The sequence below is a fragment of the Streptomyces sp. S.PB5 genome (assembly GCF_030403745.1).
Lineage (GTDB): Bacteria > Actinomycetota > Actinomycetes > Streptomycetales > Streptomycetaceae > Streptomyces.
The window spans coordinates 1-57,039 of the sequence record NZ_JAQMWP010000005.1; the positions used below are offsets into that span (position 1 = coordinate 1).

Consider the following 57,039-nt stretch of genomic DNA (forward strand, 5'->3'; position numbering starts at 1 on the left):
ACGGACGCTTCCTTTGTACTCACCCTTCCGGGCTTTCCTCCGGGCAGTTTCCCTTCGGTCTTGCGTTTCCGACTCTATCAGACCGTTTCCGGTTCCGATTTCCTCGGTGCTTTCCAGGTTCCCGCTTTCGCGTTTCCCTTTCCGGCGGCTCCGACTTTATCAGAAGTTTCGGGCCGGACTGACCGACCGCTCTTTTCCGAATCATCGGGAGGGGCTTCTTCGAAATCGACGTTTCCATCGGGGCTTCAAGAAGCAGACAGACGCTCACTGTTGCCGACCGGGTTGGACCCAGTTCCAGGCAACTGTTCGAATCTACCTCCCCGCTCACTCCGTGTCAACGGTCTTTGCGGGGCGAAGAGGACAGTAGCAGCTCAGCGGCCCTCTCCGCACATCAGGCGGCCATCGGGACGACGGCGCTGCGTTCGGCAGCCTCGACATCGCCGGTGTCGCCCGCTCGGGCCGCACGGCCCCCGAGGACATAGACGTACGCGAGGAAGGCGAGTTCGGCGGCGACGCCGATGCTGATGCGTGCCCAGGTGGGCAGGCCGGACGGGGTGACGAAGCCTTCGATGGCTCCGGAGATGAAGAGCACCAGGGCGAGGCCGATCGCCATGCCGATCGCCGCTCGGCCCTCTTCCGCGAGGGCGGTGCGTCGCGTGCGTGGTCCGGGATCGATGACGGTCCAGCCGAGGCGCAGGCCGGTACCCGCGGCGACGAAGACCGCGGTCAGTTCGAGCAGGCCGTGCGGCAGGACTAGGCCGAGGAAGGTGTCGAGGCGGCCGGCCGAGGACATCAGGCCGAAGCCGACGCCGAGGTTGAGCATGTTCTGGAAGAGGATCCACAGGACCGGGAGACCCAGGAAGACGCCCAGGATCAGGCACTGTGCCGCGGCCCAGGCATTGTTCGTCCAGACCTGGGCGGCGAAGGATGCTGCCGGATGGCTGGAGTAGTACGACTCGTACTGGCCACCGGGACGAGTGAGCTCGCGCAGCTCGGCGGGCGCGGCAATGGTGGCCTGCACTTCTGGATGAGTGCCGATCCACCAGCCCAGGAGGGCCCCCACGGCGGTGGAGATGAGCGCGGTGGGAACCCACCAGTGACGCGCTCTGTAGACCGCTGCCGGGAAGCCGTACGCCAGGAAGCGTGTGACGTCGCGCCAAGAGGCGCGGCGGGTTCCTGTCACGGCACTACGCGCGCGTGCCACGAGCTGGCTGAGCCGACCCGTCAGCTGTGGGTCGGGGGCGCTGGACTGGATCAGCGAGAGGTGGGTGGCCGTGCGTTGATAGAGAGTGACGAGTTCGTCGGCTTCGGCGCCGGTGAGCCTGCGCTGACGTCGGAGCAGCGCGTCGAGGCGGTCCCACTCCGCTCGGTGGGCGGAGACGAAGACGTCGAGGTCCATCGGTTCGCCTGCTCCTCGGAAGTTCGTCGGCGGCTCGTCGTGGGTGTCAGCTTGTCGTACTGGCGCGCGATGCGCCCTCAGCTTGGCAGACTGGCCGTTCTCAGGGCGGGTCAGGGGAAGGACGGCGGGCGTGAGTGAGCTGGTGACGGGCGAGGCGGTGGCGCTGGAACTGCGTCCGGCGCGGCTGCCGAGCAGGGCGTTGGCCGTGCTGCTCGATCTACTGGTGGGTGTGATCGTCTATGTGATCGTGACCATCGCTCTGGTGGCTTCCACGGCATCGCTGGACGAGGCGGCGCAGTTCGCGGTGTCTCTGGCGGCGTTCGTGCTGGTCATGGTGGGTGGCCCGATCGCTGTCGAGACGCTCAGCCACGGCCGCTCGCTGGGGAAGATGGCGTGCGGGCTGCGTGTGGTGCGGGACGACGGTGGGCCGATCCGGTTCCGGCATGCGCTGGTGCGGGGCGGAATCGGTGTGATCGAGATCCTGCTGACGTTCGGGGTCGTCGCCTGCATCGCGTCCCTCGTGTCCGAGCGGGGGCGGCGGCTCGGGGACGTGTTCGCGGGGACTCTCGTCGTTCGGGAACGGGTGCCGGTCTCACACAGCGGCTTTCTGCCTCCGCCACCGCCCTGGCTGGCCGGACGGTTCTCTGAGCTCGATCTGTCGGCGGTGCCCGACGGGCTGTGGCTTGCCATCCGTCAGTACCTGGCGCGGATGCAGCAGTTGGATCCGCAGGTCGGCTGGACGATGGCCGAGCGGCTCGCCGCCGACCTCGTCGCACGTACGGGTACTCCGGCACCGCATGGTGTTCCGCCGGCGGCGTATCTGGCGGCAGTGGTGCAGGAGCGGCAGGCCCGGGAGGTCCGGCGTGCCTTCGCGAACGGCACGGCGGGCGGGGCGCCTGTCGGTGTCGGGTCCGGTGTGCCGGGGGGATACGGACCGCCGTCGGTCCACCCTCCTTTGCCTTCACCGGCCGCGGTGACGGCCGTTCAGCCTGCCCCTGCCGTCCATGGCTCCTCGACCGGCGCGCCTCAGGCCCCCTCGGCCGAGGCGGGGCTGGCCGCTGCGCCGGAGAAGCCCTCGTCCGAGCGTCCTGGGACCGGATTCGCTCCTCCTGCGTAGGTGGGCCTGACTGATTCGGTCCGCCCGCTCATGTGGAGACGGAGGGCGGGGACTCCAGGTCCTCCAACTCGATGCCGGGAGCCGAGAGGACCACGTCCCCGGCGATGTGCACGGTGTGCCGCTCCCCTGTGTCCAGGGCTGTGACCTGGTATTCGTCCACGGTCAGGGGGCCGTTGTCAGTGGCGTGTGCTTCGCTTTTCAGCAGCGCCCAGGACTGGTCCACGGTGCGCGGGGCGAGGACCGGGTCCGTGAAGGCGACGAGTCGTACGCGGGTGGCTGAGGAGGAAGGGGTGAGGCGAAGGAGTCGGGTGGTGGCGATGAGGAACGCCGGGGATGTGCCGGTGAAGGCGTGGGCGGGGACGTTGCCTTCGGTGGCCTGAGACCCGGTGGGATCCGTGCGGACCCAGGTGACGCCGTCGAGGGCGGCGCCGCGGACCTGCCAGCCGCCGGCGTGGAGTTCGAGGCGGATGGGGCGGCCGAGTTCGTCGAGGGCTAGGTCGACGGAGCCGGAGTGGTCGCCCGCCGGGGTGGTCAGCTGGGAGACGTAGCGCCAGCCGGAGGGGCCGGGGGCGCAGTGGAAGTGCTCTTCTGCGAGGGGGGTGTGATCGTGCGGATCGTGGAGCGAATAGCGGCCGCGGGGCATGGGGGTCCTGGGTTCTGACGGGCTGGTCCGGGCGTGGCGGCACGGGCTGGGCCGGCCACAGCGGCCAAAGGGGCAGGCCCCCGGCACGGGGGTGCGGGGGCCTGCCTCGGAGGTCCTGCTGCTGAGGAGAGTGCTCAGTAGCGGTAGTGGTCCGGCTTGTACGGGCCCTCGACCTCGACACCGATGTAGGAGGCCTGCTCCGGACGGAGCGTCGTCAGCTTCACGCCGAGCGCGTCCAGGTGGAGACGGGCGACCTTCTCGTCCAGGTGCTTGGGCAGCGTGTACACGCCGATCGGGTACTCGGACTGCTTGGTGAACAGCTCGATCTGGGCCAGCGTCTGGTCCGCGAAGGAGTTGGACATCACGAAGGACGGGTGGCCGGTGGCGTTGCCCAGGTTCAGCAGGCGGCCCTCGGACAGGACGATGATGACCTTGCCGTCGGGGAACTTCCAGGTGTGGACCTGCGGCTTGACCTCGTCCTTGACGATGCCGGGGATCTTCGCGAGGCCGGCCATGTCGATCTCGTTGTCGAAGTGACCGATGTTGCCGACGATGGCCTGGTGCTTCATCTTGGCCATGTCCGAGGCCATGATGATGTCCTTGTTGCCGGTCGTGGTGATGAAGATGTCGGCCTTGTCGATGACCTCGTCGAGGGTCGTGACCTGGTAGCCGTCCATCGTCGCCTGCAGGGCGCAGATCGGGTCGATCTCGGTGACGATGACACGGGCACCCTGGCCGCGCAGGGACTCCGCGCAGCCCTTGCCGACGTCGCCGTAGCCGCAGACGACCGCGGTCTTGCCGCCGATGAGGACGTCGGTGGCGCGGTTGATGCCGTCGATCAGCGAGTGGCGGCAGCCGTACTTGTTGTCGAACTTCGACTTGGTGACGGCGTCGTTCACGTTGATCGCGGGGAACAGCAGGACGCCGTCGCGCTGCATCTCGTACAGGCGGTGGACGCCGGTCGTGGTCTCCTCGGTCACGCCGCGGATCTCCGAGGCGAGCTGGGTCCACTTCTGGGAGCCGTCGGTGATGGTGCGGTTCAGGAGTTCGAGGATGACGCGGTGCTCGTCGTTCTCGGCGGTGTCGACCGAGGGGACCTTGCCGGCCTTCTCGTACTCGACGCCCTTGTGGACGAGGAGGGTGGCGTCACCGCCGTCGTCGAGGATCATGTTCGGGCCGCCGGTGGGGCTGTTCGGCCAGGTCAGCGCCTGCTCCGTGCACCACCAGTACTCCTCCAGGGTCTCGCCCTTCCAGGCGAAGACCGGGACGCCCTGCGGGTTGTCCACCGTGCCGTTGGGGCCGACGGCGACGGCAGCGGCCGCGTGGTCCTGGGTGGAGAAGATGTTGCAGGAGACCCAGCGGACCTGGGCGCCCAGGGCGACGAGGGTCTCGATCAGGACGGCGGTCTGCACGGTCATGTGCAGCGAGCCCATGATGCGGGCGCCGGCCAGCGGCTGGCTGGCGGCGAACTCCTTGCGGATCGCCATCAGACCGGGCATCTCGTGCTCGGCGAGGGTGATCTCCTTGCGGCCGAACTCGGCCAGGGAGAGGTCGGCGACCTTGAAGTCCTGTCGGTTGTCGACAGTCGTCATTGCGAGCTGCTCCTCGGGATTGGGACGAGGTGGGTAGGGCTGGTCTGCGCGGCGGCGGACACAGGGGTGCCCGAAAAGAGGACACAGGCATGCCCGCGTACGCGCAGCGCAGTTCGTCGGAGGCCCTCTCTCCCTCGGTCGGTCCGCACCGGGACCGCCCGACCGCCATCAGCAGCGACGTCTGGCTCCGTCCCAAGCTACACCGGTACGCCCGGGCGCCCCCAGTCCGCCTCCGAACCCATCGAGTTGGACGCGAGGCGGCTACGAGCAAGAACAGGCGGGCAGGAGAGGCCCGAAGGGTGTGGCCATGACATCGATAACAGGACACCCACGATCGCCGGACCAGGAGCCAACAGGCCATGACAATCTGGGACTTTCGAACCTTTGAGGGAGGCGACCCGTACTCCAGGATGCAAGAGATCGGGAACTCATCTGATCGATCTTGCGGGGCGTCCGGGACGGCGTTCCGTGCGAACAAAGGCGTTAGGAGATCGACGTGACCAGTCCGGCCGGCCCTCCTCCCGCGGGCGGCGGCAGTGACGAGCAGCAGCGGTTGAAGCTGCTCGCGGTGACCGCCTGCCCGACCGGCATCGCGCACACGTACATGGCGGCGGAGAAGCTGCAGCAGGCCGCCGAGAGCCGCGGCATCGACATGAAGGTGGAGACCCAAGGGTCCATCGGGGCTGAAAACGTACTCGATGACAACGATGTCAGCACCGCGGACGGCATCATCATCGCCGCGGACAAGGATGTGGACCTGAGCCGCTTCGCCGGCAAGCGGGTCCTGAAGGTCGGGGTGGCGGAGGGCATTCACCACCCCGGGCAGTTGATCGAGCGGGTGCGGTCGGCGCCCGTGCACCAGCCCGGCGGTGCCCCCACGGCGGTGACCGGCGCGGGTGGCGGCAAGGAGCGGAGCGTCGCGTACAAGGCGCTGATGAACGGGGTCAGTTACATGATCCCGTTCGTGGTGGTCGGCGGGTTGCTGATCGCGATCTCGCTCTCGCTCGGCGGGCACACGGATCCGTCGGGCGGTCTGGTCATCCCGAAGGACTCCTTCTGGATGGACGTGAACAACATCGGCGTCATCGGCTTCACGCTGATGGTGCCGATCCTGTCCGGATACATCGCGTACGCCATCGGCGACCGCCCCGCCCTGGTGCCCGGCATGATCGGCGGCTGGATCGCCAACACGGGATCGCTGTACGACTCCGAGGCGGGCGCGGGGTTCATCGGGGCGATCGTGACCGGGTTCCTCGCCGGATATCTCGTGGTGTGGATCAAGAAGGTCAAGGTCCCGAAGTTCGTGCAGCCGATCATGCCGATCATCGTGATCCCGATCGTGGCGACCACGGCGCTGGGGCTGTTCTTCATCTACGTCCTCGGGAAGCCGATCTCCTGGGTGTTCGAGCACCTGACCGACTGGCTGAGCGGGATGACGGGCACGAGCGCGATCCTGCTCGGCGCGATCCTCGGCCTGATGATCGCGTTCGACATGGGCGGGCCGGTCAACAAGACGGCGTTCCTGTTCGGCGCGGGGCTCATCGCGACCGGCAACCAGACCGTCATGGGCATGTGTGCGGCCGCGATCCCGGTCATGCCGTTGGGTCAGGGCCTGGCCACGCTGATACGGAAGCGGCTGTACAGCGAGCAGGAGCACGAGACCGGGCTCGCCTCCCTCTTCATGGGCTGTTTCGGCATCTCCGAGGGCGCGATCCCGTTCGCTGCGGCGCGGCCCGCGCAGGTCATCCCGGCCAACATGCTGGGCGGGGCGGTGGCCGGGGCGATCGCCGGGGTCGCCGGCGTCGAGGACGCGGTACCGCACGGCGGGCCGATCGTGGCGGTGCTGGGCGCGGTGAGCGGCGTACCGATGTTCTTCGTGGCCGTGGTGATCGGCACGGCCGTCACCGCGCTGACGACGGTGGCTCTCGTCGACCTCAGCGAGCGGAAGCGGCGCGGGGAAGCGGTCGTCGGGGTTCCGGCGGCGGGGCCCGAGCCGGTGCTGGCCGGGGTGGGTGCGGGCGCGGCGCCGGGCGCCGACTCCGACTCCGACAGCAGCACCGGCACCGGCACCGGCACCGGCACGGTCGTAGCGCAGAAGTCCGTGCGTGAGCCCGCGGTGGCGCCCGTCGGGGATGCCGGGCCCGAGGTTCTCTCCGGGTATCTCACCGAGCGGGCCGTGAAGGTCGGGCTCGACGCGGTCGGCAAGGAGGCCGCCATCCGGGAGATGGCCGGGCTGCTGGCGCGTACCGGCAAGGTCGCGGACGTGGACGAGCTGGTGGCGACCGCGCTGCGGCGCGAGGAGCAGGGCACGACCGGGCTCGGTGAGGAGATCGCGATCCCGCACGCCAAGACGGATGCGGTGACCGCGCCCGTCGTCGGGTTCGCGCGGTCCGCCGAGGGCATCGAGTGGGGCTCGCTGGACGGTACGAAGGCCAGGCTGGTCTTCATGATCGCCGTACCGGAGGCGGCCGCGGGCGATGAGCATCTGCGCATCCTGGCGCTGCTGTCGCGGAAGCTGATGGACGCCGGGTTCCGTGGGCGGCTGACGGCGGCGCCGGACGAGCGGGCGGTGCTGGAGGTGCTGGCCGAGATCCGGTAGGGCGAGACGGGGTGGGTGCGGGCCGCGTCCACCAGGACGTGGCCCGCACGACGCTCCCCCGTCATGAGCCACCTGCGCGGCCGGCACAGCCTGTTCACAGCCGGGCGCTACCCTCCCCGCCGCGGACGTTCCGCGTGGGGAGGGAGTGGTGATGGGCAAGGCTCGGGGACTGGGGATCGCGGCCGTCGTGGTGGGGCTGGTGGGGCTGCTGCTGGGGCTCGGTGGTGTCGGCTGGGCGCGGCACGCCTTCGGAGGGTCCGTGGTGTCGGGCGAGAGCATGGCGCCGACGTACGGGATGGGTGACCGGGTCGTCTACGAGCGGGTCGACGGGAGTGAGGTGCGGCGCGGGGACGTCGTGGTCTTCTCGGCGCCGGACCGGTACGGCTTCGACGGGCTGGTCATGGGGCGGGTCATCGGGGTCGGCGGCGACCGTGTGGCGTGCTGTGCCGGAGAGGCGGGGGACGCGCCGGTCACCTTGAACGGGGAGCCGCTTCGGGAGCCGTATCTGAAGGGCGGGGACGCCGGTGGCGGGTATCCCGACTACGACGTGCGGGTCCCGGAGGGGCGGCTGTTCCTGTTGGGCGACCACCGCGCCGACGCGCGTGACTCGCGGGCCTTCCCGGACGACCACGGCGGCACTCTTCCGGCGTCGGCGATCCGGGGGCGGGTGATCGACGACCACACCGTGCCGACACTTCTCGGGGTGGCGATGATGGCCGGCGCGGTGCTCGTGCTGGTGGCCGTCGGGCTGGGGGTCGCCGCCCTCGTCGTACGGCGGAAGGCGCGGGCCGCCGCGGCGGTGCCGCCGCCTTCGTGGGCGGTGCAGGGGTGAACGGTGAAGGGGGCTCGGCGGGTTCCGGTGAGCCCCCTTCGGGGTGGGTCAGTGGCCGGCGGTGTCGTGCTGTGCCGGTCCCCCGGGGGTCGCCTCGCGGTCGGCGCCCTTGGCTGCCTCGGTCTCGCTGAAGATGTCGGGTTCGAGGTAGATGACGCGGGCGATCGGGACGGCCTCGCGGATGCGGGACTCGGCGGCGTTGATCGCGTTCGCGACCTCGGTGGCCGTGTCGTCGTGCTGGACGGCGACCTTGGCGGCGACCAGGAGCTCCTCGGGGCCGAGGTGGAGCGTGCGCATGTGGATGACGTGGGTGACGGTGTCGCCGTCGACGATCGCGGCCTCGATCTTCTGGACCGCGTCCAGGCCCGCGGCCTCGCCGAGCAGCAGGGACTTGGTCTCGACGGCCAGGACGATGGCGATGACGATGAGCAGGACGCCGATGCAGAGGGTGCCGATGCCGTCCCAGACGCCGTCGCCGGTGGCCAGGGCCAGGCCGACGCCCCCGAGGGCGAGGATCAGACCGACCAGGGCGCCGAGGTCCTCCAGAAGGACGACGGGCAGCTCGGGCGCCTTGGCGTGGCGGACGAACTCCTTCCAGGACTGCCGGCCGCGCAGGACGTTGGACTCCTTGATGGCCGTCCGGAAGGAGAAGCTCTCGGCGATGATCGCGAAGACGAGGACGCCGACCGGCCAGTACCAGTGCTCGATCTCGTGCGGATGCTTGATCTTCTCGTAGCCCTCGTAGATGGCGAACATGCCGCCGACCGAGAAGAGCACGATGGAGACGAGGAAGGCGTAGATGTAGCGCTCGCGGCCGTAGCCGAAGGGGTGCTGCGGGGTGGCCTCGCGCTGGGCCTTCTTGCCGCCGAGGAGCAGCAGGCCCTGGTTGCCGGAGTCGGCAAGGGAGTGGACGGACTCTGCGAGCATCGACGACGAGCCACTGAAGAGGAACGCCACGAACTTCGATGCCGCGATCGCGAGGTTGGCGGCGAGTGCCGCCACGATCGCCTTGGTACCGCCTGACGCGCTCATGAGTCCGCGTTGTCCCTTCGTACGCTGTCCCGGGCGCCCCGTGTGGGCTTTGCCCGGCCTTTGCCGGTGGGCCATTGTTGCAGCAGTGCCCGGGAGCGGCGCGTCAGGTGTCCACAGGACCGGTCATACGATCACACTTGCCCGGAAAATCGTGCCGGCCCCGCTCACCTCGGCCGTCTCACCTGCGGGAACGAAAACCGACTGACCGGGGTTCAGGTCGAGCTCGCCCGCCCGGACGGAGCCCGCCGTGCAGAGCAGGATCTGCGGGGCGGGGCGGGTGAGGTCGTGCGCCGCGCCGCCCTCGGGGAGGACGTACCTCGAAAGCCTGAACTCGTCGATCGGGGTCTCGTAGACCTCCTCGCCGTCCGGTGACGCCTCGGGGCGGAGCACGCCCGCGTCGGCGGCCTCGAAGCGGACGATGCGCAGGAGTTCGGGGACGTCCACGTGCTTGGGGGTCAGTCCGCAGCGCAGGACGTTGTCGGAGTTGGCCATGATCTCGACGCCGAGGCCGTTCAGGTACGCGTGCGGGATGCCGGCGCCGAGGAACAGGGCCTCGCCGGGCTGGAGTCGGACATGGTTCAGCAGCATGGCGGCGATCACGCCGGGGTCGCCCGGGTAGTGGTGGGCGATGTCCGCGTACGGGGCGTACGCGCCGCCGAGGCGGGCGCAGGCGGCCGCCGCCTCGCCGACCGTACGGGCCATCTCCTCGCGGTCCGCGCCGAGTACGGCCGTCAGGACCTCGCGCAGCGCCGCGTCCTCGGGGTGGGCGTGCAGCAGATCGACGTACGGCTTGAGGGAGTCGACGCCGAGGCCTGCGAGCAGCTCGGCGGCCTCGTTCGGGTCACGGAAGCCGCACAGGCCGTCGAACTCGGTGAGCGCGCAGATGAGTTCGGGCTTGTGGTTGGCGTCCTTGTAGTTGCGGTGGCCGGCGTCGATGGGGATCGCGCGGCGCTCCTCGTCCTCGTACCCCTCCTTCGCCTGCGCCAGGTTCGGGTGCACCTGGAGGGAGAGCGGGGCGCCCGCGGCGAGGATCTTGAGGAGGAACGGCAGGCGGGGGCCGAACTTGGCGACGGCCTGCGCGCCCAACTCCCCTTCCGGATCGGCCTCGATGACCTCGACCAGCGTGCCGCGCGCGGTGCGCGAGGGCGCGCCGGGGTGGGCGCCCATCCACATCTCCGCCTGCGGTTCGCCGCTCGGGGCGACACCCAGCAGCTCCGGGATGGCGGTGGTGGATCCCCAGGCGTAGGGGCGGATGCTGTTGTCGAGGCGGTCCATCGGGTTCTTTCTGTACGACGGTCAGGGCGTCCAGAGCATGATCAGGCGCCGGAAGCGAGCGCCAGGTAAACCGCGGCGAAATCCGTGATGGCGATCAGTTCCGCGAGGGTCTCCAGTTCGGCGCCCTCCTCCGGTTCCAGCTCGCTGATGGGGGTGTCGTGGCTCAGGGCCAGGTCGCGGGCGGCGGGAGCGGCGGTGAGGCCGCCCAGAGGGCGGTCGCGAAGCAGCACCACGCGCGCGTGGAGCGCGGGAGCCTCCTCCACGCGGTCGCGGAAGAAGTCGTCGGGGTCGGCGCTGGCGGCGAGCGGGCCCGCGAGCAGGGCGCTGTGCGCGGCGAGCGCCTCGGGCAGTTCGGCGACGACCGCGGGGCGGCCGGCGAGTTCGGCGAGGTCCGCGGCGAAACGGCGGCCCGCCGGGCCGGCCGAGACGCCCTCCGTCCAGATCACCGGGAGCGCGTCCGCGAGCTCGGCGGCCAGGGTCTTCGCCGGATTGCTGTACGTCGCGATGGCGGGCCCGCAGCGTTCGGCGATGTGGTCGAGGCGGTCGGCGACCTTCTCCAGGGCGTCCGGCGGGGCGCTGAGCAGGCCGGTGCGGTCGAGGATCGCGAGCAGCGGGGTGAGCAGGGCCCACAGGACGCCGGGGGCGGAGGCCGCGAGGGCCTCGTCCTGCTCGTACGGGGCGGTCGCCAGCGGTACGAAGAGGCCGTGCGCGCCTTGTACGGCGTCGACGAGCGGGGTGCCTGCGGGGGCCACGGCGACGACCGTGCAGCCGCGGCGGTAGGCCTGGTCGGCGAGGAGGGACAGGCCCGGTTCGGTGCCGTCCGGGGTCGCGATCAGGAGCAGGTCGACCGAGCCGGTCCAGCCGGGAAGCTCCCAGCGCAGAGCGCCTGCCGCGGGGGCGACGCCGGTGGGGGCCAGGCGGGTGACGGGGCTGCCGGCGCCGGCGAGGGTGCCGAGGAGGTCGGCGACGCTGATGGCGGCGGCGCCGGGGCCCGCGATCAGGACCGCGCGGGGGCGGCCGTCGGGCTTGAGGTCGTTGACGCCGGCCTCTGCGGCGTGCCGGGCCGCCGTGCGGACTCGGGCGCCTGCCTCGGCGGCACCGCGGAGCAGGCCTCGGCGGTCGGCCTCCGAGAGGGCGTCCGGGGTGTCGAGCAGCGATTCGTCGAGCATGGGGGGCGGTTTCCTCCGATCGACGGGTTCGACGGGTTCGACGGGGTCGACGCGGTTCGACGGGGTCGTCGGTCACGCGGGGCGTCGGGGCGTCGGTTTTCGTGCGGGTCCGGGTTGCCGGGTGTCGCTTGCGGGTGCTCTTGCGCGAGTCACCGTGTCGCCGGGTCGCCGGGGCGTCGCCGCGCCTGGGACGCCGGGGGGTCGGATTACGCGGGGCGGCGGGCCTCGTCGACGAGGAGGACGGGGATGCCGTCGCGTACGGGGTACGCCAGACCGCAGTCCGCGCCGGTGCAGATCAGCTCGGTGTCCTGCTCCTTGAGGGGGGCGTGACAGGCCGGGCAGGCGAGGATCTCCAGAAGGCCGGCTTCGAGCGGCATGGGGTGTCCCTTCGGGGCGGTGTGGGTGCCTGTGCGGGCGTGTGCGGATGTGCCTGGTCAGGGTACCGCCGGTGGGGGGTGGGTGCCGGGGTTGGGCCGGACAGGGGTGCGGGTGACCGGGGGTTGACGGTGGCTGGGGTGGGGTTGCCGGTGACCGGGGTGGGGGTTGGGTGGGGTGCGGGTCGGGTGGGGGTGCGGGTCAGGTGGGTACGCAGCCCGGCGTGACGGGGTGCCGCCTGCGCCCACCCGTGCCGCCCTAGGCGGCACGAATGCCCGCAGGCTGAGTGGGTCCCGAACCGCGGGACTACTGCCCGGCTAGGTGGGTCCCGGACGGGGACCGACTGCCAGGCTGGGCGGGTCTCGGCGGGAGCCACTGCCAGGCTGGGCGGGGCCCGGGCGGGGGGCCAACTGCCCAGCTGGGCGGGGCCCGGCGCCCGGTGGTGCCGAGGTGGGCCCCGGGCGGCACGCATGTCCACAGGCTGGGCGAGCCACGGCCGAGGGCGACCGCCCTGCTGGGTGGGTCTCGGCGGGAGCCACTGCCAGGGTGGGCGGGGCCTTGCGGGAACGACTGCCGGGGTGGGCGCCACCCTGCGCGGCACGCATGCCCGCAAGCTGGGCGAGCCCCAGCCGGGGCAGCTGCCCACCTGGGCCGATCCCCGCAGGAGCGACTACCGAAGTGGGCACCGCCCCGGGCGTGCGCCGCAGTTGCCTTCGTCCTGGTCAGGCTCGGATGATCGCCAGGATCTCGTCGCGTACCTTCTCCATCGTCGGCTCGTCGCGGGCCTCCGCGTTGAGGCGGAGGAGTGGTTCCGTGTTCGACGGGCGGACGTTGAACCACCAGTCGGGGGCGGTGACGGTGAGGCCGTCGAGTTCGTCCAAAGTGATGCCCTCGCGGCCCTCGTAGGTGGCGCGGATGGCCGTCAGGCGGTCCTTCTGGTCGGCGACAGTGGAGTTGATCTCGCCGGAGCCCACGTAGCGGTCGTACTCGGCCACGAGGGTGGACAAGGGGCCCTCCTGGCCGCCCAGGGCCGCCAGGACGTGGAGGGCGGCGAGCATGCCGGTGTCGGCGTTCCAGAAGTCCTTGAAGTAGTAGTGGGCGGAGTGCTCGCCGCCGAAGATGGCGCCGGACCTGGCCATCTCGGCCTTGATGAAGGAGTGGCCCACGCGTGTGCGTACCGGGGTTCCGCCCTTCTCCTTGACGACCTCGGGCACCGACCAGGACGTGATCAGGTTGTGGATGATCACGCCCTTGCCGCCGTTCTTGGCGAGTTCGCGAGCGGCCACCAGGGCGGTGATCGCGGACGGGGAGACCGGGTCGCCGTTCTCGTCGACGACGAAGCAGCGGTCGGCGTCGCCGTCGAAGGCGATGCCGAGGTCGGCGGACTCCTCGCGGACGCGCTTCTGGAGGTCCACGAGGTTGGCCGGGTCGAGGGGGTTGGCCTCGTGGTTCGGGAAGGTGCCGTCCAGTTCGAAGTACATCGGGACGAGGTCCAGGGGGAGGCCCTCGAACACCGTCGGGACCGTGTGGCCGCCCATGCCGTTGCCCGCGTCGACGACGACCTTCAACGGGCGGATCGCGGTCAGGTCGACCAGGCCCCGCAGGTGCGCCGCGTAGTCGTCCAGCGTGTCGCGCTGCGTGATCGTGCCCTGTGTCGCCGCCGGGGCCGGGGCGCCCGACTCGCTCCACTGCTCGGCCAGTTCGCGGATCTGGGCGAGGCCGGTGTCCTGGCCCACCGGTGCGGCGCCCGCGCGGCACAGCTTGATGCCGTTGTACTGCGCCGGGTTGTGCGAGGCCGTGAACATCGCGCCGGGCAGGTCCAGCGCGCCGGAGGCGTAGTAGAGCTGGTCGGTGGAGCACAGGCCGATCTCGGTCACGTCGACGCCCTGGGCGGCGGCTCCGCGCGCGAAGGCCCGCGACAGGCCGGGGGACGAGGGCCGCATGTCATGGCCGATCACGATCGCGCTCGCGTCGACCACCCGCACGAAGGCGGCCCCGAACAGCTCGGCGAGCGTCTCGTCCCACTGGTCGGGCACGACCCCACGCACGTCGTACGCCTTCACGAGCTGTGACAGATCAGCAGCCACGACCCAACCCTTCCGAAAGTCCTGTCGGTCACCCCAAACTACCCGCCGCCACTGACAGCCCGCTGTGCGTCCGCCGAGGAGATCCAAGAACGTAACCTCAGGTCAGGGCAGCATCCACTCCAGGACCGGCGAACTCTGCCCGACCACGATCAGGCACATCACCAGCAGCAGCCCGAGGCTCCACGGCAGCACCTTGCGCAGCAGGTCCCCCTCGCGCCCGGCGAGTCCGACGGCGGCGCAGGCGATGGTGAGGTTCTGCGGGGAGATCATCTTGCCGAGGACACCGCCGGAGCTGTTGGCGGCGGCGAGGAGCTCCGGGGACAGTCCCGACTCGCGGGCGGCGGTCACCTGCAGCGCCCCGAAGAGCGCGTTGGCCGAGGTGTCGGAGCCGGAGACGGCCACGCCGAACCAGCCGAGGACCGGGGAGAGGAAGGCGAGTCCGGCGCCCGCCGCGGCGACGAAGTGGCCGATGGTGGCGGCCTGTCCGGAGAGGTTCATGACGTAGGCGAGGGCCAGCACCGAGGTGACGGTCAGGATCGCGAACCTCAACTCGTGGACGGTGGCGAGCCATTCCCTGACCGCCACGCGCGCGTGCACGCCGAGGACGGCGGCCGTGCACAGCCCGGCGAGCAGCACGAGCGTGCCGCCGGTGGACACGATCGGCCAGGTGTATACGTTGCCGCCGACCGGATCGCCGTCGGGGCCGACGACGTTCAGGAAGGGCCAGTCGTAGGTCTGGGTCGCTCCGGCCAGCCAGTCCTTGACCGAGGGGAGCTGCGCGACGGAGAAGATCACGACGATCAGGCCGTACGGGGCGTAGGCGCGCAGGACTTCGCCGCGCGGGTCGGCCTCGTCCAGTTCCTCGCTGCGGGCGCCGGTCAGCACGGACGCGCGTACGGACTCCTCGGCGGGCACACGCGCGCGTGGTACGGCGACCAGGGCGGCCGCGCCGAGCAAGGCGGCGCCGATGTCGGCGAGTTGGGCGGAGACGTAGTTGGAGGCGGCGAACTGGCCGACGGCGAAGGCGGTTCCGCAGGCCAGGGCGGGCACCCAGGTCTCGCGCAGACCGCGCCGGCCGTCCACGAGGAAGACCAGCACGAGCGGCACCACGAGGGCCAGCAGCGGAGTCTGACGGCCCACCACGGACGCGACGGTGTCCAGGGGCAGTTCGGTCACCTGGGCGAGCGTCACGACCGGTGTGCCCATCGCGCCGAAGGCGACCGGCGCGGTGTTGGCGACCAGCGCGACGACCGCCGCGCGCACCGGGTCGAAGCCGAGCGCGACGAGCATGACCGAGCAGATCGCGACGGGCGCGCCGAAGCCGGCGAGCGCCTCCAGGAGGGCGCCGAAGCAGAAGGCGACGACGAGTGCCTGGATGCGCGGGTCGTCGGAGAGCCGCCCGAAGGAGCGGCGCAGGATGTCGAAGTGCCGGGTGCGGACGGTCATCCGGTACACCCAGAGGGCGTTGACGACGATCCACAGGATGGGGAAGAGCCCGAATACGGCTCCCTGGGCGCCGCTGGAGAGCGTCTGGCCCAGCGGCATGCGGTAGGCGAGCCAGGCGACCAGAACGGCCGCCAGAAGGCCTGTGAGGCCTGCGAGATGGGCTTTGAGGCGGACGCCGCCGAGCAGGACCAGGACGATCACCAGCGGCATGGCGGCGACGAGGGCGGACAGGCCCAGTGAGTCGGCGACGGGTTCCAGTTCCTGCACGTACACGGGCGCCTCCCCGATCCGGTTCCGCTCAATTCCGTCATGCGGAAAGTGATTTCTCGTTTCGGCTGAGGGAATGGTCGTGTCCGCGACAGGAGAGGTCAATGGGTGCGCGTCAATGAGTGCGCATCACCGAACGGAATGTGCACCGAACGCGCACAAGAACAGCGGCAGTTGGACGAACCGGGTGAACCGGCTCAGTTGTCCGGCGAGCGCAGCACCCGCAGATGGCCGCGGCGCGCGACCTCCATCGGATCCGCCCCGCGTCCCCCGCCGGCCTGCGCGGCGCGCTCCTGCGGACGGGCCGCCTCACGGACCGCGTTGGCGAGCGCTTCCAGGTCGTCACCGCTGGGCCGGGCGGGAGCCGAGCCGTCGAGGAGCCGGACGACCTCCCAGCCGCGCGGGGCGGTGAGGCGCTCGGAGTGCTCGGCGCACAGGTCGTAGCAGTGGGGTTCGGCGTAGGTGGCGAGCGGGCCGAGGACCGCGGTCGAGTCGGCATAGACGTACGTCAGCGTCGCGACGGCGGGACGGCCGCAAGCGGTGCGCGAACAGCGACGTACAGGGCTCACGACGTTGGACGGTACCGCACTCTTGAGCGGGCCGCGACGACTCTCCACCAGGTCACTCCACCGTGTCGTGGTGTGAAACGCCCCACACGCCCCTTTGGACACGCCGGGCTGACCTGCGCGGACATCCCCTGCCGAAATCTCGGACAGACCCGGATCCGGTCATCACTGCGCACAAACAAGGTCAATTGCCATGAGATCGGCGGTCTGGGAGAGATACGGAATCGAGCCCAACCTTGGCTGGAATGGTCATCCTGCGACATGCCGTACGAGGGGGCCGCAGACCCGCCGGACACCGCGTGGGCCCCGGGCACCCGGTCCCGCCGGGGACTACGCTTCACCAGTGATGGACACCCCCGTACCGCCCCGTGCCGCCGGCCCCGGGCCCCGCCGACGTGATCGCCACGGCCGCGGCATGCGCGGCCCGATCGCGCCGCCCCAGGTTCCGCTCGCTGCCAGCCGTGCCGAGGCCTTCGCGGACCTGGTGCAGGATTCCGTGGAGCGCCTGGAACGCCGCTGGCCGCAGCTCGCCGACATCGATTTCCTCGTGCTGGAGGTCCCCCGTCTCGACGCCCGGGACTGGAACGAGGAGTCGGTGCCCCTGGGCGGCACGATTCCCGCGCGCGAGGGACGTCCCGCGCGCGTGGTGGTCTACCGCCGCCCCGTGGAGATCCGCACCAAGGGCCGCGACGAACGCGCGGCCCTGGTGCACGAGGTCGTCGTCGAGCAGGTCGCCGAGCTCCTGGGACTGACCCCGGAGACGGTGGACCCCCGCTACGGCGAGGACTGAGCCCCGAGGCGCCTACTTCTGCAGCACCGACAGGTCCTGGTCCGCCTCCGGCACCCGGACCATGCCCCGGTCGTCCGGCAGCGTCTGCACCGTGAACCCTGAGATGCCGTCCTCCGTCGCCTTCAGGGTCCGGGCCGCGTAGACCGGGCCGCCCGACACCGGCTCGACCGTGAGCGCGTACGTGCCCTTCAGCCCGCCCGGCACCGGCAGCTCCACGTCCTGGGTGGTGCCGGCCTTGATCGTGTACGTCTTCGAGACGGCCGTGCCTCCGCCGCTGCCCGCCGACGCGGTCACCTTGACCTGGGCGGCGCGGCCGGGGGCGACGAGGGAGAGCGTGGTGCCCTTGGCGGTGTTGCCGACGACCGTCGCGCGCGTGCCGACCGCGCGCGTGGCCGGGATGAACGCCGTCTCCTGCTTGCCGCCCTTGCCACGGGTGACACGCAGGGCCGCGACGACCGGCACGGACCGGTCGGTCGGCGTCAGGACCAGCGAACCGGCCTCCCCGCGCGTGACGTCGCCCAGGTCGACCGCGGTCGTCATACCCGCCTTGACGTGCAGCGTCTCGTTCCCGGCCGGAGTGATCAGCCCGGACGGCGAGGCGAGCTTCACCGTGAGGTCGGCGTCGGCGTCACCGGGCGTGAAGGCGACCAGGTGCACGGCGGTGGCGTCCTTGGGGATGCCCGGCAGCACCAGGCTGCCCGCCGGATCGGTGGACGCGGCCAGCCAGTCGCCGCCGATCTCGTCGTCCAGGGCCTGTACGGCGGCCCCGACCCGTCCGCTGCGGACGTTGACGTGCACGGTCAGGTCGGTCTGCTTGTCGCTGGTGAGCGTGGACAGCAGGATCGGCTCGCTGGAGTGCGGCGGGACGGTGATGTCCTCGCCGGCCGGGGCCTCGATCGCGCCGTCCTTGCCGTACAGCTCGATGTCGACGACGGCCGCCGAGTCGTCGGGGTTGGTCAGGTGCACGTAGTCGGTGCGGGCGGCGTCGGTGGCTGCGCCGGGGAACCAGAACTCCGTGTCGGCGGCGGTGCAGTTGACGCCCTGGAGGCCGCGTCCGGTGCCGGCGGCGACCTCGGTGGTCTCCTGCACGGTCCAGCCGGGCGCGAACTTGCCCTCGGCGGTGCCGATGAGCGCGGGCGAGTCGCCGCCGGAGGTGTCGCCCGTGACCGGCGTGCCGGGCTCCTTGGGCGTGAGGACCGGCTTGTCGGCCTTCTTGCCGTCCTTCTTGTCGCCCTTCTTGTCGTCGTCGCCCTTGCCGTCCGTCTTCGCGTCGTCGCCCTCGGACTCCTGCGCCGCGGCGACGAGTTCGGCCTCGCCGTCGCTTCCCGTGCCCTTCGTGACGGGCGTGAAGGACGTGTACGACGTCTCGGCGAGGTCGGAGGTGCTCGGGCTCGGGCAGAGCAGGCTCGTGCGCTCCACGGGCAGCTCGGCGGCCGTCGTCGCGGTGTCCGCGGCGGAGGTGCCGGGCTCGGTGAGCGTGGCGAACCCGGTGACGGCGGCGAGGGCCGTCACACAGGCGATCAGGGACACGGTGGTGCGATTCACTGCTGGCTCCCGTCGGGACGCTCGCCGCCGTGCGGATGCGGCTGAGCCGGGTCGTACGTCGCGTCGTAACCCTGGTCGTACGGCTGCCCGTACTGGTCGTACGACGGCTGCTGCTGTCCCTGTCCGCCGTACGCGTACGGGTCGTACTGGCCGCCCTGGTAGGGGTCCGCGTAGCCCTGCTGGTCGTAGCCGCCCGCCGGGTACTGCTGGGCGGACTGGTACTGGTCGGCGGAGTAGGCGTTGTACTCCGAGGCACCCGCGTAACTCGTCTGGTCCCACTCGCCATAAGCCTGCTGCGGAACCGGTACCGGGGTCTCCTCCGAAGGAGGAGACACGGACTCGTCGCCCTGGGCGGCCTCTTCGGCCTCCGCCTGGGCGCGCAGGCGGCGGGCGCGGCGGCCCTCGCCCTCCATCGCCTGGGCGGGGACGGCCCGTTCCTCCTCGGGGAGGTCGTCGTCGATGTCGCGGCGGCGGCCCGGCAGGGCGAGCACCACCAGGACGACGGCGAGGAAGCCCTGCGCCCACAGCCAGGCGGTGTGGGTGATCGGGTCGTCGTAGACGACGTCCAGCCTGCCGCCGGAGGCCGGGAGTTCGAAGCCCTGGGCCCAGCCGTCGACCGTCTTGGCGGTGAGCGGCTCGCCGTCCAGCGTGGCCGTCCAGCCCTCGGCGGCGGTGTCGGCGAGACGCAGGGTGCGGCCCTCGGCGCCGGCCGGGATCGTGGTGTGGATCTCGACGGGACCGGCGGCGACCAGCACCGGCTCGCCGGAGCCGCTGACGATGGTGGCGCGGGCGACGTCCTGGTCGACCCGCCACAGCGCGCTGCCGTTCTGCTCGCTGAGCCGGGTCAGGCCCGGGGTGGCGTCCAGGACGCGGGTGACCTCGCGCGGGGCGCCCTTGTGGACCAGGACGTAGCGCACCGCGAACTTGCCGAGTTGGTCGGACTGATCGGCGCCGGAGCCCGCGACCAGGTTGGCGACGACCTTGTCGAGGCTGCTGTTCTCCCCGTCGGAGGCGGCGAGTTCACCGTCGCCGAGGCGGGCGCCGGAGCCGCGGACCAGCATGTAGCCGACGTGGGCCGCGGAGTCGCTGTCGAGGACGAGGGTGCGGGCCCGGTCGCGGTTGTTGCCGTCCTCGGCGACGAACGCGGGCACCTGCACCGGGTCGCGCCGCTCCACGGGGCCGTCGGCGCCGCGGAGCATCCAGCCGGCGGCGACGAGCAGCGGGCCCGCGGCCGCGGCGAAGGCGATCAGCGCGGCGACCGGCTGGCGCCAGCCGAAGCTCTGCTCGGCCACGCGCGCGCGTGCCCCGTCGGCACCGAGCACGGCGGCCGCCAGGAGGGCGATGCCGTAGACGAGCGTCGCCGGGCCCGCCCAGGTCGAGCCGTTGGACAGGACCGCGAAGACGAGGCCCACCAGGGCGACCGCCCAGGCCGTCCAGATTCCGAACTGACGCTCCGAGCGCAGCAGGGCGGCCAGCGCGGCCAGGACGACGCCGATCAGCATCAGCCCGCTGACCGTGCCGGGGCCACCGGGGCCGGCGCCGAGCAGGTCGGTGACGGAGGCTGCCGAGGAGCCGTATTCCAGGCCGGCCTCGTCGAAGAAGCCGAACGGCAGCAGCGTCAGCGACCAGGGTGCGAGGACCAGCAGCGGTGTGCCGAGCTGGGCCAGGAAGCGCAGGCCGTAGGCGGTGATGTCGGTGCGGCGCACGGCCAGGACGCCGAGGCCGAGGAACAGCGCGATGGGCCAGACGATCGGCGTGAACGCGGTGGTGATCGTCAGCAGCAGGGCGTACGCCCAGGTGGCGCGCCAGCTGCCGCGCGCGTCGGAGGTGTTCGCGAGGCCGGATGCCGCGATGCCCGCGCGGGCGATGAGCGGCAGCAGGATCGCGAGGACGGCGGTGCCGAGGCGGCCGCCGGCCAGTGCGCCGGTGGCGGCGGGCAGGAAGGCGTAGACGACGGCCGCCCACGCGCGCAGGAGCCGTGACTCGACGAGCGGGCGGGAGGCGAAGTAGGCGGTGAAGCCCGCCAGCGGCACCGAGCAGACCAGGAGGACGGTGAGCGCGAGGCCCGTCGACCCGAACAGCAGGGAGGCGAGCATCGCGACGATCGCCAGGTACGGCGGCGCCGATGCGGTGCCTCCGGCTCCGACCGCGTGCCAGGAGTCCAGGTAGCGCGACCACAGCTCACTGGCGTCGGCCGGGGCGGGCAGCAGGGCACCGCCCGCGAGCGCGCCGCCGCCGAGCAGTTCACGGCAGGCGACCAGCGAGACGAGCAGCAGCACCAGGAAGAGCACCGGTCCCGGCTTGCGGGCGATGCGCTTGACGCGGGCGAACTGCTCGATCTCCAGGAAGTCGGCGTCGTCGCCGCCGGGCCCGGACTCGACCGCGCCGCCGTGCCGTCCGGCACCTGAGGTGGCTTCGGGGTCGGAGCTGCCGAAGAGGTCGCCGGCGACCTGCTCGACGGTGGCCCGTACGGTCGCGCCGGGCGGCGGGAACAGGGCCCGCATCTCGCCCTTGTCGACCACCGGCGTGCCGCGCCTGCGGCGCCCGGCGATGATCCGCTCCGGCCGCAGCAGGGTGCCGAAGAGGCCGCGGATCTCGTCGAGGGCCTGTCCGGGGACCTTGCCGACGAGGTTGACGACCGTCCTGAGCACGGTGCCGACGACGAGCCTGAGAACGACCCAGGGCAGCACGGCCGTACGGCTGTTGACGAGCAGGGTGTAAGCGGCGCCCGCCTTGTCGACCTTGTGCGGGGAGGCCGCGGTGCGGCCCACGCAGTCGACGGCGCGGCGCTCGCGGGAGGCCGCCTCGGCGTGCCGGACGACCGCCTCGGGGGCGACGAGGACGCGGTGCCCTGCGGCCGTGGCGCGCCAGCACAGGTCGACGTCGTCGCGCATCAGGGGCAGTCTGCGGTCGAAGCCGCCGAGCTGCTCGAAGACGTCGCGGCGGATGAGCATGCCGGCGGTGGAGACGGACAGCACGGGCCGTACGTGGTCGTGCTGGCCCTGGTCCTGTTCGCGGCGGTCGAGGCCGGTCCAGCGGCGACCGGAGTGGGCGATGGTGACGCCGACCTCGAGGAGCTGCCGCTTGTCGTACCAGCCGCGGAGCTTGGGGCCGACGACGGCGACGTCGTCCCGGCCGAGCTCCAGTTCGTTCTCCACGACCCTCAGCAGCTGGGCCAGGGCGTCGGGTTCGGGGGCGCAGTCGTCGTGCAGCAGCCACAGCCACTGGACCGGTTCGCCGTGCGGGAGCTCCGGCATGTCGTAGGCGTCGTCACGCCATGTGCGCGTGACGGGGTCCCAGCCGCTGGGCCGCTTCAGGTACGGCAGCTCCTCGGGGGTGAGGAGGGGTGCGCTGCGGTTGGCCTCTTCCACGGCCTGGCCGAAGCCGGTGCGGCGGGCGAGATGCAGGACCTGGCCCGGTCCGAGGGCCTCGGTGACCAGCAGCGCGGAGTCGTCCGCGCTGCCGGTGTCGGCGGCCATGGCGAACTGGACGGGGCGCTCCTGGCCGAGCAGCCCGGCGAGCGCGTCGGGGAGCCAGCGGGCGCCGTCGTGGGAGACGAGGACCGCGGTCACCACATGACGCGGGAACTCAGGAGTGGCAGCGTCGTGAGCTGCCGTGTGGCTGTGCACGGACATCGAGGTACGGGCCCCGGTTCGGTGGACTGCGGTGGACGCCTGTGCCCCGAGGGGGCAGCGGGGCGTCTCGGACGAGCGACCACACTATCGGCTGGGCATGACGACGGCCCGCCGCCTGTGGACAACCCAGCTGCGACGGGCCGTAAGTCCCGTATGTGCGTGCGATGTGGTGCGATGTGTGGCCGGTCGGTCAGACCGCCGCCTTCTTCAGCCGGCGGCGCTCCCGCTCCGACAGACCGCCCCAGATGCCGAACCGCTCGTCGTTGGCGAGGGCGTACTCGAGGCACTCGGAGCGGACTTCACAAGCCAGGCAGACCTTCTTGGCCTCGCGGGTGGAGCCGCCCTTCTCGGGGAAGAAGGACTCGGGGTCGGTCTGGGCGCACAGCGCGCGCTCCTGCCAGCCGAGTTCCTCGTCCGCGTCGTCGACCAGCAGTTGCTGCACCAGCTCGGTCATGTGCGCCCCTCGTCTGTCTTTCGCGTCCCCGTGATGTAGCCGTTACCGATGTCGGCTGAACGACACGAGTGAAATTACAAGTGTGCTGCTCCGGGCGAGTCAAGCCGAGATCTGCTATTGGGCCCCTTATTCACTCTGCGGAACCAAGGCCTAGCGGAAAGTGTTCAAATCGCCATAAACCTTGACAAGCAGACGGGGCCTGCGGGGTTCCGACCCGTGCAGGACCTGTACGGAGAAGGACGCCCAGGAGTGCGCTCCCGTTCCGTGCGCGCCCGGTTGTGCGCCATGTGTCCCGGTAGGCGCATGAACAAACCTTTCACCTCGCAGATGAACCGGATGAGGTGAAACCTGTCCCACATGCCGGTGTCGAGTTGACAGTGCCGGGTGTGAGCCGCTGTCCTTGTGGGCATGCTCGCGAACTTGGCACTCACCTCGACCCGCACCGCCGGGTCCCACGGTGCTGCCCGCGCGCGCTGTAGCTGTTGCTGTCCCAGCTGTTGAGCTTCCCCATCGCTCCAGCTGAAGGCCGAGTCGCCCCGCGACTCGGCTCTTCTGTTCCCCTCTGACCTTTCTTTCACTGAGGAACCAGCACACCCATGAACAGCGACAACGACCTCCAGATCGCCGGCGACATCCTCGAGGTTCCGCACCTGCTCCAGGCCCCGCGCGAGCACCCGGCCACCGTCGCCGAGTTCGTCGGCCTGGCCCGCTCGATCGCCGCCGACCGCTCGCAGTGGGAGCACCTGGTGCGGTACGACGCGACATCGCGCTGGTACCACCGGCTGCGCACCGGTCCGGGCTACGAGGTCTGGCTGCTGTCCTGGGTGCCCGGTCAGGGCAGCGGGCTGCACGACCACGGACAGTCCTCCGGGGTGCTGACCGTCCTGGACGGCGAGCTGACCGAGCGGACGGAGCGCGGCACGCGCGCGTTGAGCTCGGGTGCGCAGCGGGTGTTCGCGCCGGGCTATGTGCACGAGGTCGTGAACGACACGCTGGAGCCGGCGGTCAGCCTCCACGTCTACTACCCGGGCCTGACCGAGATGCCGATGCACACCACGTGCACCGCGGCTCCCGCGACGTACGACGAGGTCGACGTCGTGACCGCCTGACGCGTTGTCGTACCCGCCTGCAAGACTTGCTCCCATGCGAATCGTGGTTCTGGCAGGCGGCATCGGCGGTGCCCGTTTCCTGCGCGGTCTGAAGCAGGCCGTGCCGGACGCGGACATCACGGTCATCGGCAACACCGGGGACGACATCCACCTCTTCGGGCTGAAGGTCTGCCCGGACCTCGACACGGTGATGTACACGCTCGGCGGCGGCATCAACGAGGAGCAGGGCTGGGGCCGGGCCGACGAGACCTTCCATCTCAAGGAGGAGCTCGCGGCCTACGGCGTGGGCCCCGAGTGGTTCGGGCTCGGCGACCGGGACTTCGCCACGCACATCGTGCGGACGCAGATGATCAGCGCCGGATACCCGCTCAGCGCGGTCACCGAGGCACTCTGCGACCGCTGGCAGCCGGGCGTCCGGCTGATCCCCATGTCCGACGACCGCGTGGAGACGCACGTCGCGGTCACGCTGCCCGACAGCGGCTCCGCCGCGGGCTCCGGCGAGCGCAAGGTCATCCACTTCCAGGAGTACTGGGTACGGCTGCGGGCCTCGGTCCCCGCGGAGGCGATCGTGCCGGTCGGCGCCGAGCAGGCGAAACCGGCGCCCGGCGTCCTGGAGGCCATCGCCGCGGCGGACGTCATTCTCTTCCCGCCGTCCAACCCCGTCGTCTCGGTCGGCACCATCCTCGCCGTGCCCGGCATCCGCGAGGCGATCGCCGAGGCCGGGGTGCCGGCGGTGGGCCTCTCCCCCATCGTCGGGGACGCGCCCGTGCGCGGCATGGCCGACAAGGTGCTCGCCGCGGTGGGCGTGGAGTCGACGGCCGCGGCGGTGGCCGAGCACTACGGCTCGGGGCTGCTGGACGGCTGGCTCGTCGACACCGTCGACGCGGGCTCCGTGGAGCAGGTCGAGTCGGCGGGGATCCGCTGCAAGGCCGTACCGCTGATGATGACGGACCTCGACGCGACCGCCGCGATGGCCCGGGAGGCGCTGGCGCTGGCGGAGGAGGTGCGGGGGTCTTGACCGCGGACGTGAACACGGACGTGAGCACGGGTGCCGGCGCGGACGCGGGCGGCTTCCGCGCGTGGGCCGTGCCCGGGCTGCCAGAGATCGCGGCGGGCGACGATCTCGCCAAGCTGATCGCCGCCGCCGAGCCCCGGCTCGCCGACGGGGACGTGCTGCTCGTCACCTCGAAGATCGTCTCCAAGGCGGAGGGGCGGGTCGTCCGGGCGGCCGACCGGGAGGCGGCGATCGACGCCGAGACGGTACGGGTGGTGGCGAGACGCGGTGCGCTGCGGATCGTCGAGAACCGGCAGGGACTGATCATGGCCGCGGCCGGGGTCGACGCCTCCAACACACCCGCCGGGACCGTTCTGTTGCTGCCCGAGGACCCGGACGCGTCCGCCCGTGCGATCCGTGAGGGTCTGCGTGAGCTGCTCGGCGTCGACGTCGGGGTGATCGTCACCGACACCTTCGGGCGGCCCTGGCGCGCGGGGCTCACGGATGTGGCGATCGGCGCCGCCGGCGTGCACGTACTCGATGACCTGCGCGGGGGCACGGACGCGTACGGCAATCCGCTGAGCGCGACCGTCGTCGCGACCGCCGACGAACTCGCCGCGGCCGGGGACCTGGTGAAGGGCAAGGCCGCCGGGCTGCCCGTCGCGGTGGTGCGGGGGCTGGGGCACGTGGTGGCCGAGGAGCACGGGGAGGGAGCGGGGGCGATGGTGCGCGGGGCGCGTGACGATATGTTCCGGCTCGGGACCTCCGAGGCGGTACGGCAGGCCGTGACCCAGCGGCGTACCGTGCGGGCCTTCACGGACGAGCCCGTCGATCCGGGGGCGGTACGGCGTGCCGTCGCCGCGGCGGTGACGGCGCCCGCGCCGCATCACACGACGCCGTGGCGGTTCGTGCTGCTGGAGTCGGCTGAGTCGCGGACCCGGCTGCTGGACGCGATGCGGGACGCGTGGATCGCGGATCTGCGGCGGGACGGGAAGACCGAGGAGTCGATCGCCAAGCGGGTGCGGCGCGGGGACGTGCTGCGCAACGCGCCGTACCTCGTGGTGCCGTGTCTCGTCATGGACGGGTCGCACGAGTACGGCGATCCGCGGCGGGACGGCGCCGAGCGGGAGATGTTCGTCGTAGCGACCGGGGCGGGCGTGCAGAACTTCCTCGTCGCGCTGGCCGGGGAGCGGCTGGGGTCGGCGTGGGTGTCCTCCACGATGTTCTGCCGGGATGTCGTGCGGGAGGTGCTGGGGCTGCCTGCGGACTGGGATCCGATGGGGGCGGTGGCGGTCGGTCATCCGGCGGAGGAGCCTCGGCCGCGGGGCGAGCGGGATGCGGGGATGTTCGTAGAGGTGCGCTGAGGGGGGTGGGGGTGCCTCTACGCTCGTAGGGCTCCTTTGGTCTTCTGTTCTCGGTTCCCTCGGTTCTTTCGCTTCCTCATCTCTTCCGGGACTTCATTCGTGGCTGGTCGGTTCGCTCCGCGGCCCACGCGTACGACGGTGCGCGGGGGGCATGTCGTGGTGCCCGGGGGTGTGCCTCGGCCGGCGGCTGCGGCGGGGCGGGTGCGGACCTGGGTGCCTGAGGGGCCGTTGGATCTCGGGCTGGTGCTCGGGCCGTTGCGGCGGGGGCCTGCCGATCCGACGTTTCGGGCGATGCCTGACGGGTCGGTGTGGCGGGCCAGCCTGACGCCGGTCGGGCCGGGGACCTTGCGGGTCAGCGCGGGGGGCGGGCAGATCCGCGGGGAGGCCTGGGGGCCGGGGGCGGAGTGGCTGCTCGACGGGTTGCCGGAGTTGTTGGGGGCGGGTGACGATCCGTCCGCGTTCGTGCCTCGGCATCGGCTGGTGGCTTCCACCGTGCATCGGCGGCCGGGGCTTCGGCTCGGGCGGACCGGGTTGGTGCTGGAGTCGTTGATTCCGTCGATCCTTGAGCAGAAGGTCACCACCGATGAGGCCTATCGGGCTTGGCGGTTGCTCGTACGGAAGTACGGGGAGCCGGCGCCGGGGCCCACGGGGGTGGTCGGGGGGCGGATGTGGGTGATGCCCGCTCCTCGGACCTGGGCGTTGATTCCGTCCTGGGAGTGGCATCGGGCCGGGGTCGACAACAAGCGGGCGTCGACGATTCTGCGGGCGGTGCGGGTCGCTGCGCGGATGGAGCAGGCGGTGGGGATGTCCGTGGAGGAGGCGCAGGCTCGGTTGGAGGTCGTGCCGGGGATCGGGCCGTGGACGTCTGCGGAGGTTGTGCAGCGGAGTCATGGGGCGGCGGATGCGGTGACCGTCGGGGATCTGCATCTGCCGGGGATCGTCGGGTGGGCGCTTGCCGGGGACCGGGATGCGGATGACTCCGTGATGCTGTCGCTGCTGGAGCCTTATGCGGGGCAGCGGCATCGGGCGGCTCGGTTGATTCTGTTGAGTGGGCGGACGCCGGCGAGGCGGGCGCCTCGGATGCCGCGGGGGGATATCGGGCGGTTGTGAGGGGGCCCGCCGCGGGGGTTCGCGGGGGCTTTTTCGCCTCCGCCGCCCCTACCCGTCCCGTCCCCAGGGGCTGCCGCCCCTTCGACCCCGCCCGGGGCTGCCGCCCCGGGCCCCGCTTCGGCCCTTAAGGGGCCTCGTCCTCAAACTCCCCCAGAGGGGGCACCCCCAGACAGGCTGAAATTACCTGGACCGGCGCCCAGAAGCGCAGCACCCCCACCCCCCGAGGCGCAGCCCCGGCGGGTGGATGGGGGATCGGGACGGGCAACCCTCGTCCTCGAACGCCGGGCCGACTGAAGTGGCCCCGACCAGCGTCCGGAAGCGCAGCACCGCCCCCAGAGGCACAACCCCAGCGGGTGGGTGGGGGCGCGTCCTACCTCTCGTGTCCACCCACCCAGAGGACCGTCAGCCGTCCGAACCGGTCGCCGTACCCGTCACTGGTCCGACGAGAACCGCACCGCGCCCGCCGGGATGCGGGCGTCGCACCACACTCGGGCGCCGTGGCGTAGTTCGTTGTCGGCGCCTACTACCGCGCCGTCGCCGATGACCGTGCCGGTGAGGATCGAGCGTTCGCCCACCCTGGCTCGTGTGCCGATGAGCGAGTCGGTGATGACGGCGCCCGGTTCGATGACCGCGCCGGGGAGGATGGTGCTGCCGAAGACTCGGGCGCCCTCGGCGACGAAGGCGCCCTCGCCGACGACCGTGCCGCCGGTCAGCTTGGCGTCGGGGGCGACGTTGGCCGTGGGGAGGATGAGGCGGTCGCCGCAGCGGCCGGGGACCGCCGGGGAGGGGGCGCGGCCGAGGACCAGGTCCGCTGAGCCTCTTACGAAAGCGGCAGGGGTGCCCAGGTCCAGCCAGTACGTCGAGTCGACCATGCCTTGCAGGTGGGCTCCTGCTGAGAGGAGGTCCGGGAAGGTCTCCCTTTCCACCGAGACCGGGCGGCCGGTCGGGATCGTGTCGATCAGGGAGCGGCGGAAGACGTAGGCGCCCGCGTTGATCTGGTCGGTGACGATCTCCTCGGGGGTCTGGGGCTTTTCCAGGAAGGCCAGGACCTTGCCTGTCTCGTCGGTGGGGACGAGGCCATAGGCCCTGGGGTCCGTGACCTTGGTCAGGTGGAGGGAGACGTCGGCGTTCGTAGATTCGTGGGTGGCCACCAGGGCTCTGATGTCCAGGCCCGTCAGGATGTCGCCGTTGAAGATGAGGACCGGGTCGTCGGGGCCGGAGTGGAGGCGGGAGGCGACGTTGCGGATCGCGCCGCCCGTGCCCAGCGGCTCCTCCTCGGTGACGTACTCGATGTGGAGGCCGAGCGCCGAGCCGTCACCGAAGTACGGTTCGAAGACCTCGGCCAGGTACGACGTGGCGAGGACGATGTGGTCCACGCCGGCCGCTCTCGCTCTGGCCAGTTGGTGTGTGAGGAAAGGGACCCCTGCCGCGCGGACCATCGGCTTGGGAGTGTTCACCGTGAGCGGGCGCAGGCGTGTGCCTTTGCCACCGACCAGGAGAATTGCTTCTGTCACCTGTCGTCTCCGCTTCCTGCCGGTGACCGGCCGAACTGTCTTTCGGCCGGTCAGTGTATGCAGACCGTGTTGCGGTGCCTTCGACGGCAGTGCGGCGACCCGCCCCATGCCCCCCGTCGGCGGTTGAGATGCCTGAAAGTGATCTACCGGTTCCCTCCGTCCCCCCGGAGAGTGGCCCTAACGCCCCTGGTAGCGAGCCGCGTCCGCGCGGGCCGAACCGAGCTTGCGGTAGAGCTGCCAGCCGGGGCAGGCGGTGGAGAAGCCGTCCCGGTGGCCGGAGATCACGTTCAGTCGTACGTTCCTACCTTTTCGGTAGAGATTGCCACCCCCGGACTTCAGGTATGTCTTTCCCCGCGGATTGGCGCCGTGGAGACCGAGCTTCCACGCCGTGAGCCGGGCGACGGCCTCCACCGAGGCGTCGGTCGGCCGGCTGGAGCCGAAGGTGCCGAGGACGGCGATCCCCATGCTGTTGGTGTTGAAACCGAGAGTGTGTGCGCCCAGGACCGGCTTGGCCACGCCACCGGCGCGGCCCTCGTAGATCTTTCCGCACTTGTCGACGAGGAAGTTGTAGCCGATGTCGCGCCAGCCCATGCTCTGGACGTGGTAGCGGTAGATACCGCGAATGACGGAGGGCGACTGCGAGCAGCGGTAGCCGTTGCCGGTCGCCGTGTGGTGGACGAAGGCCGCCTTCACCTTCTTCGTGTAGACGAACTTCTTCTCGCGCAGCTTCTCGTTCGCGCCCCACCCGCGCCGGGTGACGATGCGCGGCCGGGGGCCGATCTTCGGCTTCACGCGCTGCTCCTCCCCCGGGATCTCCGGGGCGCCGAGCGGGGCGAGAGCGGCGTTGGCGGCGGAGGCGGCGGAGGCGGCGACGGACCCGGCGCTCAGCGCTCCGGCGCGGAGAGCGCCCACCGGAGCACCGCCCTGGGGCGCGGCCGGCCCCCCGGGGTCCACGAGTTCCAGACGCAGCCCCGACGGCAGGACGGCGCCCGTCGACGCACGGGACTCCGCGGGCCCGGTACGCGGCTCCGCCCCCGCACGCACCCGTACCTCCACGCCGTCCGAGTCCCCCACCCACAGCGGTGCCGTCGCCCCCCGCACGCGGCCGGAGGCGCGCTCGGCCGTGTCGGGGTCGGCGCCGTCGTCGCCGTAGTGGGTCTCGACGTCCTGCCAGCCGGACCAGCTGCCGGAGTCGACGGCACGCGTGCGTACCTGGACGCGGCCGTGCAGTTCGGTGTCGGGGTCGTCCCAGACGACGCCCACGAGGGAGAAGTGGCGTACGTCGCGGCGGGTCAGGCCCTGTTCGCCGGCCGGGCCGAGGGCGCGGTCGCGGCTCATGAGGGGCAGGGACTGCGTGCTGCCGGGGACGGACGCTTCCGCGCTCGGCACCGGGCGCGCGACGGTCGCGGCAGCGGGCGGGGTCAGCGGAAGGGCGAGGGCGGCCGCGCACGTGACACCGATCGAGGAAGCAAGAAATCCACGCATGTCCTCGATATTGAACATAGTCTGACAATCCTGTCCATTTGGGAACTGACGGGCTGTCGGGCCGCGTTCCGCCGAACCGGCTACCCCGGCCGCCCTCTCCCCCTCGCTGCGCGGCACCGCGCCCGCGTACGCTTGCGCGGGTGACCACCACCGACCGCACCCCTGCCGACCTGCTGCGTTCCGCGCTCGCCGCCGATCCCGGACGCCCTCTGGTGACCTTCTACGACGACGCCACGGGCGAGCGTGTCGAACTGTCCGTGGCCACCTTCGCCAATTGGGTGGCCAAGACCGCCAATCTGCTCCAGGGCGAGCTGTCCGTGGAGCCCGGCGACCGGGTCGCACTGCTGCTGCCCGCGCACTGGCAGACGGCGGTGTGGCTGCTGGCGTGTTCGTCCGTGGGAGTGGTCGCGGACGTCGGCGGCGACCCCAAGGCGGCCGACGTCGTGGTGAGCGGCCCCGACACGCTGGACGCGGCGCGCGCCTGCTCCGGCTCACGCATCGCCCTCGCACTGCGCCCGTTGGGCGGACGGTTCCCGCAGCCGCCGGAGGGCTTCTGCGACTACGCCGTCGAGGTGCCGGGCCAGGGCGACCGCTTCGCCCCCTTCGCGCCCGTCGGCCCGGACGAGCCCGCGCTGATCGTCGCCGGGCGGGAGTTCAGCGGCGCGGAGGTCGTGGAGCGGGCGGCGGCGGAGGCGACGGGACTGGGACTGACGGGACCGGGGTCGCGACTGCTGTCGGGGCGGTCGTACGACACCTGGGAGGGGCTCTGCGCCGGGCTGTACTCCCCGCTGGCCACCGGCGGGTCGGTGGTGCTGTGCCGGAATCTGGGGCGGCTGGGCGAGGACGGGCTCGCGAAGCGGATCGAGAGCGAGCGGGTCACGGCCACGGCCCGATAGGCGCCGCCTGTCATCTCGTACGTCCTCGGCGCCGCTTCCCCTCCCCCGTTCGGCCCTCCACCGCTGACCCCCCGTCCGCCATCCACGCCATGGTCGTAGGAGCAGCCGCACCGCACGCTCGTACGCCATGAGGGGTGGATTCCGCCGTGACCGACACCGCAGGTACGCCCTCCACAGGCACCCTCGGTCCGGGAGCGGGGGCGTCCGCGACGGGGCGGGGGCTGATACGGCGGCGCAGGCGGCGGTGGCTGGGGTACGGGGCGGTCGGGGTGGCCGTCGCCGTCGTGGCGGCCGTGGGGGCCGGGTGGGCGGTGTACACGAAGCTGGACGGGAACATCACGCCGGACGACGCGGCCGCGGCGGAGCTCGCCCGGTACGAGAAGGAGCGGCCGACGGCGCTCGTCAAGGACGCGCGGAACATCCTGCTGATCGGGTCGGACTCACGCTCCGGGGACGGGAACCGCAGATACGGGCGGGACTCCGGGACCGAGCGGTCCGACACCACGATCCTGCTGCACCTCGCCGCCGGGCGGCGCAGCGCCACCGCCGTCTCGCTGCCCCGCGATCTGATGGTGGACGTGCCGGGGTGTCTGCGCCCTGACGGCACCCGTACCGAGCCGATGTTCGCGATGCTGAACCACGCCTTCCAGACGGGCGGTTCGGCCTGCACGATCCGAACCGTCGAGAAGCTGACGGGAGTTCGCATCGACCACCATGTGGTCGTCGACTTCCACGGCTTCAAGGACATGGTCGACGCGGTCGACGGCGTACGGATCTGTCTGGACGAGCCGATCCACGACAAGGCCGCCAAGCTGAGGCTGCCGGCGGGCAGGGTGTCGCTCGACGGTGAGCAGGCACTCGGGTACGTGCGGGCCCGCAAGTCGCTCGGCGACGGCAGCGACACCGACCGGATGGACCGGCAGCAGCGGTTCCTCGGGGCGCTCGTCAACAAGGTGCAGAGCAATGACGTCCTGCTGAATCCGGCGAAGCTCTATCCCGTCCTGGACGCCGCGACCTCCTCGCTGACGACAGACCCGGATCTGGCGAGCTTGCGTGGTTTGTACGAACTCGTGCGCGGGCTGCGTGACATCCCCACCGAACATGTGCAATTCCTGACCGTCCCGCGGGAGTCGTACACCTACAACACCAATCGCGACCAACTCGTGCAGGCCGAAGCGGAGAAGTTGTTCGAACGGCTGCGCAAGGACGCTCGGGTGGCGGTCGCCGAGGAAGTTCCACAGGATTCCGCGACAAAAAACCCCAACTCGAGCGACGGTTCGCAAGAAGAAGCGGACGGTTCGGACGAGTCGTACGACTATGACCACGGGTACGACTACGACGAGTACGGGGACCACTACGAGTACTACGACGGGAAGCCCGGTGCCAAGCGGCCCGACGAGCCCGCCTCCGCCGCCTCTCCCGCGCCGACGTTCCGCGGGAACACGGCCGCCGAGGACACCTGCGAGTAAAGCGATTACCAAGGCGACGAACAGCTGTCCAAGGAAATGCGACGGATTGACCGGTTGTAGGGAAGTGGAATTTGTCACCGTCGTCGCTTGACGCTGATCCGGCCGGATAGTGTGAGCGATCCGGTGCACCCGGCCGTAGTTAGGCTTGCGCACTGTTTGACCGAGACCCGAGCGCCTTGAGGGGGAGGCGCCGCGTGGCCCCGACGGAGGATTCAGACAACCGTGGACGCGCAAGGCCGTGGGCGGGCGGACGACATCGACCCCGCAGACCAGTGGGTACTCAATCCGAACACTGGCGAATACGAACTGCGACTGACTCCTTCCGCACCGCAATCAGCGGTGCCGGGACCCCGCAGATCCAGCACCCGCTCCGCCGACGCCGGCGGAGCGGTCCGCAATCGAACGGCGGCGCCGGGCCGGAGCCGTACGGCACCCGCCGAGGCGCCCGGCCGTGACGTACCGCCGCCGCGCAGACGCCGGGGCGCGCCCGAGGAGCCACTGCCGGGGCGGCGCAACCGGCGGCCGGTGAAGAAGAAGTCCAAGGCGAAGAAGGCCGTGCTGTGGACCGGCGGCGTCATGGCCTTCGTGCTCGTGGGCACGGCCGGGGCCGCGTATCTGTACCTCAAGCACCTCGAGGGCAACGTCACGACCGAGGACGTCGGCAATGTGGCGGACGACGGGTTCAGCAAGGACGAGGCCTTCAACATCCTCGTCATCGGCACCGACAAGCGGACCGGCAAGGGCAACGAGGGCTACGGCGACAAGGGCAGCGTCGGGCACGCCGACACGAACATCCTCTTCCACGTCTCCAAGGACCGTACGAACGCGACCGCGATGAGCATTCCGCGGGACCTGATCGTCGATGTGCCGGACTGCGAGGTCACGGAGGACGGCACCGAGAAGATCGTCCCGGGCACCCAGAGCGTCCGCTTCAACACCAGCCTCGGCCAGGACGGCCGTAACCCGGGCTGCACCATGAAGACGGTCGAGGAACTCACCGGCATCGACGTGAACCACTTCGTGATGGCCGACTTCAACGCGGTGAAGACCCTGACGACCGCGGTGGGCGGTGTGGAGGTCTGTCTGGCGAAGGCCGTCAACGACAAGGAGTCGAAGCTGAAGCTGCCGGCCGGCAAGTCCACGGTCGAGGGCGAGCAGGCCCTGGCGTTCGTGCGCACCCGGCACAGTTTCGGCAACCAGGGCGACCTGGACCGCATCAAGGTCCAGCAGCAGTTCATGAGTTCGCTGATGCGCAAGATGACCTCCAGCGACACCCTCACCAGCCCGACGAAACTGATCAAGCTGGCCAACGCGGCCACCAAGGCGCTCACCGTCGACAAAGGCATCGGCAGTGCCAGCACGCTCAAGGACCTGGCCCTGGAGCTGAAGAAGGTGCCGCCGAAGAACATCACCTTCCTGACCACGCCGGTGAAGGACAACCCGGCCGAGGTGGTCAAGGCGACCGTCGTGCCCGACGAGGCGAACGCCCCGCAGGTCTTCAACATGATCAAGAACGATGTCTCCTTCACCGAGGTCAAGGCCCAGGAGAAGAAGGAGAAGGCCGCCATCGCCGCCCGGCTGAAGGGCACCAAGTCGGACGCCTCCGAGGTGCGGGTGCGGATCCTCAACGGCGGGGCGCCGGGGGGCAGCGCGCAGGAGGAGCTCACCTACCTGCAGACCGAGGCGGGCGTGACCAAGTCCGAGAACGCGGGCAACGCCGACAAGACGCAGGCGAAGACGACGCTGGAGTACGCCCCCGACCAGGCGGACCAGGCGCGTCGGCTGGCCGAGATCATGGGGCTGTCCGGCTCGATGATGAAGCCGGGCGAGAGCGTCACCAACGCGCAGGGACTGCCGACCATGACCCTGACGCTCGGCGAGGACTTCAAGGGGGCCGGGGTGAAGATGAACTCCACCTCGGCGGCGACTCCGGAGGTTCCGAAGACCACGGCGGACGAGGTCAAGTGCGCGAGTTGACCATGTGAGGTGTGACCTGACAGGCCTGTCGTACGTCTAACAGGACGTGACGGCAGGCCTGTTCGGTGCTTCAGGGGTGGGGAGGGGACGGGGAGATGACCCAGAACAGTGTGCGGGGGGACGAGACGCGAGGGGGCGTCCGGCGAGCTCAGGAGGGGCCCGCAGAGGGGAGCGGCGGCGGCAGACACGGCAGACGCCGGGCCGCGCCCCGGCGTAAGCACAAGGTGCTGAGATGGTCCGCGACGACGCTGGCGGTGCTGATACTCGGCACGGCCGGCGCCGGGTACCTCTACTACCGGCACCTCAACGGCAACATCGAGAAGGGCGAGCGCAGCAGCGGCGACTCCAAGGCGACGAAGGCCGCGCCGAACGCCGCCGGACAGACGCCGCTGAACATCCTGCTGATCGGCTCCGACAGCCGGGCCTCCGACGCGAACGTGAAGCTCGGCGGCGGCAAGGACCACCGGGACAATCCGCCGCTGGGCGATGTGCAGATGCTGATCCATCTGGCGGCGGACCGTGAGAGCGCCTCCGTGGTGAGCATCCCGCGCGACACCCGGGTCGAGATCCCCAAGTGCACCGACCCGGAGTCGGAGAAGGTCTATCCGGCGGTCGACACCATCATCAACGCCTCACTGGCCCGCGGCGGGGCCGGCTGCACGCTGGCGACCTGGCAGAACCTCACCAGGGTCTACATCGACCACTGGATGACGATCGACTTCGCGGGCGTGGTGAGCATGGCGGACGCGGTCGGCGGCGTCGAGGTCTGTGTGAAGCAGAACGTGTACGACAAGGGCGGCTCCGGCCTGAAGATGAAGGCGGGCCGCAAGGAGGTCCAGGGCGAGCAGGCCCTCCAGTGGCTGCGCACCCGGCATGCGTGGGGCAGCGACCCGATGCGGGCCCGGGCCCAGCACATGTACATGAACTCGATGATCCGCAAGCTGAAGGACCAGAACGTCTTCACCGACGGCGGACGCCTGATGGACCTGGCCGAGGCGGCCACGAAGGCCCTGACGGTCTCCGAGGAGATCGGCACCGTGAAGAAGCTGTACGACCTGGGCATGCAGCTCAAGTCGGTGCCGACGGACCGGATCACCATGACGACGATGCCGTACCTGGCGGATCCGCAGGACGCCAACCATCTGATCCCGGATCCCGCGGGCGCCGAGAAGATGTGGCAGATGCTCCGCGACGACGTGCCCTTCGACGACAACGGGAAGGCCTCGGACAAGAAGAAGACCGAGGAGAAGGTCTCCGACGACCCGGTGGCCGCGGACGACGAGATCGGTGTCCTGGTCCAGAACGCCACGAGGACCTCCACGCTCGCCGCGGTCGACGGCCGGGCCCGCACGGTCAGCGGGGTGCTGGCGGAGAAGGGCTTCGACCGGGCCTCGGCGGACACCACGGCTGGGCTCGCCGTGGAGCGGACGGTGGTGCGCTATCCGAGCGCGGACCTGGAGGGCGACGCCCAGCGGGTCGCCAAGTCGCTGGGGATTCCGCTGAGTTCGGTGAAGAAGTCGAGCGAGGTCTCGGGGGTGACGCTCGTGGTGGGTGCCGACTGGCGCGAGGGGTCGACGTATCCGAAGCAGTCCGATCCGAAGGCCGGCGACCTTCCGGAGAACGCCGACGAACTCAACGGGGCGGACAGCAGCAAGTGCATGGACGTGTACGAGCCGTACCGGTGGTGAACCGCCGGCGGGTGGCCCTGGCCGGGTCATCCGCCGGCGCGCAGGGGCCGGTCCTTGCGGTGGGGTGCGGGCGGCGACCGGGCCCGCACCCCACAGCGGGCTCCTGGCTGTCTGCAGAATGATGAGGCGTGCTCACGTCTCGGGACCAGACAGCACTTCGGCAACACATTCGACATTGGGTCTCGCGTACGCTTCCGACGAGGCGGACCGGGCACACACAGCCGGCCGCCGGGCTTGGGGAGGCTCGGCAGTCCGCCAGGTGGCGCAGGGTGGGGAGGACAGGGAGTTGGCGCAGAGTGTGCGCGGCGAGGTTCCCGCGGTGGAGGAGACGATGCCTCTCACGCCGCAGGGGCCCAGGCCGCCCGCCGATCACGGCAGAGGGCGGCGCGCGAAGGACGGCAGACCTCGTGGGCGGCGCGTGCTGCGCTGGTCGGCGATCGTGCTGGCGGTGGTGATACTCGGCACCTCGGGCGCCGGGTACCTCTACTACCGGCACCTCAACGGCAACATCAAGAAGGACGCCCTGAACATCGGCGACGAGAAGGACAGGGCGAAGAAGACGGAGGCGAACGCCGCCGGACAGACCCCGCTGAACATCCTGATCATCGGCTCGGACGCGCGGGACAACGAGGAGAACCAGAAGCTCGGCGGCGCCAAGAGCACGTACAACACCGCGCCGCGGGCGGATGTCCAGATGCTGCTGCATGTCTCGGCCGACCGCTCCAACATGTCGGTGGTGAGCATGCCGCGCGACACCCTGGTCGACATCCCGGAGTGCACCGACCCCGACACCGAGAAGGTCCACCAGGCGCTCACCTCGGCGATGACCAACGACTCCCTCGGCCGCGGCGGCCCCGGCTGCACGGTGGCGACCTGGGAGAAGCTGACCGACATCCACATCGACCACTTCATGATGATCGACTTCGCGGGTGTGGTCTCGATGGCGGACGCCGTCGGCGGCGTCCCGGTCTGCGTGGACGCCAACATCTACTCGCACACCTCCAAGGGCAGCGGTTCGGGCCTGAGGCTGGAGGAGGGCACCACGTCCATCAAGGGCGAGCAGGCACTGCAGTGGCTGCGCACCCGGTACGGCTTCGAGGACAACACCGACATCGCGCGGGCCAAGGCCCAGCACATGTACATGAACTCGATGGTCCGCGAGCTGCGGGAGAACGCGACGCTGAGCAACCCCAACAAGCTGCGCAGGCTCGCGGAGACGGCCACCGAGGCGCTGACGGTGGACGAGGGGCTCGGCACGGTGACCAAGCTGTACGACCTGAGCAAGGAGCTGCGGAAGGTCCCCACCCAGCGGATCACCATGACGACGATGCCGTGGCAGTACGCCTCCGACGGCAACCGGGTGGTGCCCAAGCCGGAGGACGCGGACCAGTTGTTCCGGCTGGTCCGGGAGGACATCGCGCTCGACGGCAAGGACAAGAAGAAGGCCGCCGAGGAGACGACCACCTCCGACAAGGCCGCCGCCGACGGCGAGATCGGGATCCAGGTCCGCAACGGGACGCGCACGGACGCCCTGGGGCCGGTCAGCGGCCGGGCGACCGCGGTGGCCGAGCTGCTGGTCGGCAAGGGCTTCACACAGGCCGAGGCGGACACCTCCACGGCGACAGCCCAGGAGAAGACGCTCGTGCGCTACCCGAGCGTCGACCTCAAGGGCGACGCCCTGCGCGTGGCCAAGGTCCTCGGTATCCCGACGAGTTCCGTGAAGAAGTCCACGGACGTCTCCGGCGTCACCCTCGTGGTGGGGGCGGACTGGCGGTCCGGGACGAAGTACGAGGCTCCTGAGAAGTCGGACGCGACGCCGGACTCGGCGGATGCGATGAACGGTGCCGACACCAGCAAGTGCATGCACGTGAACCCCAACTTCACCTGGTAGCCCAGCTGTTGCACTTTCGGCCAACATGATCAACTTTTGGCCAACGACTTACGCGGCGTTCACATTGCTTGTCTGAACATGACAAGATCTTGAGCGGTTCCCGACCGGAACCCCAGCAACTACCTTCCACGGGGGAGAAGTTGAAGCTCAAGAACAAGGCCGCACGGTACGCCACGACCATGACGTTCGCGCTGTCCGCGATCGCCGGCTACTCGCTGGTGACCGCTCCGGCCGCGAGCGCCGCCACGTACGGCTGCAACGGGTCCCAGATCGACAGCTGGAGCAACACCTACGGCGGTACGACGTACGCCAAGACCTATCTGTTCTGGGACGGCACGTACAACTGCGTCGCGGCCGTGAAGCAGGGCTCCTACTACGGCGTCAAGACCCGTATCGCCGTGCACGCCTGGACCGACAGGGACGGCTACGTCTCGCCGGGCGACGACGACTACTACCTCTACTACGCCAGCTTCAAGTTCAAGGGCGTGGACCGCTGCATCGCCGTCGAGACCGACGTGTGGAACAAGAACGGCAACAACATCATCCAGGACCACGTACCGACCTCCGGCTACTTCCACTGCGGCTGAGAGGCGGTACCGCGATGAGCATCCTCAAGCACAAGGCGACCCGCTGGCTGACGAGCGCCGCGGTCCTCATGGGCGTCGCCGTGGTGGGCCCGGTCGCCACCGCACCGGCGGCCTCCGCCGCGTCGGGCTGCGGCGGCAGCGTGATCGACACGCTCAAGCACTACAACTACAACGGCGCACACGTGGCGACGTCGTACCTGTACTGGGACGGCACCTACAACTGCGTCGTCTCCGACAAGGCCGGTTCGTACTACGGCGTCAGCTCGCGCATGTCGCTGACCATCTACCGCCAGGGCGGCGGCTCGGACCCGGACTACGGCTACTTCGAGTACTACGCCGGCCCGGTCAAGGTCAACGGCCGGAACACCTGCATCGCCTTCGAGCTCGACATGTGGAGCACCGGCGGCGCGGACATGCTCCAGGACCGTGTGCCGCCCTCCGGCTACAACCACTGCGACTGAGCCCCACCAGCGCTCATGGAATGATCAGATCCATATCCACACGGAACTGACAGAGACTCAAACATGCTCCACACCAAGCGGCTTGGCACGGTCGCGGCCGTCATCGGCCTCACCGCCGCCGGAACGATCGCCGCCACCGGCACCGCCTCGGCGGCCACCTACACCGGTACCTGCGGCTCCGGCTACAGCGTCATCGACACGATGGACGTCGGCGACGGCACCGCCTTCCTCACCTACAGCGGCTCCTCCGGCAAGAACTGCGTCGTCACGGTCAGCGACACGCAGGGGACGCCCATGGTCCTGGGCGCCAACCTGCGGCTGCACCGCACCGACACCGTGTGGAAGGCCGGCGTCGAGGAGGACTCCGGCACCTTCAAGTACTACGCGGGCCCGCTCTACGTCTCCGCCGCGGGCAAGTGCATCGACTGGGGCGGCCGCGCGGCCTCCAACTACACGCGCATCGACTACGGCGTGCACTGCGGCTGAGCCCCACCGGCCGACGGCCCATGACGAAGGGCCATGCCGAAGGCCCCTTCCCCGTTGTCCGGGAAGGGGCCTTCAGTCCGTCCAGGGCCGCTACGCCTCCGTCAGCACCGCCGGCCGGCGCGACGCGATGACCTTCTTCGCCAGCGACTTCGGGCTGGTCAGGAAGCCGAAGCCCCAGCACATGTGCATGGTGGCCAGCGCGAGGGGGATCTGGAGGCGCGCCTTCCACGGCAGCCCCCTGCCCGCCGGAAGCGAGCCGAGGACGATCGCCGCGAGATAGCCGCCCGGGATCACGAAGCCGAGCGGGGTCACCGCCGCGCCCACCACCAGGCCCGCGGCGATGGCGACGACCGCCGTCGGGGGCGCGAGGTAGCGCAGGTTGATGGACCCGGAGTGATAGCGGGCCACCACGTGCCGCCAGCGGCCGTAGTCCTTGTACTGCTTGGCCAGCGCCTTCACGCTCGGCCGCGGACGGTACGACACCTTCAGCTCCGGTGAGAACCAGATCAGCCCGCCGGCCTCCCTGATCCGGAAGTTCAGCTCCCAGTCCTGGGCGCGGATGAACTCCTCGTTGTAGCCGCCCTGTTGCTCCAGGGCCGCGCGCCGGAAGACCCCGAGGTAGACGGTCTCGGCGGGCTGTGCCTCGCCGCCGGTGTGGAAGGCGGCGTTGCCGACCCCGATCTTCGAGGTCATCGCGGCGGCGACCGCACGCTCCCAGTCGTTCTCGCCCTCGGCGTGCATGATGCCGCCGACGTTCTGCGCGCCGGTCTCCTCAAGGAGCCGTACGGCGGTGGTGATGTAGTTCGGCGAGAGCATGCCGTGCCCGTCGACGCGGACGACGATCGGATGGCGCGAGGCCTTGATCGCGGCGTTGAGGGCGGCGGGCGTACGGCCGGTCGGGTTCGGGACGGTGTGGACGCGGGGGTCTTCGCGTACGAGCTCGGCGGCGATCTCGTCCGTGCGGTCCTGGGACGGACCGAGGGCGATCACGACCTCCATCTCGCCGGCGTACTCCTGCGCGAGGATCGCTTGGACGGCTCCGCGCAGATGCCGCTCCTCGTTGAGGACGGGCATGATCACAGACACGGCGGGGAGCTGCACGTCGGGCTTGGCGTTCATAGGGGGCTCACGTTACCGCGAATGGGGGACACCGACGCGCCCCGCCCGGGTCGGCGGCGGTGGCCGCAGATCGTATCGGCCTACGGTGCTGATGATCCCATGTACGGCCCTCGCGGAGGTGTCCCCCATGCCCACGCCGCCCCACCGCTCCCCCGCCGCCCGGCCCCGCCCCCGGCCACCCGTACGGCGCAGGAAACCGCGCTGGGCCGCACGGGCGGTGACGACGCTCTCCGTGGTGATCCTCGCCTCGGCCGGCATCGGGCACGGGGTGATCTCCAGCCTCGACGCGGACATCGCGCGCGTGGACCCCTTCAAGGACATGAAGAACCGCCCGAGAGCCGGTCACGGCATGAACGTCCTCCTCGTCGGCACCGACGGGCGCGACAAGATCACCGAGGCCGAGCGGCAGAAGTACCGGCTCGGCGGCGCGCCCTGCCACTGCACGGACACGATCATGATCGTGCACATCTCGGAGGACCGGGAGCGGGCCAGCGTGGTGAGCCTGCCGCGCGACTCGTACGCCATGACGCCCCCGCACACCGACCAGACCTCCGGCGAGAAGCACCACGGCCACCCCGTCAAGCTCAACGCGGCGTACGCGGAGGGCGGCCCGAACCTCACCGTGCGGACGGTCGAGAACATGACCCATGTGAAGATCGACCACTACCTGGAGGTCGACTTCACCAGCTTCATGAAGACGGTCGACGTGGTCGGCGGCGTCAAGATCTGCACGGTCGACCCGCTCAAGGACTCCTACACCGGCCTGGACCTCCCCGCCGGAACACATACGTTGAGGGGCGGCGAGGCCCTGCAGTACGTCCGCTCCCGGCACATCGACGGCGCCGCCGACCTCGGCCGGATGAAGCGCCAGCAGCGGTTCATGGCGGCGCTCATCGACCGGGCCACGTCCTCCGGGATCCTGCTGAACCCGATGAAGTTCCGGGACATCACCCGGGCCGTGCTCGGCTCGGTCCGCGCGGACAAGGGCTTCGGCACCGACGAGCTGCTGGACCTGGGAAGGGCGATGCGCAACTTCTCGCCTTCGTCGTCGGAGTTCACGACGGTCCCGATCGGCCAGATGGGATACGCCGTGAAGGGCGTCGGCTCCACCCTGAAATGGGACTCCGCAAAGGCCGACCGCCTCTTCCAGGCCCTCCGCGACGACAAGCCGCTCGCCGCGCACAAGCCGCGGAGCAAGGCCGTACGCGTCGCCGTCGCCCCGCAGCAGATCCGCGTCCAGGTCGAGAACGGCACCGCCGTCTCCGGCCTCGGCAAGCGCGTCGACAGCCAGCTCGCCGCCACCGGCTTCCGCACCACCCGCCAGCCGGTGACCTCCGCGAACCGCACGGTGAAGCGCACGATCGTCGCCTACGACCCCCGCTGGGACCGCTCCGCGAAGTCCCTCGCGGCTGCTCTCCCGGGCAGCGAACTGCGGGCCGTGAAGGGGCAGGGGGCGGTGCTGAAGGTGATCGCCGGGGCGGACTTCGAGCAGGTGCGGAAGGTACGGGCCGAGGATCCGTATCAGGGGGAGTTCGGGGTGGTGACGGGGGACGAGGTGGGGTGCGTGTGACCCGTGCCTCCGCGGGGGCGTTCCTTGGTCCTCAGTCCTCGAGAGTGGTCCTCAGTCCTCGAACCCCTCCGCCGCCCGCTTCTCCCGCAGTTCCATGATCGCGCGGCGCCGGGCCAGGCGGTGGGTGCGGCGGATCTGGGCCTCCTGGTAGCGGCGCTCGTCGCGTTCGCTCTCCGGGAGGACGGGCGGGACCCGACGGGGCTTGCCGTCGGCGTCGACGGCGGCGAAGACGAGATACGCGGAACCGACCTGCGTGGCCGGGTTGGACTCGTTCCAGCGCTCGGCCAGCACCCGTACCCCGACCTCCATCGAGGTCCGCCCGGTCCAGTTGACCTGGGCCTTCACATGGACCAGGTCGCCGACGCGGACCGGTTCCAGGAAGGCCATCTCGTCCATGGAGGCGGTGACTGCGGGGCCGCCGGAGTGCCGTCCCGCCACCGCGCCCGCCGCGTCGTCGACCAGTTTCATGATCACACCACCGTGCACCGTCCCCAGAAGGTTGGTGTCGTTGTGGGTCATGATGTGGCTGAGGGTGGTCCGGGAGGCTGAGGTGGGTTTGCCCGGGATGTCGGACTCCACTGCGGGGGCCTGGTCTGTCATGGCCTCCACCTTATGCGGCCGCCGGGATCGCGGACTTTGTGTTGGGTTCGCAACAGCAGTGCCCTGATTTTCCTACGACCCTTGTAAAGGGCACAGTCGATCCCTGCACACTTGGCCCCATGAACGATTGGCCCGAGGGATGGTCCGACGACAACCGCGGCAACCGGTACGGACGCGGCAGCGCGAGCGCACAGCCTGAGGGCGCGCGCTCCATGCGGCAGGTCCGCCGGCCCGCCTCGGGCGCGTACGGAGGTGGCCCCGGACAGTCCGCGCCGCCCTACGGCGGGGTCCCGCAGCAGCCGGCGTACGGCGGCGGCTACGGCGACGACACCTCCGTCGACGGCTACGACAGCGGCTACAACACCGGCCAGGTCTACGGCGCCCCGGGCGGCGGTGGGAACGGCGGCGGCCCCGGCCGTACGCACGAACCCCGCCCCGCGCCGAACTGGCGCCGCCGCATCAAGTGGACGGCGATCACGGTGGTCACCCTCCTCGTGGTGACGAGCGTCGGTACGTACTTCTGGGCCGACTCCAAGCTCAACCGCGAGGTCGACCTCTCCAAGGTCATCGACCGCCCCGAGGCGGGCGAGGGCACGAACTACCTGATCGTCGGCTCCGACAGCCGCGCCGGGATGTCCGACGAGGAGAAGAAGAAGCTGCACACCGGGTCCGCCGAGGGCAAGCGCACGGACTCGATGATGATCCTGCACACCGGCAGCAACGGCGACACGCTGATCTCCCTGCCCCGTGACTCCGACGTGGAGATCCCCACGTTCAAGGGCTCCGAGTCCGGCAAGACGTACCAGGGCACCGGCCGGCACGTGAAGCTGAACGCGGCGTACGCCGAGGACGGCCCCGAACTCCTCGTCCGCACCGTCGAGTTCAACACCGGTCTGCACATCGACCACTACGTCGAGATCGGCTTCGCGGGCTTCGCCAACATCGTGGACGCGGTGGGCGGCGTGGAGATCACCATCCCCGAGGGCGGCATGAAGGACAAGAAGTCCGGCGCCGACTTCGAGGCGGGCAAGCAGACCCTGAACGGCGAGCAGGCCCTGGCCTTCGTCCGTACCCGCTACGCCCTCAAGCGCTCCGACCTCGACCGGACGAAGAACCAGCAGAAGTTCCTCGCCGCCCTGGCCAACCAGGTCGCCACACCGGGCACGGTCCTCAACCCCTTCAAGCTCTACCCGACCATGGGCGCGGGACTCGACTCCCTGATCGTCGACAAGGACATGGGCCTGTTCGACCTCGCCGACATGTTCTGGGCCATGAAGAGCGTCAACGGCGGCGACGGCAAGTCGATGAACATGCCGATCTCCGGCTCTGCGGGCGGCAACCTCGTCTGGGACAAGGCGAAGGTGAAGAAGCTGGTGGAAGAGCTGAAGAACGACGAGAAGGTGACCGTCTCGGGTGGCTGACGCGGTGAGCGGGGCACCGTTCGACGCGGTGCTCTGCGATGTCGACAACGTCCTGCGCCGCTTCGACCCGTCCGGGCTGCACGCCCTGGAACGTGCCGCGGGCCTGGCCGAGGGCACCACCATGAAGGTCGCCTTCGCGCCGGAGGTCGATCTGCCGGTGCTGCTGGGCCGGATCGATCTGCAGGAGTGGGTGCGGGCGATCGCGGCGGGCCTGGCCGGGCTGGTGCCCGAGGCGACCGCGTGGGAGCTGGGCACGGCCCTGCTGGAGTCGCCGTTCGCCGCCGACGAGGCGGTGGTGTCACTGCTGCGGCGGGCCCGGACCCGGGTGCCCCTGGCGCTCGTCAGCAACGCGACGCTGCAACTGGAGGACGACCTCGACGCGATGGGCCTGTCCGACCTCGCGGACCACGTCGTCAACAGCGCCCGGGTCGGCCTCGCCAAGCCCGACCCGCGCATCTACCGGCTGGCGGCCTCCCTGGTGGGGGCCCGCCCCGACCGGTGCCTGTTCGTCGACGACAGCGAGGAGAACGTGGCGGCCGCCGCCGCGCTGGGCATGCGGCCGGTGCACTTCCGTGAACCGGCCGATCTGGAGCGGGCGTTGGAGCCGCTGTTCGGGCCGGCCCGGACCGCCGCCGGCGAGAGCGGTGCGAAGCCCGGCCCGGCCTAGGCGACCCCGTGCGCTAGGCAACCCCGTGCGCGAGCAGCGCACAGTGCGGCAGCGCCAACTCCCCGCCCCCCACCGCGAATCGCGCGCTCAGCCGCTCGTACTCCCTCCTGATCCGTACGACGGTCCGCGCGTCCTGCGCCGCCATCACCAGCCCCACCGTGGTGAGCCCCGCCGCGACGCCGCCCCACCACTCCTCGACCGTGGTCCGGTGGTCCCAGGCCAGCTCGGTGCACTCGGCGCTCTTGAAGCCGGCCTCGTGGAGCAGTCCCGCGACCCCTTCCGGTGTGCGCACGAAGTCCTCGGCCGGGTCCATTCGCGGCAGGTCCCTCGGACGCACCGCACCCCCCGCCCCGCAGGCCCGCCCCAGCAGCCCCTGCCCGGCCCCGCGCCGCGCACCCCACAGCGTCAGCGCGATCCGCCCGCCGGGCCGCAGCACCCGTCGCAGTTCCGCCAACGCGGCACGCGGACGACCGACGTGGTTGAGGGTGAAGTTTCCGAGGACCACGTCGAACTCGCCGTCGGGACAGGGGAGTTCCGGCAGCACGGCCACCTCCGCCGCGACGCCCCGTGCCCGCGCAGCCGCCACCATCCCCGCGTCCGCGTCCACCGCACACACCCGGGCACCGCGCTCCAGCGCCGCCAGGGCCGCCGTACCCGTCCCGGTCCCGACATCGAGGACGTACGGCCGCGCGGAACTCTCCGCGGAGTCCCCCGCCGGGCCCTCCGAGCCCCCGTCCGGCACCCCCGCCGCGTCCAGCAACGCCCCCACCGGCCCCGCGCACAGCCGCCCGAAGCTCGCCGCGTACGCCTCCGCGCGCCCCGCCCACATGGCGCGCTCGGCGGCGTCGAAGGCCTCTGTCACGCCGCTCATGTGCAGTCCGCGTAGGCGAGGTGCCGGTCGCAGTGCAGGCAGCGGAAGAGATACGCGGTGGGCTGCCCGTCGGCGTCCAGGGCGGCGCAGAAGTCCTCGCCGTGGTCGGCCAGCAGATCTCCGAGGGCCTCCGGGTACTCCTTCACCCCGGCCGCTCCCGCGCGCCCCAGGAACGCCGCCGCGTCCCCGCAGTGCGTCAGCCACTGCTCCTGCTGCCGGCCGCGGAACCCCGGGGTGCGCCGCTCGACCTCGACCCGGACCTCCAGGGGGATCCGCCCCTCGGCCTCCGTGAACTGCGCCTCGTACCGCGCGGCCGCGCTGCCGTCGGCGAGGCACCAGGGGCACAGCGCCCCGGCGGGGTCGTCGACGCCGAACACCGGGCCGTCGTACGCGAATCCGCGGGACCGCCCGCAGCAGTCGCAGGGCGCGTCCGAGGGGACCACCGAGCCGGTGGCGACGGGGTCGGGGTGGTACCGGAACGAAGGCAGCGTGGTCATGCGGGGCAGCCTGCCGCACCAAGGAACAGGGGCACCCCGCGGGGTGCCCCTGAAACGCGTCGGACCGGCCTCAGACCGGCCTCACATCGTGGCGCCCGCCATCGAGCGACACATCTCCGCGCAGCGACGACACGCCTCGGCACAGCGCATCATCTGTTCGTCGTCCGGCATGGCCATACACGCCTCGGCGCACATCTCACAGGCCTTGGCGCACATCGCGCACATCTCGGCCGACATCGGCGAGCGACGCATCATCATGTCCGCGCACATCCGGGTCATCTCGCTGCAGTCCATGAGGGCGCGCATGATCTGCATCTGGGCCTGGCCGCCCATCTGCATGCAAGAGCTCATGGTCTCCTCGCACACGCTGTGGCAGGACATGCACGCCTCGACGCAGTCCTGCATCGCCTTGCTCATCGCGGTCGTTCCGGGCTGGGTCATGGCTCCTCCTGGGGGGTGCAGGAGCCCAGGGACGGGCCCCGTGCCCTTCCGTCCTACGCCCGCCGGGCGCCGGGCGCCATCGGGCGGACGGTAATAATCCGCAACGTATGCGAAGTAATCGCGCGGTCCCGGTCATTTCTCCCGGGAGGGCCATCGGAGTTACGGCTTCCCTGCCCTGCCTCCGAAGTACGCGCCCTCGGTGATTCAGCCTCCTCGGAGAACCGGGCCTACGCCACTCCGAACAAGTCGGGCGGGTCAGCGGCGAGCGGCTTCGGTCCGAGGGATCCCAGGGCACCGTCGATCGCGAGGCGTGCGCGGTCGGGAGCGTCGGGCATCAGGTCTGAGCAGTACCTCTCGGTGAAGCTCACCGAGGTGTGCCCCAACCAGGCTGAGACCTCCGAGACCGGAACGCCCTGCCGCAGCAGAGAACCCGCGTAGAAGTGCCGGAGGCTGTGCGACTTGAAGTATTCGACACCGGCCGCAGTGAGAGCCGGGCGCCAGATCAGGCCGTACCAGTAGTACGGATACAGCAACCCGGTGCCTGTGGCATTGCTGAACAGCAGTTCCGCCTCGCCCCAAGTGGGGTGGTCCCTGAGATGACGGCGCAGGGCCAGTGCCACCACGTCGGGGAGCGGAACGGCCGAAGCAGATGCGGTCGCGGCCGAGCCCCATGGCCTCACCGAGGCGCAGCCCGCATCCGGCCATCAGCCAGAGCATTCCGCGGTAGCGCTCGGGGGCGGCCGCGACAACAGCCAGCACCGTATCCGTACCGGGGACGTGGACTTCGGCACGCTGGTCCCGGTAGGTCCGGGCGGCGCTCACGGGGAGAGAAGGATGTTGAAGCGAAATCGGACCGTGGAGGGCTTGTAACCGCGCACATGGGTCAGCCACTCCACCCACTTCTCGATCCGTTCGGGGGTGACGCCCCTGATGCCGTCAGCCCCGAAGTACGGCTCCACAGCTGTGTTCAGGATCGTGCGGTACGCTCCACGTCACGTTCTTCCCCCTCCAGGTGCCGCCTGGCCTTCTCGGTCAGGCGATCCGCAGGTCTGCCCGGCGGCCCGTCGAGGAACCCCATGGCACGTGCGCGTCGGATGCGGCCGCTGATGGTGTTCCGGCTGAGCCCCCACGCTGACGCCAGTCGCGTGACGGGACTCCGGTATCCCTGCTGCACCAAACGCACGTACTCACGGGCCATCAAGGCGTACTCCCGCTCCGTCTCGACCCGATGAAGCACCGCCGAGGTGGCCGCCTCGTCGGCCGACCTGCCCAGGCGCACTCTCAGCTCCTTCGCCGTCCTGCGGATCTCCGCCAGGGAGATCGACCGCATGAGTTCCGCCGTGATGCCGTCCGTCCCGACCACGACTGCCGGGTCATCGGGCGGCTCGATACGGAGGCTCGTCGGTCCGTCCCACGGCGCATCGAGCAGGCTGACGACGATCAGCCTCCAGCCGTGCAACTCGGCCTCATGGATGAGCTGGTCCTGCGCGGTGTACGACGGCCGCCGCGTGCCGGGAAGTCCCCGGTCACACAAGGAACGCCAAGACATGAGACATGGGACATGGATATAACCATGTCTCATGCCTCCATTCGCCTGAAAAGGTGAGGGACGCCCACACCGCGGGCGCCCCTCAGCCGTAAGCCGACCAGCAGTTACGGCAGGTTGCGGGCCATCACGATCCGCTGGATCTGGTTGGTCCCCTCGTACACCTGAGTGATCTTGGCGTCCCGCATCATCCGCTCCACCGGATAGTCACGGGTGTAGCCGTAGCCGCCGAGCAGCTGGACCGCGTCCGTGGTGACCTCCATCGCCGTGTCGGAGGCGAAGCACTTCGCCGCCGCGCCCAGGTAGGTCAGGTCGGAGTCGCCGCGCTCCGAGGCCGCCGCGGCCTGGTACGTCAGGGCACGGGCCGCCGAGATCTTCATGGACATGTCCGCGAGCATGAACTGGATGCCCTGGAAGTCGGCGATGGCCTTGCCGAACTGCTTGCGCTCCTGGACGTACCCCTTGGCGTAGTCGAAGGCGCCCTGCGCCACGCCCAGCGCCTGTGCGGCGATCGTGATGCGGGTGTGGTCCAGGGTCTTCATCGCCGTGGCGAAGCCGGTGCCCTCCTCGCCGATCATGCGGTCGGCGAGGATGCGGACGTTGTCGAGGTAGACCTCGCGGGTCGGGGAGCCCTTGATGCCGAGCTTCTTCTCGGGGGCGCCGAAGGAGACGCCCTCGTCGGACTTCTCGACGACGAAGGCCGAGATGCCCTTCGAGCGCTTCGTCGGGTCCGTCACGGCCATCACCGTGTAGTACTCGGACTCGCCCGCGTTGGTGATCCAGCGCTTCACGCCGTTGAGGATCCAGTGGTCGCCGTCGCGGACCGCCTTGGTCTTCATGCCGGCCGCGTCGGAGCCCGCGTCGGGCTCGGAGAGGCAGTAGGAGAACATGCCCTCACCCTTGGCGAGCGGGGTCATGTACTTCTTCTTCAGCTCCTCGGAGCCGGAGAGGATCACCGGGAGCGAGCCCAGCTTGTTCACCGCGGGGATGAGGGAAGAGCTCACGCAGACGCGCGCGACCTCCTCGATCACGATCACCGTGGCGAGCGCGTCCGCGCCCGCGCCGCCGTACTCCTCGGGTACGTGCACGGCGTGCAGGTCGTTCGCGACCAGTGCCTCGAGGGCCTCGCGCGGGAAGCGGGCCTCCTCGTCCACCGCGGCGGCGTACGGCGCGATCTTCGCCTCGGCCAGCGAGCGGATGGCGTCGCGGAGCATGTCGTGCTCCTCGGACGGGCGGTACAGGTCGAAGTCAGCCGATCCGGCCAAGGTGTCTCACGCTCCAAATGCGCTGCGTTGCCGACGCTAATTACCGTTAAGTAACTCAAATTTTAGGGGCCCGCCCACGGGAGTGATACGTGAGCTTGGCGACAGAGGGAAAAGTGCCCACCGAAGGGCTCCGCCACGCCCCGACTAGGATCGGTCCGCGCACCGAACGAACGTCCCCCTCTGGAGCACCCATGAGCCTCAAGATCACCGTGATCGGCACCGGCTACCTCGGCGCCACCCACGCCGCGGCCATGGCCGAGCTCGGTTTCGAGGTGCTCGGGCTGGACGTCGTCCCCGAGAAGATCGCCATGCTGCAGCGCGGCGAGGTCCCGATGTACGAGCCCGGCCTGGAGGACCTGCTGCGGGGGCATGTCGCCGGGATCGAGGGCTCGACCGGGCGGCTGCGCTTCACCATGGACTTCGCCGAGGTCGGTGCGTTCGGCGACGTCCACTTCGTCTGTGTGAACACTCCGCAGCGGCACGGCGAGTTCGCCGCCGACATGTCCTACGTCGACTCCGCGATCGCCGCGCTCGCGCCGCACCTCACCGGTCCGGCCCTCGTCGTCGGCAAGTCCACCGTGCCCGTCGGCTCCGCGGACCGCCTGGCGACCTATCTCGCCGAGCACGCGCCCGCCGGTGCGGACGCCGAGCTGGCCTGGAACCCGGAGTTCCTGCGCGAGGGCTTCGCCGTGGACGACACCCTGCACCCCGACCGGATCGTGGTCGGGGTGCGCAGCGAGCGGGCGGAGAAGCTGCTGCGCGAGGTGTACGCGACGCCGGTCGGCGAGGGGACGCCGTTCGTGGTCACCGACTTCCCGACCGCGGAGCTGGTGAAGACGTCCGCGAACTCCTTCCTCGCCACCAAGATCTCGTTCATCAACGCGATGGCGGAGGTGTGCGAGGCCGCGGGCGGCGATGTCGCCAAGCTGGCCGAGGCGATCGGGTACGACGACCGGATCGGGAAGAAGTTCCTGCGGGCCGGCATCGGCTTCGGCGGCGGCTGTCTGCCCAAGGACATCCGGGCGTTCCTGGCGCGCGCCGGTGAGCTGGGCGCCGACCAGGCGCTGTCGTTCCTGCGGGAGATCGACTCGATCAACATGCGCCAGCGCGGGCAGATGGTGGAGCTGGCGCGGCAGGCGCTGGGCGGCGGTTCGTTCCTCGGCAAGCGGGTCGCGGTGCTCGGCGCCACCTTCAAGCCCGACTCGGACGACGTACGGGACTCCCCCGCGCTGAACGTCGCCGGACAGATCCATCTCCAGGGCGGCCAGGTGACGGTCTACGACCCGAAGGGCATGACCAACGCCCGCCAGGTCTTCCCGACCCTCGGCTACGCCGACTCCGCCGTGGCGGCGGTCCGGGGCGCCGATGTCGTACTGCATCTCACGGAGTGGCGGGAGTTCCGGGAGCTGGACCCGGCGGCGCTGGGCGAGGTGGCGGCGACGCGGCTGATTCTCGACGGGCGCAATGCGCTGGACCCCGAGGTGTGGCGCAAGGCGGGGTGGCAGTTCCGGGCTATGGGGCGACCGAAGGCCTGAGCGTCCCCTGCCAGGGGAAATCCGGGGAGGGACGCGGAATGTCTACGCGCGTCCTTCCCTGAAGCAAAGCGAGGACCTCGCAAAGAATTTTCGACGTGGTCTCCTGCGATGCCCGAGGCCTTCAGGGGCGGGCTCCAGTCGGACTCCAAGCTCTTCGCAACGGCATATGCCAGTATTCAGGGAACCATCAAAAAGGCACCCGGAATTCTTCACGATCGCATTGCGCGGAATAACGTCGGTCTAGCCCGTTCTCACAGCGCAGGCACCTCCTGAAGAGAGCCAGGCAACAACCGGTTAACGGGCGCGTAGTCAAGCGGAATCCCCCCTCCACTCCACTGGTGCGCATTCGCAGCACTCTCCGTTCGGCTTGACCGGACCATGTCAGGAGTGACCCATGCCCTTGTTCCGCAGGGCGGCTTGGCCGGGTGATCATCGCGACGAGGTGGTCGCGGGCGCGCTCGTCGGCGCGGTGGTGATCGTGCTCGGCTACGCGTCCGGCATCGGAGCCCCTTCCCCCTCAGGCCCCGGCGCGGCCGCCGCGCCACCCACCTCACCGCCCGCCACCACGGCACCGCCGAGCCCAGCCGCCCCCTCACCACAGGACCCCGTGGGCCAACCCCCGGTGGGGAACGGGGAGTTGCCGGTGTACGGCGGGGCCGGTGGCGTCGGGGGGATCGGGGGCATCGGCGGCTCCGGTGCGCACGCCGGACACGGTGACGGGAGCGAGGGGCACACCGGCCACGGCGGCTCCCCGGGCGACTCGCCCACGCCCACCCCTTCTCCGTCCGGCTCGGAGACGACGGAGCCGCCCGGCGGCACTGACGGCGCCTGTGAGGACGGCGAGGTGCGGCTCGTACAGCCCCTGCTGACCGGGATCACCGGCACTCTGACGGGACTCCTCGCCACCCCCACCGCGACCCCATCGCCCTCGTCTTCACCCTCCCCCTCCCCCTGCGTCGGCCTCGCCCCCGTCTCCGTCCCCGGCCTGCTCGGCATCAGCGCGTCCCCGCTGCCGGAGGCGACGCCATGACCGTCCGCCGCGCTGCCGTCCTCCTTCTCCTCCTCGTCCCCCTCCTGACCCCCTTCCTGTCCGCCACCCCCGCCTCCGCCCACACCGACCTGGTCCGCTCCACCCCCGCCGACGGCGCCGAACTGAAGCGCGCCCCCGCGCAGTTGACCCTCGTCTTCGACGAACCGGTCGCCCTGGACGACGTACGCGTCGTGACGACGGACGGTGACCGGCTCCCGGTGTCCCGCCTCGGCGAGGACGGTGTGCGGGTGGCACTCCCCCGTACCGGGACCGGGGGAACCGGGGGAACCGGCGAGACCGCCGTCACCTGGTCCGTCGTCGACGAGGAGGACGGGCACGCCTCCTCCGGCCGGATCGCCTTCGCGGTCCTGGCGCCGGTCACCCCGGACCGCGGCGAGGAGGCCGCGCCCGCACTGTCCCCCTCGGTGCGCAAGGGCCTCGTCGCCGCCCGGTGGGCCGGGTATCTGTCGCTGGCCCTGTTCGTCGGCGGGCTCGCCTTCGTCGCGCTGCTGTGGCCGCGCGGTGCGGGGGTGCCGCGGGCGCGGACGCTGCTCGCGCTGGCGTGGGTGTGCGGTGTGCTGTCGACGGTCGCGAGCATCGGATTGCAGGGCGCGTACGTCTCCTTCGGCGGCCTGCGGGACGCGTTGCGGCCGTCGTCGTACGCGGATGTCCTGACCACCGAGCCCGGCGTCGCGCTCGCCGCTCGGGGGCTGCTGTGGGTGCTGGCGGCGGTGGTGCTGGGTGCGCTGCTGCAGGGTGGGGCGCGGACGTCCCGCTCGCCGGGCTGGCGGGTCGGAGCCCTCGCGGTGTCGCTCGGGCTGCTGCGGGCGACCGGCCTGAACGGCCACAACTCCGAGGGCAGTGAGCCCACTTGGGCCGCCCTCGCCGATCTGTTCCATCTCCTCGGCGCGGCCCTGTGGACCGGCGGGCTCGCCATGCTCACGCTGGCCGTGCTGCCGCGACGGCGGGCGGGTGAACTGGCGGAGGTGGTGCCCGGGTACTCCCGGCTGGCGGCCGTGTCCGTCAGCGCGATCGTGGGCGCGGGGCTCGTGCTGGCGTGGCAGGTCGTCGGGTCGTACGACGCTCTGCTGCACACCTCGTACGGGCGTCTGCTGCTGGTCAAGACGGCTGTGCTCGGGGCCGTGCTGCTGTTCGCGTGGAGCAGCCGGCGGTGGGTGCGCACCCGTCTCGATCTCGCCGTGCTGCTGCGCGGCGACGCCGCCACCGTGCGGCCCTTCGGTTACTCGGTCGCGGCGGAGACGGGGCTGGTCCTCGTCGTGCTCGCCGTGACGAGTCTGCTGGTCACGGCCAACCCCGGCCGTTGACTTCACCGTGATCAACTCCCCTACAAGCACAAGGAGTTGCAGTGACACGCACCAAGGAAGACGGCGTACGGCGGCCCAGGCCGCCCGCCGGGAACCGGGCCCTGCTCGTCGCGGGACTCGGCGCGGCGCTGGCCGCCGTGCTCAGTCTGGGGCTGCTGCAGGCGTCCGCGGGCAGTGGCACGTCGTCCGCCGCCTCGGACACCGCTGCGGGCGCGGCTCAGGCGCCCGTGGCCGCTGCCGCCGAGTCACCGCAGGCCGCGGCCGCCGCGCCGGACCACCAGGTCGACATCATGAACAACAAGTTCGGGGACGGGAAGCAGCTCGTCGTCGAGGTCGGCCAGACGGTCCGGTGGACGAACCACGACAGCGTTCCGCACACGGTCACCACGACCAAGGGCCCGAAGAAGTTCGACTCGGGCACGCTGGACCAGGGCGACTCGTGGTCGTACACCTTCACCGCCGCGGGGACGTACGAGTACTACTGCGCCGTGCACCCGGACATGGTGGCGTCGGTGAAGGTCGTCGAGCCGTCCGACGGTGGCGGTACGACTCCCGCGCCGACGGCGACACCTACCGCCACACCCACGGGCACGCCGACGAGCACACCCACGACCGCTCCCACCGCGACGCCGACCGCCGCTCCGACCGGGGGTTCCGGTGACGGTGGCTCCGGTGACGGTGGCTCCGGTGACGGTGGCTCCGGTGACGGTGGCGACGAGCAGTGCGCCAGCGTCCAGGACGTACTGCTGCCGATCCTCCAGCACCTCAACGCGGCCCACCTGGAACGTTCTCCGGGGCAGCAGGTGCAGGACGCGCTCGCGCTCGACACCTACATCAAGACGCACACGGTGTGGATCGAGAGCATCCTGGCGCCGGTCGCCTCGGGCGGCGGAGCGGTCGCCGACGACACGCTCAGCGTGCTGCTCGCCCACATCAACGGCGCGCACCTGGAGGAGTCCCTCGGGCAGCAGGTCAGCGATCTGCTGAACCTCGACAGCTACGTGAAGATGCACACGGTCTGGGCGGAGCATCTGCTCGCCCCCACCGAGAGCTTCGTCACCGGCAGCTGCTGACACCCGGGGACGAACGCCGGTCCGGCCGAGGCTCAGTCGGCCGGACCGGCGCCCGCCCCATTCTCCACATCTTCACCACCCCACGGGAACCGCTTTCAAGGAGCCCCCGGATGAGAACCGTCACGCTGCCGCCCGAGCAGCGGCACCTTCCCCGGCCCGGGCGGTACGCCGTCGCACCCGGCCGCTCGCTCGTCGAACTCGCCGCACGGTACGGGCCGTTGCCCACGTATCGCCGCCGCCTCGACCTCACCGCCGCGTCGCTCACCGTGCCGGACGACGGCGTGGACGAGGGCCTGGACACGACTCCGGACACACCCCTGGGCGCCCGGCCCGCCTTCCGCTTCGAACTGTCCGAACCGCCCGCCGTCGTCACCGCCACCCACGTCGAGCCGCTCGACGGCGGACGGCACCTCCAGGGCAGCGGCGACCTCGAACTGCGCGGTGTCGCCTTCCCGGTGCTGCTGCGGCTGCGCGTCGTCGAGCGCACCGACGACCTGCTCCTCGTCGTGGGCACGGCCCGGATGTCGTACCGGCTGCTGCGCCGGGCCACCGGGTTCCGGCTGCCGTGGCGCCGGCCGGCCACGCGGGTGCGGCTGCTGATCGCGGCGGAGTTCACGCCGGAGTTCACGCCGGCCGGGGAGCTCGGGTGATCGCGGCCCGGCGAACGGCCCTCGGTGCCGTATTCCCCGTACTCGCCGCACTCGCCCTCCTCGCGCTCCTGCTCCTCGCACCGGGACAGGCCGCGGCCGCCTCGTACCGGGTGGCGATGCAGGGGTACGCCTTCGCGCCCGCCTCGCTGACCGTACGGGTGGGCGACTCCGTGACCTGGGCCAACGGGGACACCGCACCGCACGACGTGAAGACCACGTCGGGCCCGGTCGCGATCCACTCCCCCATGCTGAGCAAGGGGCAGAGCTGGACCTACACCTTCACCGCGGCCGGCTCGTACGCCTACTACTGCACGGTGCACCCGGACATGACGGCCCGGATCACGGTGCTGCCCAAACCGACCCCGACCCCCACACCCACCTCTCACCACGAGGCCGGAACCTCGCACGGGGCCGTGCCGACGCCGACCCGCACGGCTCCGGCGACGCGGACCGCACGCGGGGCCACGTCCTCCGCGACCCCGTCGAAACCGACTTCGTCCGCGGTGCAGGCCGCCCCCTCCCCGAGCCCCTCCACCTCCGTGGCGGCCGCCGCCCCGCAGACCGAACCCGCGGCCGCGGCACGCCCGTTGCAGCCACTGCTCCTGCTGACCGGGGTCGTCTCGGGAGTGGCCGTGCTGTGCCTGCTCCTGGTGGGCTCGCGGGCCGCGACGGCGCGCGGGGAGGACTGAGAACGGGGGGATTGAGCACCGAGGACTGAGAGCCGAGGGCTGAAGACGCGTTGTGCGGCGCTACCTCGCCCGGTAGCGCCGCATCTTCGCGCGCGCCCCGCAGACCTGCATCGAGCACCAGCGGCCCCGCCCCGCCGGACTGCGGTCGTAGTACGCCCAGTGGCAGTCGGCGGCCTGGCAGGCCTTCAGCCGCAGCCAGGTCCCCGCGACGAGCGCTTCGGCCACGGCAGTGGCGACCCGGGAGTGCAGAGGGTGCGCGTCGGCGGGGACGAGGGCGGCCGTTCCGTCGGCCGCGTCGACGGTCACGACCAGAGGGGCCGCCGACAGCAGTTCGCCGAGCGGGGTCACCTCGCGGTGCGGCGGGTGACCGGCGTGCGCGAGAAGTGCCGCGCGCAGTGATTCACGCAGTTCACGGGCGCGTACGACGTCGTCGGCGCCGTCCGTGAGCCCGAAGCGGGCGCGGCCGTCGGCCGTGTCGAGCGCGTCGGCGCCCGACTCGATGTCGAGGGTGTTGACCAGGGACTCGATCAGAGCCAGGCCCCCCGGTGCGGCCGATCTCTCATTCATGCTTGCGACGTTACCGCCAATGGGGGAGCATGCAGTAACCGTTACCGGTTACCCACTTCTATGGGTAACCGCAGTTTCGAGTCCCTGGAGGAAGTCATGGCTCTCGCCAAGCTGGGCGTGGTCGTCCTGGACTGTCCGGACCCGCGTGCGCTGGCCGGGTTCTACGCCGAGGTGCTGGGCGGCACCGTGGAGGGTGACGACGACTGGGTGGACGTGAAGGTGCCCGGCGGTCAGTCGCTGGCGTTCCAGTCGGCACCCGGGTTCGTGGCGCCGGAGTGGCCGCGTGCGGAGCGGAACTCGCAGCAGTTCCATCTGGACC

51 protein-coding genes (1 of these 51 only partly in view) are annotated in these 57,039 nt (G+C 70.8%); 26 read left to right on the top strand and 25 right to left on the bottom strand.

Translation table 11 applies throughout. The features are described 5' to 3' along the window. Window positions 1-391 precede the first annotated feature (391 nt). Window positions 392-1,399: a stage II sporulation protein M gene (locus PH203_RS13945; protein WP_289920235.1), complete on the bottom strand. Its 1,008-nt coding sequence runs from the start codon at window positions 1,397-1,399 to the stop codon at window positions 392-394. Window positions 1,400-1,529: 130 nt separating this feature from the next. On the opposite strand from PH203_RS13945, the gene PH203_RS13950 reads away from it, so the two are divergent. Further along, window positions 1,530-2,516, top strand: a complete 987-nt coding sequence (locus PH203_RS13950; protein ID WP_289920236.1) for an RDD family protein — start codon at window positions 1,530-1,532, stop codon at window positions 2,514-2,516. Window positions 2,517-2,544: 28 nt separating this feature from the next. On the opposite strand, the gene PH203_RS13955 is transcribed toward PH203_RS13950, so the two are convergent. Both PH203_RS13955 and ahcY read right to left on the bottom strand, forming a co-directional pair. Next, window positions 2,545-3,159 (bottom strand): hypothetical protein, encoded by a 615-nt coding sequence (locus PH203_RS13955; RefSeq protein ID WP_289920237.1) that lies wholly within the window; start codon window positions 3,157-3,159, stop codon window positions 2,545-2,547. Window positions 3,160-3,293: 134 nt separating this feature from the next. Then, complete coding sequence (gene ahcY, locus PH203_RS13960; protein WP_289920238.1) at window positions 3,294-4,751, bottom strand: adenosylhomocysteinase; 1,458 nt, start codon at window positions 4,749-4,751, stop codon at window positions 3,294-3,296. Between the two features lie 496 nt (window positions 4,752-5,247). Between ahcY and PH203_RS13965 the strand changes: the two genes are divergently transcribed. Continuing rightward, window positions 5,248-7,350: a fructose-specific PTS transporter subunit EIIC gene (locus PH203_RS13965; protein ID WP_289920239.1), complete on the top strand. Its 2,103-nt coding sequence runs from the start codon at window positions 5,248-5,250 to the stop codon at window positions 7,348-7,350. A gap of 151 nt (window positions 7,351-7,501) precedes the next feature. Continuing rightward, the gene (gene lepB / locus PH203_RS13970; protein WP_289920240.1) at window positions 7,502-8,182 is read left to right on the top strand and encodes a signal peptidase I; all 681 of its coding nucleotides are present in this window, start codon (window positions 7,502-7,504) and stop codon (window positions 8,180-8,182) included. Between the two features lie 48 nt (window positions 8,183-8,230). Here the strand turns inward: lepB and PH203_RS13975 are convergent, their stop codons facing one another. The 7 genes from PH203_RS13975 to PH203_RS14005 form a co-directional block, all read right to left on the bottom strand. Beyond that, on the bottom strand, window positions 8,231-9,214 hold the full coding sequence (locus PH203_RS13975; RefSeq protein WP_289920241.1) for a cation diffusion facilitator family transporter: 984 nt from the start codon (window positions 9,212-9,214) through the stop codon (window positions 8,231-8,233). Between the two features lie 123 nt (window positions 9,215-9,337). Then, entirely contained in the window at window positions 9,338-10,489 is a 1,152-nt protein-coding gene (gene manA, locus PH203_RS13980; protein ID WP_289920242.1) for a mannose-6-phosphate isomerase, class I, read from the bottom strand. A 41-nt stretch (window positions 10,490-10,530) separates the two neighbouring features. After that, complete coding sequence (locus PH203_RS13985; RefSeq protein WP_289920243.1) at window positions 10,531-11,658, bottom strand: SIS domain-containing protein; 1,128 nt, start codon at window positions 11,656-11,658, stop codon at window positions 10,531-10,533. Between the two features lie 206 nt (window positions 11,659-11,864). After that, complete coding sequence (locus PH203_RS13990; protein ID WP_242765862.1) at window positions 11,865-12,035, bottom strand: Trm112 family protein; 171 nt, start codon at window positions 12,033-12,035, stop codon at window positions 11,865-11,867. 720 nt (window positions 12,036-12,755) lie between these two features. After that, on the bottom strand, window positions 12,756-14,120 hold the full coding sequence (locus PH203_RS13995) for a phosphomannomutase/phosphoglucomutase (RefSeq protein WP_289920244.1): 1,365 nt from the start codon (window positions 14,118-14,120) through the stop codon (window positions 12,756-12,758). A gap of 102 nt (window positions 14,121-14,222) precedes the next feature. Then, window positions 14,223-15,839 carry an L-lactate permease gene (locus PH203_RS14000; RefSeq protein ID WP_289920245.1) on the bottom strand — a complete coding sequence of 539 codons (1,617 nt, stop codon included), beginning with the start codon at window positions 15,837-15,839 and terminating at the stop codon, window positions 14,223-14,225. A gap of 191 nt (window positions 15,840-16,030) precedes the next feature. Beyond that, the gene (locus tag PH203_RS14005; protein ID WP_289920246.1) at window positions 16,031-16,450 is read right to left on the bottom strand and encodes a DUF3499 domain-containing protein; all 420 of its coding nucleotides are present in this window, start codon (window positions 16,448-16,450) and stop codon (window positions 16,031-16,033) included. A 295-nt stretch (window positions 16,451-16,745) separates the two neighbouring features. Between PH203_RS14005 and PH203_RS14010 the strand changes: the two genes are divergently transcribed. Continuing rightward, window positions 16,746-17,189: a metallopeptidase family protein gene (locus tag PH203_RS14010; RefSeq protein WP_289920707.1), complete on the top strand. Its 444-nt coding sequence runs from the start codon at window positions 16,746-16,748 to the stop codon at window positions 17,187-17,189. A 12-nt stretch (window positions 17,190-17,201) separates the two neighbouring features. On the opposite strand, the gene PH203_RS14015 is transcribed toward PH203_RS14010, so the two are convergent. From PH203_RS14015 to PH203_RS14025, 3 genes are all read right to left on the bottom strand, one after another. Continuing rightward, window positions 17,202-18,734, bottom strand: a complete 1,533-nt coding sequence (locus PH203_RS14015; RefSeq protein WP_289920247.1) for a DUF5719 family protein — start codon at window positions 18,732-18,734, stop codon at window positions 17,202-17,204. Next, a complete protein-coding gene (locus PH203_RS14020; RefSeq protein WP_289920248.1) occupies window positions 18,731-22,369 on the bottom strand; it encodes a glycosyltransferase in 3,639 nt (1,212 codons plus the stop codon). The genes PH203_RS14015 and PH203_RS14020 overlap by 4 nt, the downstream gene beginning before the upstream one ends. Before the next feature lie 190 nt (window positions 22,370-22,559). Next, the gene (locus PH203_RS14025; RefSeq protein WP_003975777.1) at window positions 22,560-22,823 is read right to left on the bottom strand and encodes a WhiB family transcriptional regulator; all 264 of its coding nucleotides are present in this window, start codon (window positions 22,821-22,823) and stop codon (window positions 22,560-22,562) included. 596 nt (window positions 22,824-23,419) lie between these two features. Between PH203_RS14025 and PH203_RS14030 the strand changes: the two genes are divergently transcribed. The 4 genes from PH203_RS14030 (at window position 23,420) to PH203_RS14045 (ending at window position 27,400) form a co-directional block, all read left to right on the top strand. Beyond that, on the top strand, window positions 23,420-23,932 hold the full coding sequence (locus tag PH203_RS14030) for a cysteine dioxygenase family protein (RefSeq protein ID WP_289920249.1): 513 nt from the start codon (window positions 23,420-23,422) through the stop codon (window positions 23,930-23,932). A gap of 34 nt (window positions 23,933-23,966) precedes the next feature. After that, the gene (gene cofD, locus PH203_RS14035; RefSeq protein WP_289920250.1) at window positions 23,967-24,950 is read left to right on the top strand and encodes a 2-phospho-L-lactate transferase; all 984 of its coding nucleotides are present in this window, start codon (window positions 23,967-23,969) and stop codon (window positions 24,948-24,950) included. Continuing rightward, entirely contained in the window at window positions 24,947-26,290 is a 1,344-nt protein-coding gene (locus PH203_RS14040; RefSeq protein WP_289920251.1) for a coenzyme F420-0:L-glutamate ligase, read from the top strand. The genes cofD and PH203_RS14040 overlap by 4 nt, the downstream gene beginning before the upstream one ends. 99 nt (window positions 26,291-26,389) lie before the next feature. Further along, complete coding sequence (locus tag PH203_RS14045) at window positions 26,390-27,400, top strand: DNA-3-methyladenine glycosylase 2 family protein (protein ID WP_289920252.1); 1,011 nt, start codon at window positions 26,390-26,392, stop codon at window positions 27,398-27,400. A gap of 431 nt (window positions 27,401-27,831) precedes the next feature. On the opposite strand, the gene PH203_RS14050 is transcribed toward PH203_RS14045, so the two are convergent. Both PH203_RS14050 and PH203_RS14055 read right to left on the bottom strand, forming a co-directional pair. Further along, window positions 27,832-28,914 carry an NDP-sugar synthase gene (locus PH203_RS14050; RefSeq protein WP_289920253.1) on the bottom strand — a complete coding sequence of 361 codons (1,083 nt, stop codon included), beginning with the start codon at window positions 28,912-28,914 and terminating at the stop codon, window positions 27,832-27,834. A 177-nt stretch (window positions 28,915-29,091) separates the two neighbouring features. Next, complete coding sequence (locus PH203_RS14055) at window positions 29,092-30,399, bottom strand: peptidoglycan recognition protein (protein ID WP_289920254.1); 1,308 nt, start codon at window positions 30,397-30,399, stop codon at window positions 29,092-29,094. A gap of 140 nt (window positions 30,400-30,539) precedes the next feature. Between PH203_RS14055 and PH203_RS14060 the strand changes: the two genes are divergently transcribed. The 8 genes from PH203_RS14060 (at window position 30,540) to PH203_RS14095 (ending at window position 39,854) form a co-directional block, all read left to right on the top strand. After that, window positions 30,540-31,295, top strand: coding sequence for a TIGR03089 family protein (locus PH203_RS14060; protein ID WP_289920255.1), 756 nt, complete (start codon window positions 30,540-30,542; stop codon window positions 31,293-31,295). A 146-nt stretch (window positions 31,296-31,441) separates the two neighbouring features. Next, window positions 31,442-32,764: an LCP family protein gene (locus PH203_RS14065; protein ID WP_289920256.1), complete on the top strand. Its 1,323-nt coding sequence runs from the start codon at window positions 31,442-31,444 to the stop codon at window positions 32,762-32,764. A gap of 222 nt (window positions 32,765-32,986) precedes the next feature. Beyond that, on the top strand, window positions 32,987-34,741 hold the full coding sequence (locus tag PH203_RS14070) for an LCP family protein (protein WP_289920257.1): 1,755 nt from the start codon (window positions 32,987-32,989) through the stop codon (window positions 34,739-34,741). Window positions 34,742-34,836: 95 nt separating this feature from the next. Further along, entirely contained in the window at window positions 34,837-36,429 is a 1,593-nt protein-coding gene (locus tag PH203_RS14075; RefSeq protein ID WP_289920258.1) for an LCP family protein, read from the top strand. Between the two features lie 331 nt (window positions 36,430-36,760). Continuing rightward, window positions 36,761-38,320 carry an LCP family protein gene (locus tag PH203_RS14080; protein WP_289920259.1) on the top strand — a complete coding sequence of 520 codons (1,560 nt, stop codon included), beginning with the start codon at window positions 36,761-36,763 and terminating at the stop codon, window positions 38,318-38,320. Window positions 38,321-38,460: 140 nt separating this feature from the next. Next, window positions 38,461-38,907: a hypothetical protein gene (locus tag PH203_RS14085; RefSeq protein WP_289920260.1), complete on the top strand. Its 447-nt coding sequence runs from the start codon at window positions 38,461-38,463 to the stop codon at window positions 38,905-38,907. 14 nt (window positions 38,908-38,921) lie between these two features. Further along, entirely contained in the window at window positions 38,922-39,368 is a 447-nt protein-coding gene (locus tag PH203_RS14090) for a hypothetical protein (protein WP_289920261.1), read from the top strand. Between the two features lie 63 nt (window positions 39,369-39,431). Then, entirely contained in the window at window positions 39,432-39,854 is a 423-nt protein-coding gene (locus PH203_RS14095) for a spore-associated protein A (protein WP_289920263.1), read from the top strand. A gap of 90 nt (window positions 39,855-39,944) precedes the next feature. On the opposite strand, the gene PH203_RS14100 is transcribed toward PH203_RS14095, so the two are convergent. Then, complete coding sequence (locus tag PH203_RS14100) at window positions 39,945-40,973, bottom strand: glycosyltransferase family 2 protein (protein ID WP_289920264.1); 1,029 nt, start codon at window positions 40,971-40,973, stop codon at window positions 39,945-39,947. A 127-nt stretch (window positions 40,974-41,100) separates the two neighbouring features. On the opposite strand from PH203_RS14100, the gene PH203_RS14105 reads away from it, so the two are divergent. Further along, a complete protein-coding gene (locus PH203_RS14105; protein ID WP_289920265.1) occupies window positions 41,101-42,543 on the top strand; it encodes an LCP family protein in 1,443 nt (480 codons plus the stop codon). A gap of 51 nt (window positions 42,544-42,594) precedes the next feature. Here the strand turns inward: PH203_RS14105 and PH203_RS14110 are convergent, their stop codons facing one another. Beyond that, window positions 42,595-43,143, bottom strand: a complete 549-nt coding sequence (locus PH203_RS14110; RefSeq protein WP_289920266.1) for an acyl-CoA thioesterase — start codon at window positions 43,141-43,143, stop codon at window positions 42,595-42,597. A 119-nt stretch (window positions 43,144-43,262) separates the two neighbouring features. Between PH203_RS14110 and PH203_RS14115 the strand changes: the two genes are divergently transcribed. Beyond that, window positions 43,263-44,564, top strand: a complete 1,302-nt coding sequence (locus PH203_RS14115; protein ID WP_289920267.1) for an LCP family protein — start codon at window positions 43,263-43,265, stop codon at window positions 44,562-44,564. Continuing rightward, the gene (locus PH203_RS14120; protein WP_289920268.1) at window positions 44,557-45,231 is read left to right on the top strand and encodes an HAD-IA family hydrolase; all 675 of its coding nucleotides are present in this window, start codon (window positions 44,557-44,559) and stop codon (window positions 45,229-45,231) included. The genes PH203_RS14115 and PH203_RS14120 overlap by 8 nt, the downstream gene beginning before the upstream one ends. Window positions 45,232-45,244: 13 nt before the next feature. Here PH203_RS14120 and PH203_RS14125 read toward each other — a convergent pair whose 3' ends face one another. From PH203_RS14125 to PH203_RS14155, 7 genes are all read right to left on the bottom strand, one after another. After that, window positions 45,245-46,102: a class I SAM-dependent methyltransferase gene (locus PH203_RS14125; protein WP_289920269.1), complete on the bottom strand. Its 858-nt coding sequence runs from the start codon at window positions 46,100-46,102 to the stop codon at window positions 45,245-45,247. Then, window positions 46,099-46,599, bottom strand: a complete 501-nt coding sequence (locus PH203_RS14130; protein ID WP_289920270.1) for a CbrC family protein — start codon at window positions 46,597-46,599, stop codon at window positions 46,099-46,101. The genes PH203_RS14125 and PH203_RS14130 overlap by 4 nt, the downstream gene beginning before the upstream one ends. Before the next feature lie 81 nt (window positions 46,600-46,680). Continuing rightward, on the bottom strand, window positions 46,681-47,040 hold the full coding sequence (locus tag PH203_RS14135) for a four-helix bundle copper-binding protein (protein WP_289920271.1): 360 nt from the start codon (window positions 47,038-47,040) through the stop codon (window positions 46,681-46,683). Between the two features lie 227 nt (window positions 47,041-47,267). After that, window positions 47,268-47,720: a tyrosine-type recombinase/integrase gene (locus PH203_RS14140; protein ID WP_289920272.1), complete on the bottom strand. Its 453-nt coding sequence runs from the start codon at window positions 47,718-47,720 to the stop codon at window positions 47,268-47,270. A 138-nt stretch (window positions 47,721-47,858) separates the two neighbouring features. Next, window positions 47,859-47,999, bottom strand: a complete 141-nt coding sequence (locus tag PH203_RS14145; protein ID WP_289920273.1) for a hypothetical protein — start codon at window positions 47,997-47,999, stop codon at window positions 47,859-47,861. Window positions 48,000-48,007: 8 nt separating this feature from the next. Then, entirely contained in the window at window positions 48,008-48,589 is a 582-nt protein-coding gene (locus tag PH203_RS14150) for a hypothetical protein (RefSeq protein ID WP_289920275.1), read from the bottom strand. Between the two features lie 104 nt (window positions 48,590-48,693). Beyond that, window positions 48,694-49,851 (bottom strand): acyl-CoA dehydrogenase family protein, encoded by a 1,158-nt coding sequence (locus PH203_RS14155; protein WP_289920276.1) that lies wholly within the window; start codon window positions 49,849-49,851, stop codon window positions 48,694-48,696. Between the two features lie 191 nt (window positions 49,852-50,042). On the opposite strand from PH203_RS14155, the gene PH203_RS14160 reads away from it, so the two are divergent. From PH203_RS14160 to PH203_RS14185, 6 genes are all read left to right on the top strand, one after another. Further along, window positions 50,043-51,386: a UDP-glucose/GDP-mannose dehydrogenase family protein gene (locus PH203_RS14160; protein WP_289920277.1), complete on the top strand. Its 1,344-nt coding sequence runs from the start codon at window positions 50,043-50,045 to the stop codon at window positions 51,384-51,386. Between the two features lie 394 nt (window positions 51,387-51,780). Further along, on the top strand, window positions 51,781-52,416 hold the full coding sequence (locus PH203_RS14165; protein ID WP_289920278.1) for a hypothetical protein: 636 nt from the start codon (window positions 51,781-51,783) through the stop codon (window positions 52,414-52,416). Beyond that, window positions 52,413-53,741: a CopD family protein gene (locus PH203_RS14170; RefSeq protein WP_289920279.1), complete on the top strand. Its 1,329-nt coding sequence runs from the start codon at window positions 52,413-52,415 to the stop codon at window positions 53,739-53,741. Before PH203_RS14165 ends, PH203_RS14170 begins: the two co-directional genes overlap by 4 nt. A gap of 41 nt (window positions 53,742-53,782) precedes the next feature. Continuing rightward, entirely contained in the window at window positions 53,783-54,814 is a 1,032-nt protein-coding gene (locus PH203_RS14175; RefSeq protein WP_289920280.1) for a cupredoxin family copper-binding protein, read from the top strand. 110 nt (window positions 54,815-54,924) lie between these two features. Next, a complete protein-coding gene (locus PH203_RS14180; protein WP_289920281.1) occupies window positions 54,925-55,464 on the top strand; it encodes a hypothetical protein in 540 nt (179 codons plus the stop codon). Then, window positions 55,461-56,153 carry a plastocyanin/azurin family copper-binding protein gene (locus tag PH203_RS14185; RefSeq protein ID WP_289920282.1) on the top strand — a complete coding sequence of 231 codons (693 nt, stop codon included), beginning with the start codon at window positions 55,461-55,463 and terminating at the stop codon, window positions 56,151-56,153. The genes PH203_RS14180 and PH203_RS14185 overlap by 4 nt, the downstream gene beginning before the upstream one ends. A gap of 60 nt (window positions 56,154-56,213) precedes the next feature. Here the strand turns inward: PH203_RS14185 and PH203_RS14190 are convergent, their stop codons facing one another. Then, a complete protein-coding gene (locus PH203_RS14190) occupies window positions 56,214-56,720 on the bottom strand; it encodes a CGNR zinc finger domain-containing protein (protein WP_289920283.1) in 507 nt (168 codons plus the stop codon). Window positions 56,721-56,816: 96 nt separating this feature from the next. On the opposite strand from PH203_RS14190, the gene PH203_RS14195 reads away from it, so the two are divergent. Next, window positions 56,817-57,039 carry the 5' portion of a VOC family protein gene (locus tag PH203_RS14195; protein ID WP_289920284.1) on the top strand. Its footprint extends 140 nt past the window's final position, so only the first 223 of its 363 coding nucleotides appear in the window; it begins with the start codon at window positions 56,817-56,819; its stop codon lies beyond the right edge, outside the window.

Excerpts from the sequence above, each read along its gene's own strand:
- PH203_RS13945 (WP_289920235.1), bottom strand. The coding sequence starts at position 1,399 with ATGGACCTCGACGTCTTCGTCTCCGCCCACCGAGCGGAGTGGGACCGC.
- PH203_RS13955 (WP_289920237.1), bottom strand. The coding sequence starts at position 3,159 with ATGCCCCGCGGCCGCTATTCGCTCCACGATCCGCACGATCACACCCCC.
- ahcY (WP_289920238.1), bottom strand. The coding sequence starts at position 4,751 with ATGACGACTGTCGACAACCGACAGGACTTCAAGGTCGCCGACCTCTCC.
- lepB (WP_289920240.1), top strand. The coding sequence starts at position 7,502 with ATGGGCAAGGCTCGGGGACTGGGGATCGCGGCCGTCGTGGTGGGGCTG.
- PH203_RS13975 (WP_289920241.1), bottom strand. The coding sequence starts at position 9,214 with ATGAGCGCGTCAGGCGGTACCAAGGCGATCGTGGCGGCACTCGCCGCC.
- manA (WP_289920242.1), bottom strand. The coding sequence starts at position 10,489 with ATGGACCGCCTCGACAACAGCATCCGCCCCTACGCCTGGGGATCCACC.
- PH203_RS13985 (WP_289920243.1), bottom strand. The coding sequence starts at position 11,658 with ATGCTCGACGAATCGCTGCTCGACACCCCGGACGCCCTCTCGGAGGCC.
- PH203_RS13990 (WP_242765862.1), bottom strand. The coding sequence starts at position 12,035 with ATGCCGCTCGAAGCCGGCCTTCTGGAGATCCTCGCCTGCCCGGCCTGT.
- PH203_RS14010 (WP_289920707.1), top strand. The coding sequence starts at position 16,746 with ATGGACACCCCCGTACCGCCCCGTGCCGCCGGCCCCGGGCCCCGCCGA.
- PH203_RS14020 (WP_289920248.1), bottom strand. The coding sequence starts at position 22,369 with ATGTCCGTGCACAGCCACACGGCAGCTCACGACGCTGCCACTCCTGAG.
- PH203_RS14025 (WP_003975777.1), bottom strand. The coding sequence starts at position 22,823 with ATGACCGAGCTGGTGCAGCAACTGCTGGTCGACGACGCGGACGAGGAA.
- PH203_RS14030 (WP_289920249.1), top strand. The coding sequence starts at position 23,420 with ATGAACAGCGACAACGACCTCCAGATCGCCGGCGACATCCTCGAGGTT.
- cofD (WP_289920250.1), top strand. The coding sequence starts at position 23,967 with ATGCGAATCGTGGTTCTGGCAGGCGGCATCGGCGGTGCCCGTTTCCTG.
- PH203_RS14055 (WP_289920254.1), bottom strand. The coding sequence starts at position 30,399 with ATGCGTGGATTTCTTGCTTCCTCGATCGGTGTCACGTGCGCGGCCGCC.
- PH203_RS14075 (WP_289920258.1), top strand. The coding sequence starts at position 34,837 with ATGACCCAGAACAGTGTGCGGGGGGACGAGACGCGAGGGGGCGTCCGG.
- PH203_RS14080 (WP_289920259.1), top strand. The coding sequence starts at position 36,761 with ATGCCTCTCACGCCGCAGGGGCCCAGGCCGCCCGCCGATCACGGCAGA.
- PH203_RS14090 (WP_289920261.1), top strand. The coding sequence starts at position 38,922 with ATGAGCATCCTCAAGCACAAGGCGACCCGCTGGCTGACGAGCGCCGCG.
- PH203_RS14095 (WP_289920263.1), top strand. The coding sequence starts at position 39,432 with ATGCTCCACACCAAGCGGCTTGGCACGGTCGCGGCCGTCATCGGCCTC.
- PH203_RS14100 (WP_289920264.1), bottom strand. The coding sequence starts at position 40,973 with ATGAACGCCAAGCCCGACGTGCAGCTCCCCGCCGTGTCTGTGATCATG.
- PH203_RS14105 (WP_289920265.1), top strand. The coding sequence starts at position 41,101 with ATGCCCACGCCGCCCCACCGCTCCCCCGCCGCCCGGCCCCGCCCCCGG.
- PH203_RS14110 (WP_289920266.1), bottom strand. The coding sequence starts at position 43,143 with ATGACAGACCAGGCCCCCGCAGTGGAGTCCGACATCCCGGGCAAACCC.
- PH203_RS14115 (WP_289920267.1), top strand. The coding sequence starts at position 43,263 with ATGAACGATTGGCCCGAGGGATGGTCCGACGACAACCGCGGCAACCGG.
- PH203_RS14125 (WP_289920269.1), bottom strand. The coding sequence starts at position 46,102 with ATGAGCGGCGTGACAGAGGCCTTCGACGCCGCCGAGCGCGCCATGTGG.
- PH203_RS14130 (WP_289920270.1), bottom strand. The coding sequence starts at position 46,599 with ATGACCACGCTGCCTTCGTTCCGGTACCACCCCGACCCCGTCGCCACC.
- PH203_RS14135 (WP_289920271.1), bottom strand. The coding sequence starts at position 47,040 with ATGACCCAGCCCGGAACGACCGCGATGAGCAAGGCGATGCAGGACTGC.
- PH203_RS14150 (WP_289920275.1), bottom strand. The coding sequence starts at position 48,589 with ATGTCTTGGCGTTCCTTGTGTGACCGGGGACTTCCCGGCACGCGGCGG.
- PH203_RS14160 (WP_289920277.1), top strand. The coding sequence starts at position 50,043 with ATGAGCCTCAAGATCACCGTGATCGGCACCGGCTACCTCGGCGCCACC.
- PH203_RS14165 (WP_289920278.1), top strand. The coding sequence starts at position 51,781 with ATGCCCTTGTTCCGCAGGGCGGCTTGGCCGGGTGATCATCGCGACGAG.
- PH203_RS14170 (WP_289920279.1), top strand. The coding sequence starts at position 52,413 with ATGACCGTCCGCCGCGCTGCCGTCCTCCTTCTCCTCCTCGTCCCCCTC.
- PH203_RS14180 (WP_289920281.1), top strand. The coding sequence starts at position 54,925 with ATGAGAACCGTCACGCTGCCGCCCGAGCAGCGGCACCTTCCCCGGCCC.
- PH203_RS14190 (WP_289920283.1), bottom strand. The coding sequence starts at position 56,720 with ATGAATGAGAGATCGGCCGCACCGGGGGGCCTGGCTCTGATCGAGTCC.